The organism is Geomicrobium sediminis (genome assembly GCF_016908595.1).
GTDB lineage: Bacteria > Bacillota > Bacilli > Bacillales > Marinococcaceae > Geomicrobium_A > Geomicrobium_A sediminis.
Genome location: NZ_JAFBEC010000002.1, coordinates 346,030 through 402,645, shown reverse-complemented (window position 1 = coordinate 402,645; position 56,616 = coordinate 346,030). Strand labels below are relative to the sequence as shown.

The 56,616-nt window shown below is 42.0% G+C and carries 63 protein-coding genes (2 of these 63 cut by a window edge); 43 read left to right on the top strand and 20 right to left on the bottom strand.

Annotation, left to right across the window (positions count from 1 at the left end):
* On the bottom strand, window positions 1–31 hold the 5' portion of the coding sequence (locus tag JOD17_RS04925) for an aminopeptidase (RefSeq protein ID WP_204695944.1). 1,202 nt of this gene lie to the left of the window's left edge; only the first 31 of its 1,233 coding nucleotides appear in the window; it begins with the start codon at window positions 29–31; its stop codon lies beyond the left edge, outside the window.
* Window positions 28–561: a gamma carbonic anhydrase gene (locus JOD17_RS04920; protein ID WP_042360357.1), complete on the bottom strand. Its 534-nt coding sequence runs from the start codon at window positions 559–561 to the stop codon at window positions 28–30. Before JOD17_RS04920 ends, JOD17_RS04925 begins: the two co-directional genes overlap by 4 nt.
* A gap of 168 nt (window positions 562–729) precedes the next feature.
* Here JOD17_RS04920 and JOD17_RS04915 point away from each other — a divergent pair, with 168 nt between their 5' ends.
* On the top strand, window positions 730–1,515 hold the full coding sequence (locus JOD17_RS04915) for an alpha/beta hydrolase (RefSeq protein WP_204695943.1): 786 nt from the start codon (window positions 730–732) through the stop codon (window positions 1,513–1,515).
* A gap of 24 nt (window positions 1,516–1,539) precedes the next feature.
* Window positions 1,540–2,616 carry a tetraprenyl-beta-curcumene synthase family protein gene (locus JOD17_RS04910; RefSeq protein ID WP_204695942.1) on the top strand — a complete coding sequence of 359 codons (1,077 nt, stop codon included), beginning with the start codon at window positions 1,540–1,542 and terminating at the stop codon, window positions 2,614–2,616.
* Between the two features lie 24 nt (window positions 2,617–2,640).
* On the opposite strand, the gene JOD17_RS04905 is transcribed toward JOD17_RS04910, so the two are convergent.
* From JOD17_RS04905 to JOD17_RS04890, 4 genes are read right to left on the bottom strand one after another with little or no spacing between them, the layout of a single operon-like run.
* On the bottom strand, window positions 2,641–3,093 hold the full coding sequence (locus tag JOD17_RS04905) for a DinB family protein (protein ID WP_204695941.1): 453 nt from the start codon (window positions 3,091–3,093) through the stop codon (window positions 2,641–2,643).
* 11 nt (window positions 3,094–3,104) lie between these two features.
* Window positions 3,105–3,602, bottom strand: coding sequence for a cyclic pyranopterin monophosphate synthase MoaC (gene moaC, locus JOD17_RS04900; protein ID WP_204695940.1), 498 nt, complete (start codon window positions 3,600–3,602; stop codon window positions 3,105–3,107).
* Window positions 3,599–4,174 (bottom strand): molybdenum cofactor guanylyltransferase, encoded by a 576-nt coding sequence (gene mobA, locus JOD17_RS04895; protein WP_204695939.1) that lies wholly within the window; start codon window positions 4,172–4,174, stop codon window positions 3,599–3,601. Before mobA ends, moaC begins: the two co-directional genes overlap by 4 nt.
* Window positions 4,171–4,659: a MogA/MoaB family molybdenum cofactor biosynthesis protein gene (locus tag JOD17_RS04890; RefSeq protein ID WP_204695938.1), complete on the bottom strand. Its 489-nt coding sequence runs from the start codon at window positions 4,657–4,659 to the stop codon at window positions 4,171–4,173. Before JOD17_RS04890 ends, mobA begins: the two co-directional genes overlap by 4 nt.
* 95 nt (window positions 4,660–4,754) lie before the next feature.
* Here JOD17_RS04890 and moaA point away from each other — a divergent pair, with 95 nt between their 5' ends.
* The 6 genes from moaA to moaD are packed head-to-tail and all read left to right on the top strand — an operon-like array spanning window position 4,755 to window position 9,258.
* Window positions 4,755–5,771 (top strand): GTP 3',8-cyclase MoaA, encoded by a 1,017-nt coding sequence (gene moaA / locus JOD17_RS04885; RefSeq protein ID WP_338028752.1) that lies wholly within the window; start codon window positions 4,755–4,757, stop codon window positions 5,769–5,771.
* Between the two features lie 12 nt (window positions 5,772–5,783).
* Window positions 5,784–6,800 (top strand): ThiF family adenylyltransferase, encoded by a 1,017-nt coding sequence (locus tag JOD17_RS04880; protein WP_338028751.1) that lies wholly within the window; start codon window positions 5,784–5,786, stop codon window positions 6,798–6,800.
* A 12-nt stretch (window positions 6,801–6,812) separates the two neighbouring features.
* Entirely contained in the window at window positions 6,813–8,093 is a 1,281-nt protein-coding gene (locus JOD17_RS04875) for a molybdopterin molybdotransferase MoeA (protein WP_204695937.1), read from the top strand.
* Window positions 8,063–8,584, top strand: coding sequence for a molybdopterin-guanine dinucleotide biosynthesis protein B (mobB, locus tag JOD17_RS04870; protein WP_204695936.1), 522 nt, complete (start codon window positions 8,063–8,065; stop codon window positions 8,582–8,584). Before JOD17_RS04875 ends, mobB begins: the two co-directional genes overlap by 31 nt.
* Window positions 8,577–9,026, top strand: a complete 450-nt coding sequence (locus JOD17_RS04865; RefSeq protein ID WP_204695935.1) for a molybdenum cofactor biosynthesis protein MoaE — start codon at window positions 8,577–8,579, stop codon at window positions 9,024–9,026. Before mobB ends, JOD17_RS04865 begins: the two co-directional genes overlap by 8 nt.
* On the top strand, window positions 9,019–9,258 hold the full coding sequence (gene moaD, locus JOD17_RS04860; RefSeq protein WP_204695934.1) for a molybdopterin converting factor subunit 1: 240 nt from the start codon (window positions 9,019–9,021) through the stop codon (window positions 9,256–9,258). The genes JOD17_RS04865 and moaD overlap by 8 nt, the downstream gene beginning before the upstream one ends.
* A 229-nt stretch (window positions 9,259–9,487) precedes the next feature.
* On the opposite strand, the gene JOD17_RS04855 is transcribed toward moaD, so the two are convergent.
* Entirely contained in the window at window positions 9,488–10,300 is an 813-nt protein-coding gene (locus tag JOD17_RS04855; protein WP_204695933.1) for a formate/nitrite transporter family protein, read from the bottom strand.
* Window positions 10,301–10,440: 140 nt separating this feature from the next.
* Here JOD17_RS04855 and fdhF point away from each other — a divergent pair, with 140 nt between their 5' ends.
* The 5 genes from fdhF (at window position 10,441) to JOD17_RS04830 (ending at window position 16,102) form a co-directional block, all read left to right on the top strand.
* Window positions 10,441–13,389, top strand: coding sequence for a formate dehydrogenase subunit alpha (gene fdhF, locus JOD17_RS04850; RefSeq protein WP_204695932.1), 2,949 nt, complete (start codon window positions 10,441–10,443; stop codon window positions 13,387–13,389).
* On the top strand, window positions 13,389–14,042 hold the full coding sequence (locus JOD17_RS21690; RefSeq protein ID WP_204695931.1) for a DUF1641 domain-containing protein: 654 nt from the start codon (window positions 13,389–13,391) through the stop codon (window positions 14,040–14,042). Before fdhF ends, JOD17_RS21690 begins: the two co-directional genes overlap by 1 nt.
* A gap of 11 nt (window positions 14,043–14,053) precedes the next feature.
* The gene (gene fdhD, locus JOD17_RS04840; RefSeq protein ID WP_204695930.1) at window positions 14,054–14,869 is read left to right on the top strand and encodes a formate dehydrogenase accessory sulfurtransferase FdhD; all 816 of its coding nucleotides are present in this window, start codon (window positions 14,054–14,056) and stop codon (window positions 14,867–14,869) included.
* Window positions 14,870–14,945: 76 nt separating this feature from the next.
* Window positions 14,946–15,494: a TetR/AcrR family transcriptional regulator gene (locus JOD17_RS04835; RefSeq protein WP_204695929.1), complete on the top strand. Its 549-nt coding sequence runs from the start codon at window positions 14,946–14,948 to the stop codon at window positions 15,492–15,494.
* Window positions 15,491–16,102, top strand: coding sequence for an MBL fold metallo-hydrolase (locus JOD17_RS04830; RefSeq protein ID WP_204695928.1), 612 nt, complete (start codon window positions 15,491–15,493; stop codon window positions 16,100–16,102). Before JOD17_RS04835 ends, JOD17_RS04830 begins: the two co-directional genes overlap by 4 nt.
* Here JOD17_RS04830 and JOD17_RS04825 read toward each other — a convergent pair whose 3' ends face one another.
* A complete protein-coding gene (locus JOD17_RS04825) occupies window positions 16,103–17,200 on the bottom strand; it encodes an NAD(P)/FAD-dependent oxidoreductase (RefSeq protein ID WP_204695927.1) in 1,098 nt (365 codons plus the stop codon).
* A complete protein-coding gene (mnmM, locus tag JOD17_RS04820) occupies window positions 17,197–17,778 on the bottom strand; it encodes a tRNA 5-(aminomethyl)-2-thiouridylate-methyltransferase MnmM (protein WP_204695926.1) in 582 nt (193 codons plus the stop codon). The genes JOD17_RS04825 and mnmM overlap by 4 nt, the downstream gene beginning before the upstream one ends.
* Before the next feature lie 105 nt (window positions 17,779–17,883).
* Here mnmM and JOD17_RS04815 point away from each other — a divergent pair, with 105 nt between their 5' ends.
* Window positions 17,884–19,065, top strand: coding sequence for an MDR family MFS transporter (locus tag JOD17_RS04815; protein ID WP_204695925.1), 1,182 nt, complete (start codon window positions 17,884–17,886; stop codon window positions 19,063–19,065).
* A gap of 19 nt (window positions 19,066–19,084) precedes the next feature.
* Here the strand turns inward: JOD17_RS04815 and JOD17_RS21500 are convergent, their stop codons facing one another.
* Complete coding sequence (locus JOD17_RS21500) at window positions 19,085–19,213, bottom strand: hypothetical protein (protein WP_255343406.1); 129 nt, start codon at window positions 19,211–19,213, stop codon at window positions 19,085–19,087.
* 272 nt (window positions 19,214–19,485) lie between these two features.
* On the opposite strand from JOD17_RS21500, the gene leuS reads away from it, so the two are divergent.
* Entirely contained in the window at window positions 19,486–21,903 is a 2,418-nt protein-coding gene (gene leuS / locus JOD17_RS04810) for a leucine--tRNA ligase (protein ID WP_204695924.1), read from the top strand.
* A gap of 47 nt (window positions 21,904–21,950) precedes the next feature.
* On the opposite strand, the gene JOD17_RS04805 is transcribed toward leuS, so the two are convergent.
* Window positions 21,951–23,207 (bottom strand): BaiN/RdsA family NAD(P)/FAD-dependent oxidoreductase, encoded by a 1,257-nt coding sequence (locus JOD17_RS04805; RefSeq protein ID WP_169961540.1) that lies wholly within the window; start codon window positions 23,205–23,207, stop codon window positions 21,951–21,953.
* Window positions 23,208–23,502: 295 nt separating this feature from the next.
* On the opposite strand from JOD17_RS04805, the gene JOD17_RS04800 reads away from it, so the two are divergent.
* The 7 genes from JOD17_RS04800 to JOD17_RS04770 all read left to right on the top strand — a co-directional run bounded on the left by JOD17_RS04800 (window position 23,503) and on the right by JOD17_RS04770 (window position 29,091).
* The gene (locus tag JOD17_RS04800) at window positions 23,503–23,919 is read left to right on the top strand and encodes a secondary thiamine-phosphate synthase enzyme YjbQ (protein WP_169961541.1); all 417 of its coding nucleotides are present in this window, start codon (window positions 23,503–23,505) and stop codon (window positions 23,917–23,919) included.
* Complete coding sequence (locus tag JOD17_RS04795; protein WP_042420997.1) at window positions 23,916–24,263, top strand: hypothetical protein; 348 nt, start codon at window positions 23,916–23,918, stop codon at window positions 24,261–24,263. The genes JOD17_RS04800 and JOD17_RS04795 overlap by 4 nt, the downstream gene beginning before the upstream one ends.
* Before the next feature lie 10 nt (window positions 24,264–24,273).
* Window positions 24,274–24,735, top strand: coding sequence for a DUF6884 domain-containing protein (locus JOD17_RS04790; protein WP_204695923.1), 462 nt, complete (start codon window positions 24,274–24,276; stop codon window positions 24,733–24,735).
* Window positions 24,736–24,850: 115 nt separating this feature from the next.
* A complete protein-coding gene (locus tag JOD17_RS04785) occupies window positions 24,851–26,464 on the top strand; it encodes a putative polysaccharide biosynthesis protein (protein WP_204695922.1) in 1,614 nt (537 codons plus the stop codon).
* A gap of 65 nt (window positions 26,465–26,529) precedes the next feature.
* Window positions 26,530–27,708: a putative lipid II flippase FtsW gene (ftsW, locus tag JOD17_RS04780; protein ID WP_204695921.1), complete on the top strand. Its 1,179-nt coding sequence runs from the start codon at window positions 26,530–26,532 to the stop codon at window positions 27,706–27,708.
* A gap of 2 nt (window positions 27,709–27,710) precedes the next feature.
* Window positions 27,711–28,382, top strand: a complete 672-nt coding sequence (locus JOD17_RS04775) for a hypothetical protein (RefSeq protein ID WP_204695920.1) — start codon at window positions 27,711–27,713, stop codon at window positions 28,380–28,382.
* A complete protein-coding gene (locus JOD17_RS04770; protein WP_239575222.1) occupies window positions 28,375–29,091 on the top strand; it encodes a pseudouridine synthase in 717 nt (238 codons plus the stop codon). Before JOD17_RS04775 ends, JOD17_RS04770 begins: the two co-directional genes overlap by 8 nt.
* Before the next feature lie 54 nt (window positions 29,092–29,145).
* Here the strand turns inward: JOD17_RS04770 and JOD17_RS04765 are convergent, their stop codons facing one another.
* Window positions 29,146–29,361, bottom strand: coding sequence for a DeoR family transcriptional regulator (locus tag JOD17_RS04765; protein WP_042359704.1), 216 nt, complete (start codon window positions 29,359–29,361; stop codon window positions 29,146–29,148).
* A 209-nt stretch (window positions 29,362–29,570) separates the two neighbouring features.
* Window positions 29,571–30,506, bottom strand: coding sequence for a cysteine synthase A (gene cysK, locus JOD17_RS04760; RefSeq protein WP_204695919.1), 936 nt, complete (start codon window positions 30,504–30,506; stop codon window positions 29,571–29,573).
* A gap of 157 nt (window positions 30,507–30,663) precedes the next feature.
* Between cysK and thpR the strand changes: the two genes are divergently transcribed.
* From thpR to trmB, 6 genes are all read left to right on the top strand, one after another.
* Window positions 30,664–31,203 (top strand): RNA 2',3'-cyclic phosphodiesterase, encoded by a 540-nt coding sequence (gene thpR, locus JOD17_RS04755; protein ID WP_204695918.1) that lies wholly within the window; start codon window positions 30,664–30,666, stop codon window positions 31,201–31,203.
* A gap of 6 nt (window positions 31,204–31,209) precedes the next feature.
* Entirely contained in the window at window positions 31,210–31,590 is a 381-nt protein-coding gene (locus tag JOD17_RS04750) for a CidA/LrgA family protein (protein ID WP_204695917.1), read from the top strand.
* On the top strand, window positions 31,583–32,275 hold the full coding sequence (locus tag JOD17_RS04745) for an LrgB family protein (protein ID WP_204695916.1): 693 nt from the start codon (window positions 31,583–31,585) through the stop codon (window positions 32,273–32,275). The genes JOD17_RS04750 and JOD17_RS04745 overlap by 8 nt, the downstream gene beginning before the upstream one ends.
* 10 nt (window positions 32,276–32,285) lie before the next feature.
* Window positions 32,286–33,227, top strand: coding sequence for a nuclease-related domain-containing protein (locus JOD17_RS04740; RefSeq protein ID WP_204695915.1), 942 nt, complete (start codon window positions 32,286–32,288; stop codon window positions 33,225–33,227).
* Between the two features lie 230 nt (window positions 33,228–33,457).
* Window positions 33,458–34,297 (top strand): phosphotransferase family protein, encoded by an 840-nt coding sequence (locus JOD17_RS04735; protein WP_420827925.1) that lies wholly within the window; start codon window positions 33,458–33,460, stop codon window positions 34,295–34,297.
* A gap of 53 nt (window positions 34,298–34,350) precedes the next feature.
* The gene (gene trmB, locus JOD17_RS04730) at window positions 34,351–34,995 is read left to right on the top strand and encodes a tRNA (guanosine(46)-N7)-methyltransferase TrmB (protein WP_204695914.1); all 645 of its coding nucleotides are present in this window, start codon (window positions 34,351–34,353) and stop codon (window positions 34,993–34,995) included.
* 38 nt (window positions 34,996–35,033) lie between these two features.
* On the opposite strand, the gene JOD17_RS04725 is transcribed toward trmB, so the two are convergent.
* Entirely contained in the window at window positions 35,034–35,342 is a 309-nt protein-coding gene (locus JOD17_RS04725; protein ID WP_042359699.1) for a PepSY domain-containing protein, read from the bottom strand.
* A 160-nt stretch (window positions 35,343–35,502) separates the two neighbouring features.
* Between JOD17_RS04725 and JOD17_RS04720 the strand changes: the two genes are divergently transcribed.
* Window positions 35,503–36,576 carry a M42 family metallopeptidase gene (locus JOD17_RS04720; RefSeq protein WP_204696082.1) on the top strand — a complete coding sequence of 358 codons (1,074 nt, stop codon included), beginning with the start codon at window positions 35,503–35,505 and terminating at the stop codon, window positions 36,574–36,576.
* Here JOD17_RS04720 and JOD17_RS04715 read toward each other — a convergent pair whose 3' ends face one another.
* Complete coding sequence (locus JOD17_RS04715; RefSeq protein ID WP_204695913.1) at window positions 36,577–37,023, bottom strand: YtoQ family protein; 447 nt, start codon at window positions 37,021–37,023, stop codon at window positions 36,577–36,579. It abuts the gene before it with no gap.
* 126 nt (window positions 37,024–37,149) lie between these two features.
* Between JOD17_RS04715 and JOD17_RS04710 the strand changes: the two genes are divergently transcribed.
* From JOD17_RS04710 to JOD17_RS04665, 10 genes are all read left to right on the top strand, one after another.
* Complete coding sequence (locus JOD17_RS04710; protein WP_204695912.1) at window positions 37,150–37,470, top strand: thioredoxin family protein; 321 nt, start codon at window positions 37,150–37,152, stop codon at window positions 37,468–37,470.
* A 17-nt stretch (window positions 37,471–37,487) separates the two neighbouring features.
* Window positions 37,488–38,285, top strand: coding sequence for a DUF1444 family protein (locus JOD17_RS04705; protein WP_204695911.1), 798 nt, complete (start codon window positions 37,488–37,490; stop codon window positions 38,283–38,285).
* Window positions 38,286–38,298: 13 nt separating this feature from the next.
* The gene (gene ytpR / locus JOD17_RS04700) at window positions 38,299–38,919 is read left to right on the top strand and encodes a YtpR family tRNA-binding protein (protein ID WP_204695910.1); all 621 of its coding nucleotides are present in this window, start codon (window positions 38,299–38,301) and stop codon (window positions 38,917–38,919) included.
* Between the two features lie 170 nt (window positions 38,920–39,089).
* Window positions 39,090–42,311, top strand: a complete 3,222-nt coding sequence (locus tag JOD17_RS04695; RefSeq protein WP_239575220.1) for a DNA translocase FtsK — start codon at window positions 39,090–39,092, stop codon at window positions 42,309–42,311.
* A gap of 104 nt (window positions 42,312–42,415) precedes the next feature.
* On the top strand, window positions 42,416–43,516 hold the full coding sequence (locus JOD17_RS04690; protein ID WP_204695909.1) for a nicotinate phosphoribosyltransferase: 1,101 nt from the start codon (window positions 42,416–42,418) through the stop codon (window positions 43,514–43,516).
* Window positions 43,517–43,725: 209 nt separating this feature from the next.
* Window positions 43,726–45,033 carry a UDP-N-acetylmuramate--L-alanine ligase gene (gene murC, locus JOD17_RS04685; protein ID WP_204695908.1) on the top strand — a complete coding sequence of 436 codons (1,308 nt, stop codon included), beginning with the start codon at window positions 43,726–43,728 and terminating at the stop codon, window positions 45,031–45,033.
* 110 nt (window positions 45,034–45,143) lie between these two features.
* Window positions 45,144–45,557: a DUF948 domain-containing protein gene (locus tag JOD17_RS04680; RefSeq protein ID WP_042359693.1), complete on the top strand. Its 414-nt coding sequence runs from the start codon at window positions 45,144–45,146 to the stop codon at window positions 45,555–45,557.
* Window positions 45,558–45,591: 34 nt separating this feature from the next.
* Entirely contained in the window at window positions 45,592–46,023 is a 432-nt protein-coding gene (locus JOD17_RS04675) for a YtxH domain-containing protein (protein ID WP_042421026.1), read from the top strand.
* A gap of 13 nt (window positions 46,024–46,036) precedes the next feature.
* Window positions 46,037–46,363 carry a bacillithiol system redox-active protein YtxJ gene (ytxJ, locus tag JOD17_RS04670; RefSeq protein WP_042359692.1) on the top strand — a complete coding sequence of 109 codons (327 nt, stop codon included), beginning with the start codon at window positions 46,037–46,039 and terminating at the stop codon, window positions 46,361–46,363.
* 202 nt (window positions 46,364–46,565) lie between these two features.
* The gene (locus JOD17_RS04665) at window positions 46,566–47,663 is read left to right on the top strand and encodes a bifunctional 3-deoxy-7-phosphoheptulonate synthase/chorismate mutase (protein WP_042421028.1); all 1,098 of its coding nucleotides are present in this window, start codon (window positions 46,566–46,568) and stop codon (window positions 47,661–47,663) included.
* Window positions 47,664–47,723: 60 nt separating this feature from the next.
* Here JOD17_RS04665 and JOD17_RS04660 read toward each other — a convergent pair whose 3' ends face one another.
* A complete protein-coding gene (locus JOD17_RS04660; RefSeq protein WP_042421029.1) occupies window positions 47,724–47,984 on the bottom strand; it encodes a hypothetical protein in 261 nt (86 codons plus the stop codon).
* Window positions 47,985–48,307: 323 nt separating this feature from the next.
* Here JOD17_RS04660 and ccpA point away from each other — a divergent pair, with 323 nt between their 5' ends.
* Genes ccpA through JOD17_RS04645 form a run of 3 tightly spaced genes read left to right on the top strand, consistent with a single transcriptional unit; the run spans window position 48,308 to window position 50,869 of the window.
* Complete coding sequence (gene ccpA / locus JOD17_RS04655) at window positions 48,308–49,309, top strand: catabolite control protein A (RefSeq protein WP_204695907.1); 1,002 nt, start codon at window positions 48,308–48,310, stop codon at window positions 49,307–49,309.
* A 29-nt stretch (window positions 49,310–49,338) separates the two neighbouring features.
* Complete coding sequence (motP, locus tag JOD17_RS04650) at window positions 49,339–50,157, top strand: flagellar motor protein MotP (RefSeq protein ID WP_204695906.1); 819 nt, start codon at window positions 49,339–49,341, stop codon at window positions 50,155–50,157.
* On the top strand, window positions 50,147–50,869 hold the full coding sequence (locus JOD17_RS04645; protein ID WP_204695905.1) for an OmpA family protein: 723 nt from the start codon (window positions 50,147–50,149) through the stop codon (window positions 50,867–50,869). The genes motP and JOD17_RS04645 overlap by 11 nt, the downstream gene beginning before the upstream one ends.
* Window positions 50,870–50,893: 24 nt before the next feature.
* On the opposite strand, the gene JOD17_RS04640 is transcribed toward JOD17_RS04645, so the two are convergent.
* The 3 genes from JOD17_RS04640 to JOD17_RS04630 are packed head-to-tail and all read right to left on the bottom strand — an operon-like array spanning window position 50,894 to window position 53,354.
* Window positions 50,894–52,060, bottom strand: a complete 1,167-nt coding sequence (locus JOD17_RS04640; protein WP_204695904.1) for an acetoin utilization protein AcuC — start codon at window positions 52,058–52,060, stop codon at window positions 50,894–50,896.
* Window positions 52,053–52,700 carry an acetoin utilization AcuB family protein gene (locus JOD17_RS04635; RefSeq protein ID WP_204695903.1) on the bottom strand — a complete coding sequence of 216 codons (648 nt, stop codon included), beginning with the start codon at window positions 52,698–52,700 and terminating at the stop codon, window positions 52,053–52,055. Before JOD17_RS04635 ends, JOD17_RS04640 begins: the two co-directional genes overlap by 8 nt.
* Window positions 52,701–52,721: 21 nt before the next feature.
* Complete coding sequence (locus JOD17_RS04630) at window positions 52,722–53,354, bottom strand: GNAT family N-acetyltransferase (RefSeq protein WP_204695902.1); 633 nt, start codon at window positions 53,352–53,354, stop codon at window positions 52,722–52,724.
* 223 nt (window positions 53,355–53,577) lie between these two features.
* Between JOD17_RS04630 and acsA the strand changes: the two genes are divergently transcribed.
* Window positions 53,578–55,299 (top strand): acetate--CoA ligase, encoded by a 1,722-nt coding sequence (acsA, locus tag JOD17_RS04625; RefSeq protein WP_204695901.1) that lies wholly within the window; start codon window positions 53,578–53,580, stop codon window positions 55,297–55,299.
* Between the two features lie 46 nt (window positions 55,300–55,345).
* Here the strand turns inward: acsA and JOD17_RS04620 are convergent, their stop codons facing one another.
* Window positions 55,346–56,616: the 3' portion of a transglycosylase domain-containing protein gene (locus JOD17_RS04620; protein WP_204695900.1), read on the bottom strand. It continues 1,567 nt past the right edge of the window; the window shows 1,271 of its 2,838 coding nt (coding positions 1,568–2,838); the start codon falls outside the window, past its right edge — the gene reads right to left on this strand; it ends in the stop codon at window positions 55,346–55,348.

The window sequence follows — 56,616 nt, the reverse complement described above, 5'->3', positions numbered from 1 at the left end:
AGTTTTCAAGGTTTTGTTGGAATTCGGTCATGATTCATCGCTCCTTTGTTGTTGTTGCTGTTTGTATATCTTTCCCCGTTCAACATATTCATCCCTAATCCGTGAGAGTTCGCGTTGATCTTCTTCAGTTAACTCACGTACGACGCGGGCAGGACTTCCTAGTGCAAGTGTGCGTGGAGGGATTTTCGTTCCAGGAGTTACGAGAGCTCCAGCGCCAATGAACGCCTCTTCTCCAATTTCAGCACCATCAAGAACAGTCGCTTTCATACCGATGAGCGCGTTTTTTTTTATCGTACAGCCGTGTAACATCGCTTGGTGTCCTACCGATACATCATCTTCAATGATTACCGGGTTGCCCGGACTTTGATGGATCATTGATTGATCTTGGATGTTTACTCGTTTGCCGATGATTGTTCGATCAACATCTCCTCGGATCACGGTGTGGTACCACAATGTTGACTCCTCACCAATAACGACGTCTCCAGTGACGATCGCACCTTCAGCTAGAAAAACGGTTGAATCAATCGTTGGATGTATGTCTTTATAAGGGTAAACGCTCATAGGTGTAAAACTCCTTTCAATTCATTTCCAGTGTACCAAAAAAGCCTAATAAGAACGAAACTTTTAGTTGGATCTGCGTGATTATCCCACAATAGATGAAAAAAATAGCGACATATGGTGTAATAGAAGAATAAATGTTGGCAATGACGACATAGGAGTGAATGAAACATGCGGATTTGGGAAGCAGAACAAGCGATCGGTGTTTTTGTCATTGTACACGGAGCTGGAGAACATTATGGTCGTTATACGTGGCTAATAGAGCGATTAAATCGCGAACATTTCCACGTGATTGCAGGTGACCTTCCAGGTTTTGGGAGAACGCGAGGAAAACGAGGGCATATTGATCATTTTGAGCAATACATTGACGCGGTTCACCATTGGTATAAAGAAGCGGTAACGTATGAATTGCCGGTCTTTTTATTTGGTCATAGTATGGGAGGCTTATCAGTCATTCGCACGATGATGGAGAAACAATTACCGGTTCGCGGTGTTGTATTATCGTCGCCGTGTCTCTCACTGTACGATCCTCCGAATAAAGCATTAACAGCGGTGGCAAAAGGGATTCATCGAATCGTTCCGACGTTTAGTGTGAAAAGCGGAATTAAAACCGATCACGCAACGAGGAATGAAGACGTGCGATCTGATTTTCATAAAGATGAGCTTTTCGTACATACGGTATCGGTACGTTGGTATCAAGAGATGCAAAAAGCGATGAAGACAAGTTTGGATCATGCATATGAATTTCCAAATGTATCGCTATTGCTTTTGCAAGCTGGAGAAGATTACCTAGTTGAAAAGACCGCTTCACATGAATGGTTTAATCGACTGCGAATTGAAGACCGTTCCATGAGGGAATGGCGTGGCTTGTATCATGAGCTATTTAATGAACCAGAACGTGAAGACGTGTTTCGCTTTATGTTGTATTTTATGTGGCAACGATTGGGAAGACTTTAATTGAGAAGTATTTAGGAGGAAGTTATGAATTTTCAGGTGCCAAAAAAGCCGTGGACGATTCTTTTACGGACATACAAAGAGACGATTCCAGAAGTTCATCGTCAACTTGAACATTGGAAAGCACGCGCAACACAAATGCCAGACCAACAACTAAGTAAACAAGCGGTTTGGACGATTGATGATAAAGACTTCCACTGTGAAGGTGGCAGTGTGCTTGCAATGCTTGCAGGAGGAAACAAAGAAGCATTTATTCGATTCCTTTGTGCGTATCAAACGATCTGTGATTACTTAGATACCCTTTGTGATAAAAGTGAATCACAAGACCCGGAAGATTTTCGGGCATTACACGATGCACTATTAGATGGCCTAACGCCTGGCGCAGAGCTAAAAGACTACTACCGTGTGCGTGGTGGTTATGACGATGGTGGGTATTTACACGAACTCGTAAAAACGTGTCAGGAAACGGTTCAGACGTTCCCGGGATTTGTGGAAATGCAAGAAGACATGAAAGAAGTTGCTCAGTATTACGTTGACTTCCAAGTGTATAAGCATGTGCCTGAACATGAGCGTGAAGGGCTATTAAAGGCATTTTTTGAAGAGCATAAAGACAAATTCCCTGAGCTTCGTTGGTATGAATTTTCTACGGCGGTCGCTTCTACATTAGCGCTATATTGCTTAGCAGCATACGCTGCAGCATTGCCTCGTACGAAGGAAGAGTCAAAGCAAATTAAAGAAGGTTATTTCCCGTGGATGCAAGGTGTTCACATTATGCTTGATTATTTTATTGATCAAGAAGAAGACTTCCAAGAACAAGAAATGAACTTTGCTGCGTATTATGAGAGCGAAGATGAAATGGTGGAGCGCTTCCACTTCTTAGATCGAAAAGCCGAAGAAAATTTACGTGGTCTGCCGGATGAAGAATTTCACCGCATGATTAAGCGTGGGTTATACGCCATCTATTTATCAGACGGTAAAGTGCAAGGCAATATGGAAATGAAGCATGCAGCGAAGCGGTTAATTCAGCTTGGTGGAATGCCGACGAAGATTTTTTATTACAACAGCTGGATTTTTAGAAGTCGTAAGGATCGAGTAAATTCATAGAAGCACACGGAGGCGATTGAGCAATCAATCGCCTTTTGTGTTGTCGATAAATGAGTTCATTTCTTTTATATGATGTACATCATGTTCTTCAAATAAAGTTCGAAGCGCGTTGGCAGTCAACGTTCCTCGTTCCTGTTCAATCGTAAATTCAATGGTTTTAGGATACTTTTCATAGGCTGCTAATAATTGTCTTCGTTGTTTTAGAAACGTTTGGAGCATTTCTTTGGCAGCATAGCGGTTACTTTTTTCGGTTGCTTTTTCATTGAACAAATCATGATTTGGGAATGCTTGAATCGTCGCTCCATGAGCGATATTAGGAATGATTTCGTTTAGAATGTAGTGATCCCAATAGAACATATGACCAACCGTTTGTTTAATTGACCATTTGCCTTGTTGTATTGGGGTTTCTAATCGTTGTTCAGGTAGCCTACATAACTTTTTAATTTCATCGTTGAGCCATTCATCATGTCGAAGCATCTGATTTCCTCCTAGTCGTATGATTGTGTCCTCGGGTGATGAAAATCTCCATTCTTTCCTCCGGTTTTTGTAAGCAATAACGTTTCTTCTATGATCATCCCTTTATCAATCGTTTTGCACATATCGTAAAACGTCAGTGCTGCTGCACTAACAGCAGTTAGCGCTTCCATCTCAACACCAGTATTTGCTTCTACAGTCACAGTGGCGGTGATGACTAAAAGATGGTCGCTTTCGTCTTCCTCAAAACGAAAATCAATGTCTGTTCCTTGAATCATAATAGGATGGCACATTGGAATCCAGTCAGGTGTTTTTTTCGCTGCCATAACACCGGCTACTTGTGCAACAGACAGGGGATCACCCTTTTGAAGAGATTGATCGTGAATGGCTGTGTAGAGAGCGTTTGATAAGCGAATCTTTGATTGAGCTACAGCTTTTCTCGCGGTTCTCGGTTTTTCTTGAACATTCACCATCCGTGCACGTCCGTCTTTATTAAAGTGAGAGAAACTCATCGTCCGACTCCTTTCCAATCGTGTTCGTAATTAATATTGATAAAGTCATGTTTATTTGAAAAATTAATGGTTTTCGTGTTTACACGTTCAATTAACGTCCGCATCGAAGCATCTTTACTTGATTGATGTTGAAGTGCTCGTAAGCAATTACGGTGATAAAGCCCGTGTAACGGTTGCAATTTCCCATTGTTTATTGGAAGTAAACAATCATAGTCCGGATTTGTACGTAAATGGTTTTGTAATTCGATTAGTAGTTGAGGGGTAACCGTAGGCAAATCACCAGCCAACACTTGAAACCATTCGAAGTCTTCATGCAGAGCACTCATCGCACCGTGTAAAGCGTGCATCGGCCCAGCATGTGGGGACTGGTCAATGAGTACATGTACATCGTGTGTTAAAAAATGTTCATTCAAGTTGTTGTTCGTTAGCACGTAAATGTCGTGAGTGTTGGCTTTTTGTAGCGCATGAACACTCTTCATCCAAAGCGCTTCGTTTTCATGAAATTCAAACAGTTTTTGTTTCCCATAACGTGTTGAGCGACCGCCCGCCATAATGAGTCCAGCAATCGTCATTTTATAAGCTCCCTGCTCACATGATTGATTGTTGGTAGAATTAATTCGGTCATCGCAAGCGTTACGGCGTGAACAGATCCTGGAAGAGAAAAAATCGCCGTTTGATTAACCGTCCCAGCAATTGCATTGCTAAGCATGGCCCGCGCTCCAATTTCTTCATAACTTTTTATGCGAAAGAGTTCACCGAAGCCGTGCATCGGTGTTTCGATCAGTTGTTCAACAATTGAATACGTAGTATCACGTTCACTTATACCGGTTCCACCTGTCGTAATAATGATTGAAATTCGGTCGTCTTGAATCCAGTCTGTTAAGACAGCTTGTAGATGAAGAGGATCATCTTTTATGAGCTTGCGATCAACGATTGTATGAAGGGGTGAAAGTAGTTGTTCAATTTTTGTACCGCTTTTGTCTTCAGTCAGATTCCGCGTATCACTTAATGTGAGAATGGCGACAGATGAAGAGGTGTGGTCATGTTTATGATGCATATGCTTGTCTTCCCTCGCCTTCTGTATGTTAGAATAATACAAATTGTACATCATTTGCTACTTCTATAGTAAATGAACGTGAAAGGAGTCGTAAAGTGGCAGCCAATCCCGTTAATGATCAGTTTCTTCGACCGTTGAAAGATTTGCGCATCTCGATTATGGATCGGTGCAATTTTCGATGCTCCTATTGCATGCCTAAAGAAATTTTTGGACCAGATTATGTATTTATGAATGAAGAGCAGTTGTTGTCGTTTGATGAAATCGTTCGGATTGCAGATCAATTTGCGAAGCTAGGCGTGACCAAGCTTCGAATTACAGGTGGCGAACCGCTGTTACGTAAAGGGGTTGCATCTCTTATAGAGCGCCTTAAACAAATCAAAGGAATCAATGATCTTGCGTTAACGACAAATGGTGTGATGTTACCGAAGTTAGCGAAAGAGTTAAAAGCTGCCGGTTTGGAACGGGTGAACATTAGCTTTGATGCGTTATCCATTGAGACGTTCCAGTTGATGAGTGGAAGAAAAACGTCACCGAACGCTGTCATTCGAGGAATTAAAGCGGCAAAAGAAGCAGGACTCGGCGTGAAGATTAACATGGTTGTACAACGTGGTGTTAATGAACATGAAGTACTTCCGATGGCACAATTTTGTAAACGAGAACAAGTCACATTACGTTTCATTGAGTTTATGGACGTTGGTCAAACGAACGGTTGGAATTTTGATCAAGTCGTCTCAAAAAAAGAATTGCTCGATCAAGTAAAGTCGTTTTCGCCTGTTGTTCCGGTTGATGAGGAATACTATGGAGAGGTAGCAAAACGGTATCGTTATTTAGATCAAGCTAGTGAAGTAGGATTTATCTCGTCAGTAACGGAAACGTTTTGTGGAACGTGTACGAGAGCCCGGATCAGTGCAGATGGAAAGCTTTATACGTGTTTGTTTTCAGAGACAGGAACAGACTTGAGAGAACTCGTTCGAGAAGGTGCAAGTGACGAATTGTTAGGTGACTCAATCAGACAGATTTGGGAGAAGCGACGAGATCGTTATTCCGAAACGAGAACAGAAGAAAGTGCAAGAAGTCGCAAGAAAATAGAAATGTCCTATATTGGTGGATAAGGGGGACGTTACGTGAACCGATACGAAAAGCAAATGTCTTTTTCACCGATTGGCAAGGCTGGACAAGATCGACTTGGACAAGCACATGTTTTACTCATTGGTGTCGGGGCGCTTGGAAGTGTAAGTGCAGAAACGCTCGTTCGTGCAGGAGTGAAGACGGTCACCATTGTTGACCGCGATTATGTTGAATTAAGCAATTTGCATCGCCAACAATTGTACTGTGAAGCGGATGTAGAGCAAGTGTTACCAAAGGCAATCGCTGCGAAGAGGCGATTAGAAGAAATTAATTCAGATGCTAGAATCGAAGCTCACGTCATAGATGCAACAGCTCGTAATTTGGAACCATTGCTAAGCGATGTCGACATTTTAATTGATGGAACTGATAATTTCGACATTCGTTTTATTATGAATGATCTGTCTGTGAAACATAACATTCCGTGGGTGTTTGGTGCCTGTGCAGGATCATACGGCATGACGAAGTTTTTTCAACCGAATGAAGATCCGTGTTTAATGTGCGTGATGAAGTTCATTCCTGGAGAGGCAATGACGTGTGACAGTCACGGAGTCATTGCCCCAGTTATTCAACAAACGTCATTAATGCAAACTGTACACGTATTAAAATGGTTAACTGGTAAATCCGATGTAATTGACCGATCAATAAGTATCTATGACATTTGGGAAGGCAACTATCAGAAATTCTCAATGAAAAAAATGAAAAAAGAGTCGTGCAAAACGTGCGGAAGTGAGCGCACGTTTCCGTACCTGCAATCGTTACAACAGAATGACATTGCGGTGCTTTGTGGCCGTGATACGATTCAAATTCGTATGAAAGACCGATCATTTGATCTCTCACATTTAGAAATGAAGTTAGCCGCCTATGGTAAAACAAAGAAGAATTCGTTTTTACTATCCTTCACAGAGTACGAATCAGGCAAGCGAATGGCGATCTTTAAAGATGGGAGAGTACTCGTTCACGGTACGAAAGATGTTGAAGAAGCAAAGGTGTTTTACCATGAAATGATGGAATAAGGAGGGGTTACCTTGGTAGAAGTACGTAGACCAATTTCAATTTCTGATGCGGTCAGTCGTGTGATGAACTATGAATTTAACCAAGCAATTGATTATGTGCCACTATTGGAAAGTGATTTACGATTTTTAGCAGAAGATTTACTAGCAGACCACGACGTTCCGCCTTTTAATCGCGCACCTTATGACGGATATGCCATTCGCTCTGAAGATACGAGTCAAGCAAGTAGGCAAAACCCAACGCGACTACACGTTGTAGGAGATATTGGTGCAGGAAGTTTATATACGGACGATCTTGAAAATGGTCAAGCGGTTCGCATCATGACGGGCGCACAAATGCCAAGTCAAAGTGATGCAGTTGTGATGTTGGAAGAAATACATACAAATGAAGCAGATATGGTTACGATTATTCGTCCTCACCACCATAACGAGAACATTTCATTTCAAGGTGAAGATACGAAAAAAGATCAAGTGCTCATAGAAAAAGGGGCGATCATTCATCCTGGTACCGTTGCGTTACTGGCAACGTTTGGTTACGATATCGTCCCTGTGTTTCGAAAACCACGAATTGGAATTCTTGCAACGGGTAGCGAGCTATTAGATGTTCACGAACCTTTACAGCCCGGGAAAATCCGAAACAGCAATGCGTACATGGCGGCATCTCAAGTAAAACGTGCTGGTGGCATCCCAGTCATGTATGGAAAACTCCCTGACGAATTGGATGCATGTGTGGATGTTGTGACTGATGCGTTACAAGAAGTCGATGCAATGATTACAACAGGCGGTGCTTCTGTTGGTGATTATGATCTCGTGCCACAACTTGTTGAACGTCTTCATGCGACGACACTTTTTAACAAAGTTGCTATGCGTCCAGGTAGTGTCACGACAGTTGCTGAAAAAGATGGACAGTTGATCTATGGTTTATCAGGTAACCCTGGTGCATGTTATGTAGGGTTTGAACTGTTTGTCCGACCGTTAATTCGTAAAGCGCTCGGTGCACGTGATTTGCATTTAAAACGATCCATTGGTGTGTTAGACAGTGATTACCCTAAACCAAATCCGTACACAAGGTTGATTCGTGGTGTTGCTTTGGAGCGTGAAGGCGTACAATATGTGAAACCATCTGGACTAGACAAATCGAGTTCTGTTATTGCACTCGGAGAAGCTGACGTATTGATCGTTTTACCTGCAGGATCAAAAGGGTACAAGCGTGGGGAAGAAGTGAATCTATTAGATCTACATGATCAAAAAGGTAGTCAATGGCCATGGGACATCCCAATTGTATCGTACAAATAGTCGGGTATAAGAACGCGGGGAAGACAACGACAATCTCCAAACTCATTGCTGCCCTAGAGCAAAGAAACCTTACATCCACAGTCATTAAACATCACGGTCACTCGCCTGTTCCACCAAAAGCAAGATACGATAGCGAACGCTTTATTACAGCAGGTGCAAAAGCGAGTTTTGTAGAAGGTGGGGGAGAAGTTAGTATTCAATTAAAGAAAGAAATGTCGCTCACTGAATTGCTGCACTTACAATCTCTCGTAATGACGGTGGACGTTGTATTTGTTGAAGGGTTTAAAGATATACAACTGCCAAACATCGTATTACTTCGAGATGAAGACGATTTCTCATTGTTAGATCGTTCTCAAACGATCGGAGTCATTCAGCATCATCGTCTTCAGATCGACTGTAAAGAGACAGCCATATTTTTACGTGATGAAGAAGAAATGTGGATCTCTTACTTCGTAAATCAAATTGTAGGAATGAGGAGCGAACATGTTTAACGTCACCAATGAACCGATCGACGTCAACGAACTCATTGAACAAGTTCTACACAATAACGTCGGAGCCGTACAAACCTTTATCGGTACAGTAAGAGAAATGACACACGGTAAACAAACACTGCAGTTAGAATATCACGCGTATGAATCGATGGCTGTCAAAATGTTAGAGCGGATCGGTGCTGAAATCCAAGAACAGTGGCCGCACACAACCGTTGCAATAACACACCGACTTGGAACATTAGCCATTCAAGAAATTGCTGTTGTCATTGCTGTAAGTTCACCACATAGACAGGCCTCCCACGAAGCAACAGCATATGCAATTGAGCGGATTAAACAAATCGTTCCTATTTGGAAAAAAGAATACTGGGCAGATGGCAGTTTTTGGGTAGGGGATCAACTCGAGCAAAACGCATATCCAGAAAAGGAGGAGAATCATGGTTGACGTGTTATTTTTCGCAGGAATGAAAGAAAAAATCGGACAAGCACAAGTAAACGCTGACATTGCTGGTAAAACGGTACGAGAAATCAAACTGTGGGTTGAACAAACCTATACGCTACCAAAAGGGAGCTTAGAACGAACGATGATCGCCGTCAACGAAGAATTTGTTGAAGACACTGACTATGTGAAAAGCGGAGACACAATAGCGTTCATCCCTCCAGTGAGTGGAGGGTGAAAAGAAGGGATGTAGCGTTACAGTTATCCTGCACTATGTGCTTAGAATCTTTTGCAACGATTCGTATCTAGGGTTTTTTGCTTTTATCTTTAAAGCATAAAATTAGCTCAGAATGCCTATGGTTGATGCAAGTTTTTTGACGCACAGACGTTTCTTTCCAAGAGTATAACGCTCAAAATTTGAGCGTTATAGCTCCTACTGAACATAAACTCATTTGGACAATTAATAATTAAGCACTTTTTTGATCATTATTTAGCTCTTCTTTATCTTCATCTTTGTTCACGCTAATCACAAAATACGTAGAAGCGACGAATATAGCTCCACCAATAATGTTGCCAATCGTTACTGGAATGAGGTTATGAATAAATCCCCCGAATGTAATGGTCTCTGAACCACCATGAAGCAAAGCGATTCCTAAGATCGACATGTTCGCAATACTATGCTCGAGACCAGCGGCAATGAACGCCATGATTAAAACGAAGATTAAGAATAATTTCGCGATGTCACCTTCTGCTCTTAGTGAAGTCCAGATTGCAAGACATACAATCCAATTGCAAAGAATCCCTCTGAAAAAAAGTTCCATCATCGGTGCATTCATCTTTTCTGAAGCGAGTGAAAACATGTAATGGCTATCATCGGCGCCTTGAAAAAGGCCAGTTAACAAAACTAGAAAAGACAACAAGAGCGCACCAATCAAGTTACCAAAGTAACTCCATCCCCAAATCGCTAACGTTTGAGACCAACTCGTTAGGTTTGAAAGAGAACTTACGGTGAAAATTAAATTATTACCAGTAAAAAGCTCCGAGCCTGCCCATAAAACAAGTGCAAGAGCAATACCGAACGTAGCTCCTGTCATCACATCTAAAAAAGGAGAACCTGTAATATGTAGTGGTTGGCCGATAGAAAATAAAACAATTGTTCCAACACCAACATAAGCTCCTGCAAGAATCGAAGCCAATAAATAGCGCAATGGGGATGAAGAGAAAAATCTAATCTTGTTAGTGGCTTGTTCATTTATTGTAACAAGTGTGTCTTTGTACATGTTATTCCTCCTTTAACGAATAGTGTAAGTTACCCGAAAATAATGAACTTAAAACTGATTGTAATGTTTTGTGTTTAATGATTTCGAATTAAGGGAAAATAAATTAAATTCAACTCACTCAATAACAAGGAGGAGCCCAGATGAATCAAACGATGACAGTGGCGATTAACGGAAAACAAGAAATTATCTCTAGTGGAGAGTCCGTGCTAGAGCGATTACAGAAAATGGACATGCAAGTCCCGAGTCTATGTTATCATCCAAGTCTTGGAGCAATAGAAACGTGTGATAGTTGTATCGTGAAAGTAAATGGAGAGTTTGTTCGGGCGTGTTCTACGAAGATTAATGATGGTGATGTTGTGGATTCACTAAGTAGCGATGTACATGAAGCACAGTTAATTGCCATGGATCGAATGCTTGGAAATCATGAATTGTATTGCACAATTTGCGATTACAATAACGGAAACTGTGAAATACATAATGCGGTAAAAGAAATGAAGATTAGCCATCAAGAAACCCCTCATTCTACGAAAGAATCAGAAGTTAAGCGAAGCACATTTTATCGTTATGACCCCGATCAATGTATTTTATGTGGTCGTTGTGTTGAAGCTTGCCAAGACGTGCAAGTAACTGAGACGTTATCTATTGATTGGAATTTAAAGCGTCCCCGAGTAATTTGGGACAAAGATACGACAATTGATGAGTCTTCTTGTGTTAACTGTGGACATTGTTCAACGGTCTGTCCGTGTAATGCAATGCTTGAAGTAGGCATGGAAGGCGAAGCAGGATTTTTGACAGGAATAAAAGAAGAAACGTTTAGACCGATGGTTAACATTACCAAAAATATTGAAACAGGGTACGAGTCGCTCATGACGATATCAGATGTAGAAGCGGCAATGCGTGAAGAAAGAATTAAGAAAACGAAAACCGTTTGTACGTATTGTGGTGTTGGGTGTGCATTTGATGTATGGACGAAAGATCGCAAAATTTTAAAAATCGAACCACAGGCTGAAGCACCAGCCAATGGAATTTCGACGTGTGTGAAAGGAAAGTTCGGTTGGGATTATGTAAATAGTGAAGAGCGTTTAACGAAGCCGTTAATCCGCGAAGGCGATTCGTTTCGGGAAGCTGAGTGGGAAGAAGCGCTTGATCTCATTGAAAGTAAATTCAAGTCGAAATTAAATACAAAAGGTTCGGATGCTCTTGCTTTTATTTCATCGTCTAAATGTACGAATGAAGAATCGTACTTAATGCAAAAGCTTGCCAGGGGGGTAATCGGGACAAATAACATCGATAATTGCTCACGATATTGTCAATCTCCAGCTACGATGGGGCTTTGGCGCACAGTGGGTTATGGTGGAGATTCAGGTGGTATTGAAGATATCGCTAAAGCAGAATTAGTCATTTCGATCGGTTCAAATACTGTTGAGTCGCATCCAGTATTGTCAACGAGAGTGAAGCGCGCCCAAAAGCTAAACGGTCAAAAAGTGATTGTTGCTGATCTTAGAAAACACGATTTAGCTGAGCGTTCAGACATATTTGTGAAACCATCTCCGGGCAGTGATCTTGTTTGGTTATCTGCGATTACAAAGTACATCGTTGACCAAGGATGGCACGATGTCGCATTTTTAGAAAAGCATGTATCTAACGTTGAAGATTACTTGAGTAGCTTAACTCCTTACACGCTTGATTATGCAGTAGAAGTGACGCTTTTAACGAAAGAAGAGCTTATAAGAATTGCTACGATGATTCATGAAGCTAAAACAACATCAATTCTTTGGGCGATGGGTGTGACACAACATGGGGGTGGAAGTGATACAAGTACTGCAATTTCCAATTTATTACTCGTCACCGGTAATTATATGAAGCCTGGTGCAGGCTCGTACCCACTTCGAGGTCATAACAACGTCCAAGGTGCAAGTGATTTTGGCAGCATGCCAGATCGTCTACCTGGGTATCAATTTGTTACCGATGACGAGATTCGTTCTCGTTTTGAAGCAAATTGGGGCGTAACCTTACCGAGCGTACCAGGGTTGAACAACCATGAAATGGTCGATGCCATTCATGAAGGGAAATTAGACGTGTTGTATTTAAAAGGCGAAGATATGGGCATTGTGGATTCTAATATAAATCATGTGCAATCTGCGTTTGAAAAATTATCATTTTTCGTTGTCCAAGACATTTTCTTTACTAAAACATGTCAATATGCGGACGTCGTTTTACCAGCAAGCCCTAGCTTAGAGAAAGAGGGAACATTCGTTAATACTGAAAGACGATTCCAGCGACTATATCAAGCACTTGAGCCTCTAGGCGACTCAAAACCAGATTGGCAAATCATTATGGAGATTGCTAATCGAATGGGGGCAGGTTGGTCGTACAGCCATCCGAGTGAGATTATGGCAGAAGCGGCTTCGTTAACACCATTATTTGCTGGTGTTTCATATGAGCGATTAGAAGGGTACGATAGTTTGCAATGGCCAGTTAAGGAAGATGGAACTGACACACCACTCTTATTTACTGATGGATTTCCTTTGCCTGATGGGAAAGCGAGGTTATGGCCAGTCGAATGGACTAAACCGCTAGAATTTGAAGAAGTGTATGATTTGCATGTGAACAACGGTCGCTTACTAGAACATTTCCATGAAGGCAATATGACGTATCAGAGCGAAGGAATTACTAAGAAGACACCGAGCGTCTTTTTGGAAGTGTCACATGAACTGGCGAAGGAACGAGAACTTGAAGATGGCACGATGGTACGGCTTACTTCTCCTTATGGGTCGGTTAAAGTCGAGTGCGTGGTCACTGATCGCGTTTTCGGTAAACAAGTATATTTACCGATGAATACGAACGGCGAAGGAGCCATCAATTATTTAACAAGTTTTCACGCCGATAAAGACACCGATACACCTGCATATAAAGAAGTATCAGCGAAGATGGAAGTCTTAAAGCAAAAGGGCAAATCGCCATTGCCGAAAACGAACCATCGTTACGGCAATCCTCAACCACAAATTGGAGTTAAAGTCGAAGAAAAGTGGGCGAGGTCTGATTACACGTTCCCAGGAGATCTTGTTAAAAATAGGAGGGGAATGTAGTGGCAAAAGCAACGACGATCATTCGTGAAATGGAAATAGATCCAAAGAAGCTTCATGAACAACAAGTAAAGGAGTTCGAGTCGCTACTTGTTGAACATAAAGATTCGATTGAAGATGTATTCACCCTCATTCATCAACTGCGAGATCGTGAAGTGTTGAATTTAGCCCATGGTGCTCTCGGTCAAAGTGAGCATGTTTTGCATCGGATTGTAACTGCCATGGATTCGAAAGAAACGACACAGTCTATTAAAAACGCACTGCTTATATTCGAGTTATTAGGCACTGTAAATATGAATGAGTTAGAACCGATTGTATTAAAGTTAAATCATGGAATTAAGCTGGCTTCAGAGTATGATCATAGCGATCAACCTGTGGGCATCGGTGGCCTTATTCGTTCCTTAAATGACAAAGAAGTGATTGAAGGAATGAATGTTTTGATGAAATTCGTGAAGGGCTTTGGTGTTGATGAGGCCCAAGAAGAGAAGATCGAACCTCAATTGGAACGACTTGAGCATCCCGAAAAGGAAATGGGAACTCAAAAACGAGGATCAACATCCAACACGAAGCCGGCTCGGGTTTATGCTCCTAGATTGTTTGGATTTCTAACTGGAGCACTCGTATTACTCGTTCCACTACTCATTAAGAAGAAGTAAGGATGACACGTATGGACGAAGAACGTGTAAAGTATGAGATTGTCCGCTATACTCTCTCAAATGTTGAAACAGTTCAAGACCACATTGTCGTTGAACGACCTGTGACGATTAAAGTGAATGGTGAAGAACTGCTTACGATTGTAAGTTCACCTCAATATGTGAAGGACATGGTGATCGGTTATCTCGTATCAGAAGGAATTGTGAATCGAATACAAGACATTGAATCAATTCGGTGGGATGCTAAAGACGGATTTGTTCACGTGCGGTTGACGCGTGCGCTTCACCCACTGTCTCAACAGATGCAGATGAAACGTTATCTTACATCATGTTGTGGGATGAGCCGTCAAGCATTGATCTTTGCAAGTGACGCGAAAACAACAAAAGTCATGACGAGTCGAAATGTAATCATCAGTCAAAGGCAATGTTTTCAATTGATGAACGAATTACAAGAACATTCGAGTGTTTTTAGAGATACAGGTGGCGTTCATAATGCAGCGCTTGCTACGAAAGACGGAATCGTCGTAATGCGTGTAGATATTGGCAGACACAATGCGTTAGATAAAATCTATGGGCACTGTTTACGAAATAAGATTTCATTGGAAGATAAAGTGCTCGTTTTTAGTGGAAGACTATCCTCTGAAATCGTGCTTAAAGCAGCGAAAATTGGCAGTGAAGTGATCTTATCGAAATCAGCCCCGACAGACAGGGCAATTCAAATTGCAAAAGAACAGCAAATTACGATGGTTGGCTTTATAAGAAAACAATCGATGAATGTGTACAGTTGTGCTGAACGGATCTACGAAGATAAATCGGGAGCAACTCCATAAAGGAGTTGCTTTTTTTGTGAGCTTTTTATATGATATAACCATCGGTTAGTAACCAATGGTTATGAGGTGGAGTAGAATGGATAAAGCTAAACAACGAATTATGAAAGCAGCAGAGCAACTTTTTGTACAAAAGGGGTTTAATCACGTGTCAGTACGAGAAGTTGCAAGCCGTGCGAAGTGCTCACATACGAGCATTTACGTCTACTTTAAGGATAAACATGCGCTATTAGAAGCAATTGCTGAAAAGCCGCTCGCTACGTTACATGCATCTTTAGTTGAAGCAAATGATCTTTATGAATTAGCAGAGCGTTTTGTAACATTCGGATTGACTCATCGCAATTTGTATCCATTGGTCATGACGACAGAAGCACAACGTGTAGATGAGGGGGCAAATCATGAGTTAAATGAATGGCGCTTAACGTTATTTACTGAATTAAAAGAGAAAATTCCAGCAGAGAAAGATCATGCATGTTCAATGGACGTTGCCCGTATGGTTTTTTATCAACTACATGGAATGATTATGACGTATGTGACAAGTGAAGAAACAGTTGGGGAGTTGCTAGAGCGTCTGCGACCATTGCTTAGACATAGCGTTAGACGATTATGTGAGGGGGAAGGTACATGAAACAGATCCAACTTTCACCATCGGTCATGAAGTTAGAGTTTTTTATCGGAATTAAAGTAAGCGTTTGGATAGTTAAACATGATCAAGGAGTTCTTCTCATTGATTCAGGGCTTGGAATATTTTCGCGCGCGATCACGAAACAAATTGGATATATCGGAGAATTAACAGAAATAGTACTTACCCACGGTCACCCAGATCATATTGGTGGGGTGAAGGCATTATCAAGAGAGGGTGCAATACCCGTCATGGTGGATGAGAGAGAGTTGCCGTACATCTTTGGAGAGAAGTCATACCCCAACAGAAAAAAAGCACAAAAGCCGATTGCAATTGAAGAGGTTAAACCACTGGATGATGAAGGTTTGCTAGAAAAAGGTTTACGGGCATTCTATACACCGGGTCATTCTCCAGGGCACACGTGTTTTTATCATGAAGCGGAAGGTGTTCTCATTGCAGGGGATCTCTTTACTAGTAAAAAGGGAGAGCTTCAAGACCCAGTACCTGCATTTACAGCTGATATGGATCTTGCAAAGCGAAGTGGCAAAGACGTGCTTCAAGTCATTTCACCCACTGTCGTTTCACCGTGTCACGGGAAAGACGTTTGGTTGTAATTAGTCGTGGTCCGCAAGTTGATAACTGTTTACATCAAAATCAAGCGCATTCCCCTGTGCCATTTCTGACAGCACACTTCCTAAATACGGTCCGACGGTTAATCCGCTTGCGCCTAATCCGTTAGCGAACAATACGTGATCAACGTTTGGTAAATAGCCGAAAGATGGAAGGAAATTGGCTGTGAACGGTCGGAAACCGACACGAACATCTTCGACAGTGAATGACTTCAACGCCTCCCCATGTGAGAAGGCTTGATCAAGAATTGAAGAAACACCGTGAGCAGTCGGATACGGATGAAATTTGTTCGTATCTTCATGAGTGGAGCCAATTACAACGGTACCGTCAAGGTTTGGTACGAAGTACTGCGTGCCAGGTGGCATGATGACTGGAGGTTTTTGCTTGAATGGTTCCTTTGCTTTGAGATGGATGATTTGCGCTTTTTGGTGGGTGACGAGTGGTTGAATACCAAATGCGTTCGCCCATTCATTTCCCCATGCTCCCGTCGTGACGATGAGTGTGTCATAGCTCATTGCCTCTTTGCCCACGTATAGTTTGTCTGAAAACGTAGCTTCCTTGAACAAACAAGTTGCTCCGAGTTTTTCCGCAGCTTTGAGCGTAGCGTTTCGTAAAGCGCGACCGTCTACTTTAGCACCGCCACTAACGTGAAGGGCGTAATCGTAATTTGAGAGGTAAGGGAAATAGTCTTGAATCGCTTCTGCAGTCGTAATCGGTGTTAACTCCCCAATTTCAGGAGCGAGTTCCTTCTTTTTTAGGACGAGGTCGTACATTTTAGTAAGTGAGCGCTCATCTTTATGAAGGGCAAGTGTTCCGACTTGATCGTACCCAGTCGTAGATTCTCCGAGTTCATGAAGTTCGTTAATATAGGTCGGATAATAGCGAGCGCCATTTTGTACGAGGTAATACCAATCTTTGTTACGGCGTTGCGAAAGCCATGGAGACACAATACCAGCAGCGGCATCGGTTGCTTGTCCTGCGTCAAAACGATCAACAATCGTGACGTCATGTCCAGCTTTTGCAAGGTGATAAGCAGTACTTGCACCTAGAATTCCAGCGCCAATAACGACGTACTTACTCATAGGAAATCACCTTCCCGACGTTTTTCTAAAGCGACGATAAACGGTGCATCGTTTTTATGGTTCATAAATTCATATTTAGCAACGAGTACGTGTTCATGAGAGAGGTTTCGAATATAAGCAAGAAGCTGGTCCTTTTCTTGTTTGCCTTCTTCATGTCCATGGTAGACGACGAGGACAATCGTTCCTTTCACTGGCATTATCGTTAACAGTTGTTGAATTGCCTTCACTGTCGTTTTGCCAGTCGTCGTTACTTCTTTATTGCTTCCGGGTAAGTAACCTAAGTTAAAAATTGCAGCCTTTGGTCGATCGTCTTTGCAATACTGTTCGATCTTGTCATGGCTATCGTGAATCAATGTGACACGATCTGTGATTTGTTCTTTTTCCAATCGTTCACGTGTATTTATAATGGCAGTTTCTTGTATATCAAAACTATAGACTTTGCCTTTCTCTCCTACGAGGGAGGCGAGAAATAACGTATCATGACCGTTGCCAGCGGTCGCATCAATGGCTGTGTCGCCAATCGAGAGGCTATCGCTCATTAATCGTTTTGTAAAGGGCAGTATTTGTGGTAGAGACAATGAAATTCTCCTCTCTTCGTTGTAGAAATAGTGTACCACGACTGAATTGCCAATTTCCTAGCATTCATTGTACACTGATGGTCGGTACTAAAGGTAGGTGGGGATATGCCGAAAATCATTTGGCTATTAATTATCGGAATGAGTACGAATGTCATTGCTTCATCGTTTTTATGGCCATTAAATACGATTTACATTCATGAACAACTAGGAGAGCCGCTATCTGCAGCAGGTGTTGTGCTGATGATGTATGCGGGGGCAGGGGTCATCGGAAACATTGTTGGTGGACGGTTGTTTGATGTAATTGGTGGGTATAAAACGCTCGTCATCGGAATGACATTTGCACTTGGCTTTGCAATATTACTTGCTTTTAATCATGAATATTATCAATATATGGCATTTCTGACTGGGATCGGACTCGGTCACGGCATGATCGTGCCGGTATTTTATTCTCTTGCAGGTTCTCTTTGGCCTGAAGGAGGCAGACGGCCATTTAATGCGATGTACGTTGCGCAAAATGTCGGGGTTTCAGCAGGTACAGCGTTAGCTGGAATTGTCGCAGCATTTCATATTGAAATGATTTTTGTTGCCAACAGCATCACGTATTTGTTGTTGTTTTTGTTTGCAGTCATTGCATATCGAGGGATTCAAGAACGATCAACATCGAGTGCACAAGTGCAAAAGAGCAAAAACTTCAAACAACAGAACATGTCAGCCCTTGCGATTTTGTCTGTCGGGTTTCTAATCTGCTGGGTCGCTTACGTTCAATGGTTGTCGAACATTTCTGTACATATGCAAAGTTTGAACATTGATCTCTATTACTACAGCTTGCTTTGGACGTTAAATGGTTTGCTTATTGTTATCATGCAACCAGTTATGGCGATTGTTGTTCGCAAATGGGTGACAACGCTAAAAGCACAGCTTATTACGGGAGCGATTATATTTGCAGGGGCATTTCTCGTATTAACACAAGCAGAAGTGTTTACTGTGTTTTTACTTGCCATGATTATTTTGACGTTCGGTGAGTTATTCGTCTGGCCTGCAGTTCCGACGATTGCGAACAAAATGGCGCCAAAAGGAAGTGAAGGGTTTTATCAAGGTATTGTAAACAGTGTCGCTACTGGGGGGAGAATGATTGGACCACTTCTTGGTGGGATGATTGTTGATCACTACGACATGCATACGATGTTCTTTGTTATTCTAAGTCTCTTCATCATTGCAATTATTTCATTTGCAATGTATGATCGGCCGTTACGTAAATCAAATAAAAAGCTGCCTCTTCAATCGTAAAGTGAAGAGGCAGCTTTCCTTATTCATAGCGTGGCACAGGATGTCTTCGTAAATAATCCCGAATTGATTGTTTGAGCTTACCGGTTAGTTTTTTGCGACGGGCTTGTTTCTTTGATTTCGCTTTGCCCATGGATTCGACAGCTACCACGGTCTTCACTCCCTTCATTAAATGTCTTGTCTCTTTAGTATACGCTTAATTTATAGAAAATGCTTCTTAATCTAGAATTTCTCAAAAGGACAGGAGAATGAAAGCTCGCAAATGCTTGACAGCCTTGACATTGACAGATTTCGAGCCTACAATGGCAATATCAAGAAATCCGTCGTTATGGATGGTTTTGCACTTTTCGATGACGTCTCCGATAAGGAGATTTTTTTTTAGACATTACACATACTTCACTGTTGACAAAGGAGGCACCCCTTATGGCCTTTTCACATAAGGAGATTGAAAAAAAATGGCAAACGTTTTGGGAGTCGAATAAAACGTTTCGTGTGGATACAGCTGACCACTCACGTGAGAAATTCTATGCGCTAGATATGTTCCCTTATCCGTCAGGAGCGGGTTTACACGTTGGGCACCCTGAAGGGTACACAGCGACAGATATTTTATCGCGAATGAAGCGTATGCAAGGGTATAACGTATTGCACCCAATGGGTTGGGATGCATTCGGTTTACCTGCAGAGCAATATGCATTAGATACGAATCAACACCCGAATACTTTTACACAAAAGAACATCAACACCTTTAAGCGTCAAATCCAAGAACTTGGATTTTCTTATGACTGGGATCGTGAAATTAGTACAACGGATCCAGATTATTATAAGTGGACACAGTGGATTTTTATTCAACTTTACAAAAAGGGATTAGCCTACGTTGATGAAGTAGCGGTCAATTGGTGCCCAGCACTTGGAACTGTACTTGCCAATGAAGAAGTCATTGACGGTGTTAGCGAACGTGGTGGACACCCTGTTGAACGACGTCCAATGAAGCAATGGATGCTCAAGATTACAGAATATGCCGACCGTCTACTTGACGATTTAGATGAGTTGGACTGGCCTGAAAGCATTAAAGATATGCAACGCAATTGGATTGGCAAATCCGCTGGCGCTGAAGTTCGTTTCCAAATCGATGAGCACAATGTTGAAGTATTTACGACGCGTCCAGATACACTCTTTGGTGCGACTTACATGGTGCTTGCACCAGAACATCGCCTCGTTGACCTCATTACGACTGACGATGCCCGTGAATCTGTGGAAGCCTACCGCAAGAAAGTAAGCACGAAAAGTGACTTAGAACGTACCGATCTTGCAAAAGAGAAGACGGGTGCATTTACAGGTGCTTATGCAACGAACCCTGTCAACGGCGAACAAATCCCGGTTTGGATTGCCGACTATGTACTCATTAGTTATGGAACTGGAGCGGTAATGGCGGTCCCTGCCCATGACGAGCGTGACTATGAGTTTGCTAAAACGTTCGACTTACCGATTCGTGAAGTTGTGAGTGGCGGCAATATTGATGAAGAGCCATACGTTGGTGATGGTGATCACATCAACTCAGAGTTTCTTAACGGTTTGAACAAAGATGATGCGATTCAAACGGTCATTGAGTGGCTTGAGAAAAACGACTATGGTCAAAAGAAAACGACGTACCGTTTGCGTGATTGGTTGTTTAGTCGTCAACGTTATTGGGGAGAACCGATTCCAATGATTCATTGGGAAGACGGTACGATGACGCCAGTTGATGAAAGTGACTTGCCATTAACCCTTCCTGATTTGGATGAATTTAAGCCATCAGGAACAGGGGAATCACCGCTTGCCAATGCAAAAGACTGGCTTGAAGTGACCGATCCTAAAACAGGAATGAAAGGTCGTCGTGAAACGAATACGATGCCACAATGGGCAGGAAGCTGCTGGTATTATTTACGTTTTATCGACCCAGACAATGACGAAGCCCTGGCCGATCCTGAGAAGTTGAAAACTTGGCTTCCAGTCGATATTTACATCGGTGGTGCGGAACATGCTGTTCTTCACTTGCTATACGCTCGTTTCTGGCACAAAGTTCTTTACGACATCGGTGTTGTACCGACGAAAGAGCCGTTCCAACGTTTGTACAACCAAGGGATGATTCTTGGTGAGAACAACGAGAAGATGAGTAAATCAAAAGGCAACGTCGTCAATCCAGATGAGATCATTGAAACACATGGCGCGGATACGCTTCGTATGTATGAAATGTTCATGGGACCATTGGATGCATCAATTGCTTGGTCAACAAATGGACTAGACGCATCAAGGAGATTCCTCGATCGTGTGTGGCGTTTACTCGTTACTGAAGAAGGAAAGCTTGTGGATACAGTTGTTGATGATGCTGCGAGCGATCATTCACTCTTACCGATTTATCACCAAACTGTTGCTAAAGTGAGTGATGACTTTAAAAACTTACGATTTAACACGGGGATTAGTCAGTTGATGGTGTTGATTAATGCGGCATACAAAGCAGACACGTTACCGAAAGTTGCGATGGAAGGTTTCGTGAAGATGCTTTCGCCAATTGCTCCACACGTAGCAGAAGAGCTATGGCAAAAACTTGGTCACACAGGCACAATTTCGTATGAAGCTTGGCCAGTGCATGATCCTGCTTACCTCGTTCAAGACGAAGTAGAAGTCGTCGTTCAAGTAAATGGCAAAGTACGTGCCAAGCTTGTCATGTCAAAAGACGCGACAAAAGAAGAGATGCAAGAAAGCGCCTTAGCTGATGAGAAAGTCGCCAGCAACATTGAAGGCAAAACGATTCGCAAAATCATTGCCGTACCAGGAAAACTCGTTAACGTTGTTGCGAATTAATAAAAAAGCCCGCCAGTAGCTTAGACGCTACTGACGGGCTTTTGCATTTATTCAGTGGTTGCAGCGTTCAGTCCGGCAGTATAGCCAGTCGAGAAAGCAACGGTAATGTTAAATCCACCAGTATAGCCGTGAATATCAAGCACCTCACCGCAGAAGTACAAGCCTTCTTTTTGCTTAGAAGCCATCGTTTTAGGTACGATTTCTTTGATTGAAACGCCACCTCCAGTAACGAAGGCTTTTTCAATGGAAAGTGTTCCGTTCGCAGTAAATAAAAACGCCTTAGTAAGTTCGCTTAACGTTTGCAATTGTTCATGACTGACTTCTTTGAGTGGTGTTGTTGAATCAATTTGTGCTCGGTTTAACAGCGTGAGTAAATAGCGCTCTGGTGCAAAGTTCGCTAGCGCGTTTTTACTAGATCTAGCCCCATCGGTTTCTTTATAGGTAAGCAGTTGTTCCTGTAGTGAAGAAACCGATTCATCAGGGTACAAATCAAGGCTCAGCGTAACCGGGTTTTGTTTGTTCTTTTTGCGTTCTTTTACGACGTACTGACTACAGCGAAGTGCCGTCGGACCACTAATCCCAAAGTGAGTAAACAATACATCACCCGTATGCGTGACGATTTTCTTTTGTTTTTTGTTTAAGACGGTTAGTGCAATATTTCGAAGCGACAACCCTTGCATTGAACGATTTTTTATGAATGTTTCGTTTGAGGTGATCGGAACTTCTGTAGGATAGAGATCTGTAATTGTATGTCCAGCGGACTTTGCGAATGGATAGCCATCTCCAGTACTGCCCGTGTGGGGAACGCTCGTCCCACCTGTTGCGACAATAACGGCGTCCCCTTCAATTGTTTTGCCAGATTCCAAGTTGACTCCAGTTACGTGCTCCTCATTAATTTGCAATGATTTCACACGTTCATTCGTTCGAATGGTCACCTTTAGACGGTGAATTTCTTTTAATAACGTATCTACGACGGTTTTGGCGCTATCGGTAACTGGGAACATCCGGCCCATGTCTTCTTCTTTTAATTGGATGCCTAACCCTTCGAAATAATGAATGATGTTTTCATTGTTCCAAACTGAAAACGGGCTGTACATAAACTTCCCGTTGCCTGGAATAAATGAAATCAACTCACTTTCATCCATTCGATTGGTTACGTTACATCGTCCACCACCTGAAATGGCAAGCTTTCGACCGAGTTTGTTGCCTTTGTCAACGAGCGTGACCTTCGCTCCGTGTGTGGCGGCAGCAACGGCTGCCATTAACCCTGAAGGTCCTCCACCGATAATAATGACTTTTTTCATAACGTTCTCCTTTTACATCCGTTCATTCGTTATTGAATGATAACACGGAACGAGCGTAATTTCCTAATTCAATCAGCAATGATCACAGAAAGAAAGCTACAATAAATACTCTGAATTTGAAACCTGTTCAAGAATGTAATCGTACGTATCGTATGGATCTTTTCTTGAACATACAGGTGAGAAATACGAAATAAATGCTTCTATATTCCCAGTAAAAACTAGTTTTTACCCATGTTATACTAAGAATAGATCATTTAACCGTCTACTCTGAAAATATGAACAAATGAGGTGAAGCATGGAACAGATTACGATTCATAGTCGCACTCATAGTGAAATGATTGATATTACCTCACAGATTGAACAGTACATTACGCAGAATAATTATAATCATGGCATTGTGTATGTTTCCAATTTGCATACGACAGCTGGAATTACGATTAACGAAAATGCTGACCCAGATGTAAAAACCGACTTCCTAAGACGCTTGGATGAAGTCTATCCTTGGGAACATCCAGAGGATTTGCATGCAGAAGGAAATACAGCCGCTCATTTAAAAGCGAGTACCGTTGGAGCCACTCAAGCAATTCTCGTGGAAGATGGCAAGTTAGTGCTTGGGACGTGGCAAGGGGTTTATTTTTGTGAATTTGATGGACCGAGAAACTCAAGGCGAGTGGCACTTTCGTTTGTCCAGTCAGAAGGAGGTCGTTTATGAGTCGAAGAGGAGGTAGACCAAGAGCGTCTTCTCGTTCGAGAAGACCATCGAGTCGAGGTTCGAGCGGTCGTTCAACGAGTCGTCCACGTACAAACCGCCCGTCTAGTCGTCCGAGCACAAGTAGTGGTGGAGGCTATCGCCCGAAAGCGTCAAGCAGTGGTGGAAGTGGTGGAGGTTTTCTAAAAGGCATGGCAGTAGGAAGTATGATGGGGCGAGGTCGAAGACGAAGACATATGGGTGGAGGCTATTACAACAGAGGCGGCAACGGAATGGGTTTAGGTTGTTTAGCGGGAATCGTTATTGTCGTTTTAATCGGGATCATTTTCTTGCTCTTAACGAATTGAGGTACGAGTAATGAAGCGAAGTTTGCACGTAATCCCGTGTGGGAAGAAGAAAATCTGGGATGTAGATCCTACACACCCACCTGCTTATGCAAAAGATGCTTATGTCGGTACATTCCACCGAATTTGTCGCCACTACGTGCACTATTTTGAAGCTGACTGGGTGATTCTTTCGGCGAAGTACGGATTTCTACTCCCGAACGATATCGTTTCACATAATTATGACTTAACATGGAATGCGTCACATAAAAAAGATTGGATTTCAATGGAGCGTTTACGAGATCAAGTGCAAGAAGAAAAGCTTCATAATTATGAGCGACTTGTCTTGTTAACTGGGAAGAAGTACGAACCGATCGTTCGTAACGTTTTTGGAGCGTGTTTTCCTGTTATTCGTCCCCTTGACGGGGCAAGGGGAATCGGTGACATGCAAGCGATGTTGAAACGTTCGATCGAACAAAACGTCAAATTATGTTGAGAGGCGACAACGATGATAAAGTTGTCGCTTTTTTGTAAGCAGTCATCTTTAATAAGATATGGTAAAATGCGTAAGATGGACGTTTGTTTTCTCGGTGAAGGGTGCGTAGACAATTATGGCAGAAAGTAAGTTAGTCCGAGGAACAATGATGCTAACAGGGGCAACGTTGTTTTCACGGTTACTCGGATTGTTATACATATTTCCATTTACATTAATGGTCGGTCAACAAGGAAATGCTTTATATTCTTACGGTTATCTTCCGTATACGTTGTTGCTCAGTTTATCAACGTTAGGGATTCCGATGGCAGTATCTAAATTCGTTGCCAAGTACCACGCAGTTGGCGATTATGAAACCGGTCATCGACTGTTTCGTTCAGCACTAATTGTAATGGGGATTACAGGGGTAATCTCATTTCTATTACTCTTTTTATTAGCACCGCAAATTGCGGCGCAAGTCGTTGCCGATGATGGGACTGGGAATCGACCAGAAGACGCAACATTTGTTATTCGTATGGTAAGCGTCGCGTTAATTATTATTCCAATTATGGCAGTCATTCGTGGATACTTCCAAGGGTTCCAATCGATGGGACCAACGGCAATTTCACAAGTCGTTGAACAAATTTTCCGTGTCGGTTTTATTCTCGTTGCGACATTTCTTATTCTACAAGTAGGAAACGGATCCCTCGGGACTGCCGTTGGTTTTGCGACATTTGGTGCATTTATTGGGGGATTAGGCTCATTTCTTGTCTTGTATTATTTTTGGAGAAAGCGCAAGGCAGGAATTCACCAATTAGTAAGCGAAACAAAGAGACAAGGAGAGCCGTTGCCACTAGGCGGCATGTACAAAGAATTGATTCGTTATGCGTTGCCACTTTCGTTTGTAGGACTGGCAATCCCACTTTACCAATTAATCGATATGTTTACGTACTCGAGTGCGTTGGAAACGTATGGATTTACAGGTCAAGAAGCGGAGAGCGCATTTGGTATCTTTGCTAGAACGAGTCACTCAGTCATTCTAATTCCAGTGGCAGTAGCAACGGCCATGTCAGTAAACATTATCCCAGCCATTACCCGTTCAAATACGAGCGGTAATCGTGATGAGATGAATGCATACATGACGAAGTGTTTTTATATCATCTTATTCTTTACCGTTCCAGCGATGGCAGGGCTTATGATTTTATCGACACCAGCGTTTGCGACATTGTTCGGGATGGATGACTATATTCTCGGTGGTCAGATTCTACAAATGTACGCACCAGCTGCAGTGTTGTTCTCACTATTTGCAGTAACCGCTGCGATGTTACAAGGGATGAACAAGCAAAAGCAAGCCATCATGGGCCTTGTCATTGGGCTCGTTATTAAATTGAGCCTCACGTACATTCTTACTGTTTTGTTTGGTGTTGGTGGAGCGATTGTCGCTACGTTACTTGGTTATAGCACAGCAATCGTCTACAACGTCGTATCAATTCGAAAAGCAACGAACTATGAAGTGAATCAGCTTAAGCGTCCTGCGCTAAAAGTAGCGTTGATTACAATAGTTATGGTCGTTGCCGTAGCAATTGTGCAAGCAGGTGGTCAACACGTGTTTGATGCATCAACACAATTAGGAATGGTTTCTATTCTAGCCTTCGGTGTTGTTACAGGCGGATTATTGTATTTCGTTCTGGCTGTACGTACGGGGTTAGCAGCAGATGTATTGGGAGATCGTTTTACTTTGTTAAGAAAATGAAATCTGCTGTAATTGGTTCAGCGTGTTACACTGAAATTTGATTTTATTGTAGGTGGGTGAAAAGGATGCTGGCACGTTTTAAAGCCTTTGATTGGATATTTATCAGTGCTGTATTTGCTTTAGCTGTCTTCGGTCTTCTGATGGTATATAGTGCTAGTTATCCTGCTGCAATTAACAGCGGTCAACCAGCCACTGCGGTCGTATCAAGACAGCTGATGTTTTTTGTTATCGGTATCGTATTGTTTGTTGTAATCATGAATTTCAGATACCAATTTTTCAAGAAGTTAAGCCCGTTAATTATTATTGCGTCATTAATTCTCTTGTTATTAGTTCCGATTATCGGTCTTGAAGATAAAGGTGCGACGAGGTGGATCTCCATTGGTGGGTTTACGATTCAGCCATCAGAGTTTGTAAAGCTTGGCGTTATTATCTATTTGGCGTCTGTCTACTCGAAGAAACATAAATACATTAATCGATTTATACAGGGGGTCTTGCCGCCTCTCGTCATCGTCGTCTTTTTGTTCACGTTGATTTTGTTGCAACCGGATTTAGGTACAGCAGTCATCATATTGATTGTTACAGGAATTGTAATTTTCTTGTCGGGTGCAAGACTAAGGCATTTAATTATGCTCGGTACGCTTTCTTTAACTTCGGTCATTATTTTGATTACGCAAGAAGAGTACAGAATGAACCGCATTTTTGCATTTTTAGATCCGTTTGCTCATCAAGATACGCACGGACACCAATTGATTCAATCGTATTATGCGATTGCTAATGGTGGGGTAACAGGAACTGGATTTGGACAAAGTGTTCAAAAACTAGGCTATTTACCAGAGCCACATAACGATTTTATTCTATCGATAATTGCCGAAGAAACGGGCATTCTCGGAGTTGGATTTGTCATTCTTTGCTTTTTAGTGATTGGATTTCGTGGCATCGTCATCGGTAGTCGCTCAAAAAGCGTGTTTGGTTCATTACTTGCTTATGGGATCGTATTTATGTTCCTTTTCCAGTTTATCTTTAATGCGGGAGCTGTCACTGGAACATTACCTATTACGGGTATAACATTGCCATTTGTCAGTGCCGGAGGTTCTTCATTGATCGTTTCTTTTGTGGCAGCAGCTATCGTTGCGAATATCTCAAGGCAAAACACGAAAGAACAAAACCAAGAGCACGTTGAAGGCATGGAAGATGAAGAACCAACACTAACAGTTGTTCAAAACAAGAAGATGGGGGCAAAATAATAATGTTGATTATAGGCTATGGTCGATTAGGGCAAGCAATTGTCGGCATTTTAACGAACCATCAAACAGAACGTGTCCACGTATACAATCGAACGAAAGATAAATTAACAGGTAAGCAAAACGTAGATGTCATCTATCCTCAGTCGTTTCAAGACTATCACGATGTGATCCTTGCAATTCCGGCTCATGCATATGAGCCGTTTTTTTCCATGTATCGATCATTTTTCTCGTCAACGTGCCGGTTTTATTATACGGCTACCGCGCTAATGCATTCGGACGTCGCACCACTTATAGAAGAAGAACAGATGATGATTCCGTGTAAGTTGTTAGGTCATGCTCGGGTTGCATTGCAAGAACGAGAAGCGGTATTTGCACTTCAATCAAAGCAACAAGTCATGAAATTCAAGGAGCTAACCTCACATGCATTTACTGTCATTGAAGGTGATGAAGATGCAGTAAGAAAAGCAAATACGATTGCTACTGAAGAAAGCTTGCGAGGGCTAAAACGAATGGAAGAGCGTATGAACAAAACGTCAATTTCCGATGAGATGCTTCGCGCTGTACAAGCTCAAATACCAAATGGTATTGCGAAGGCGCATTTGCAAAACGACCACGGTCACTTTGCAAAATCACTATTACAACAATGGAACAATGGGAGCGACGAAGATGAGTGAAAGTAGCATGCGAATTGATAAATTTTTAGCAAATGCGAACGTAGGCTCAAGAAGTGATGTGAAGAAATTAATCAAAAAAAAGCTCGTCCTCGTAAATGAGCTCGTAGTTTCTGATGCAAGTTTTAAAGTGGATGCATTGACAGATGAAATACAGGTGAACGGGAAGTCGATTACGTTAAGAACGTCACCGAGCTATTATGTCATGAATAAAAGAAGTGGTGTCGTTACAGCGACGAAGGATCGCCTCCATAAAACGGTAATGGATGATTTACATGTCGACTTACGTGAGCAACTCTTTCCTGTTGGTCGTCTAGACAAAGATACGGAAGGGCTTCTTCTTTTAACGAGCGATGGGGATTTTGCTCATCGTCTAACGTCGCCAAAACATGACGTCGAAAAAGAATATGCCGTTGGACTAGACGCCTTGCCGATTAAAGAAGATCTTCTCCGAATTGAAGATGGACTTAAGTTAAAAGACGGGAGTCATACAAAACCAGCAAAAATTACAACGAGCAATCATCCAGATTATACGTTGCATATTACGATTACTGAAGGTAAGTATCATCAAGTAAAACGAATGTTTGGAGCGATCGGTCATAAGGTTGAGCGTCTAAAGCGTGTCAGAATTGGTTCGCTTTCGTTAGATGATCATCTAGCTGCAGGCGAATACCGTGAGCTCACAACAGAAGAGATTGACCAACTGAAGTAAACAAAAGAAAGCCAGCACATTTGTGCTGGCTTTTCAAAATTTCTACACGTATGTTTACGAAGCTTTAACTTTCTGCTTTGTGGTCCACTTGCCACGACTGGGACTATGAACTAGATTATTGTATTCTAGTACATTTAAGTCACGCTGGATCGTACGTTGTGTGATGCCGAATTCATCAACCAGTTGTTGTGTGGTTACCGTGCCTTCTTTTCGAATGTACAAGTAAATTGACTTAATTCTAATAAGCATACGGTCGGTTGAAGTTCGCAAAAAACCACTCCTTCTATAAAAATAGAATCAAGGGGACGCGTACGTTCTCTCTTTCTTTGCAATAACGCGGCACTGCACAGATCCAGGAGACCAAAAGTGTATATGAAATTGTGTTGACAGGTCTTAGGCTGGCCAGTGTTCCTGATTCAAGATCCATTATACTACACGATTATTTGAGAATCAAAACATCTTTCCTCTTTCAATGTGAATTACGATTCGAATTGGAACAAGTCTGTAGAAAGGTACCGTTCACCAGTATCACAAGCAATGGCGACGACAACTTGTCCAGGTTTTAACGTTTTTGCAAGCTCTATTGCTGCAAAACAAGCAGCACCAGAAGAAGGACCAACGAGGATACCTTCATCACGAGCTAATTTGCGAACCGTATCATAGGCATCTTCGTCACCAATGCGATCAATGTCATTGTAGACGGATTGATTTAGAATAGGTGGAATAAACCCTGGTGACGTACCTACAAGTTTGTGAGGACCTGGTTTACCACCTGACAATACTGGAGAGCCTTTCGGTTCTACGACACGAATTGTGATGTCAGGATAATGTTCACGTAGCGTTTCCCCTGTTCCAGTAATCGTTCCACCGGTACCCGATGCTGCAACAAAACCAGCTAGTGGCTTATTCAGGGTTTCAACATCACTCACGATTTCAAGTGCTGTCGTTTTTCGATGAGCATCAGGGTTCGCTTCATTCTCAAATTGCATCGGCATAAAGCTATTGTCGATTTCTTTTGTGAGTTCATGTGCTCTTGAAATAGCACCAGGCATTTTCTTATCTCCTGGCGTGAGAACGACTTCAGCACCATATGCTTTTAGAAGATTAATTCGTTCTTGTGACATCGTGTCTGGCATCGTTAAGATACAACGATAACCACGGACGGCAGCGTTCATTGCGAGGCCAATGCCAGTGTTGCCTGACGTCGGCTCAATAATGACTGTGCCTTCTTTTAGATGTCCGCTTTCTTCAGCTTGCAAAATCATTTCTCGTGCAGCGCGGTCTTTTACACTACCGCTAGGATTTTGGTACTCCAGCTTTAAGTACACATCTGCACTTCCTTCTGGAACAATACGATTCAGTTTAACAAGAGGTGTGTTACCTACAAGTTCATCAATTTGATTGTATACGGTCATTACGTTCACTCCAACTAGTTATAAGTTAATGGCGATTAAACAAACTGTTCTTATAGGTATTATAACGGAATTGAATGGTCTACGAAAGAAAGGCGTATTCCTAATTTACAAAATGTACGGTAGGATAGTGAGAACTGCTACAGAAGGGTGAGTCATCATGGCAACGCATTATTTCTTTGGAATTCATGTACCAGAAAAGACACGAGCAATGATTTTAGCAAATTGTGAATTACAAACAGCCATTGTACCATTTAAAAAACAGACACATCCGAGTGATTATCACATTACACTCAAGTTTTTTGGTCAATTATCCGATGAGTTACGTAACGAACTCATTCAGTCAGCGAGCGAACTAGCGAACAAAATAAAACCTTTTATGATTGATGTTGAAGGCATCGAAACATTTGGTTTAAGAAACGCTCCACGAGTTTTATACGTAGAAACAAAGTTAAATCAGTCGTTAGCACAATTAAAAACCATGATTGAAGATGAGGCAAAGCGATTAGGAATTGCAAAAGAAACGCGACCATACACCCCGCATATTACCGTTGCAAGGCGGTTTAACGGTCAAGCGTTTACGCTGCCTGAAACGCAAATTAACGAGCGGCTACACGTCGTAGATTTTCGTTTATATGAAGTGCGTCCAAATTTTATCCCTCGTTATCACACGGTTTCACAATTTACATTAAAAGGGTGAGGGATGATGAAGGTAGTAAAAGGCTTCTCGTTTTTGCTTTTACAGTTAGCCGTTCTCGTGCTTTTTTATTTTATAGGGATGATGATTAGTAGTTGGATTCCGTTCCCAATTCCAGGTAGTGTAATTGGGATGCTACTGTTGTTACTTTGTCTTCAGTTTAAGATTATAAAAATCCAATGGGTCAAACAAGGTGCAACGTTATTAATCGTACATATGCCTTTGTTATTTATTCCAATTCTTGCTGGGCTCATTCAACATTTAGATTTGCTTCGCGCACACGGATTAACGCTTGTAGTAATTACAGCATTAAGTACTTGGCTCGTATTAGCGACCGCTTCATTGCTTAGTCAATGGTTATTAAAGAAGCAGGTGAGTAGCAATGAGTGAGTTCTTTATGAGTTTGTGGTTTATTATGATTACACTTTTTATCTACATGGCTGCTCGTAAATTAAATACGGTACACAAAGCGTTGTACACGATGCCGTTTTTAACAGGAACGATTGTCCTCGTTATGTTTCTTATTTTTTCGAATACGTCGTACGAAGCGTACTCATTAGGTGGAGCGTGGATTGAATTTTGGTTAGGACCGGCAATCGTTGCACTAAGCATCCCGCTCTATGAGCAACGAAAGACATTACTAAAATTTATCATTCCGCTTGGTGTACCAGTCGTCCTAGCAACATTTCTCGGAATCGTGACAGGTGTTAGCTTTGCAGGAATTGCTGGACTTAGTGAAGAATTGATGTATTCAATTTTACCGAAATCTGTCACGACACCGATCGCGATGGATATCGCGAGTATTTTAGATGGTGACCCATCCATTGCTGCATTACTCGTCCTTGTCGCTGGCGTTAGTGGTGTGTTATTCGCAGATATTACGTTCCGCATTTTCAAGATTGACCAGAACTTAGCAAAAGGAATTGGACTCGGTGCAGCGGCTCATGGAATTGGTACAGCAAATGCGATGGAAAACGGTCAAGTTCAAGGGGCGGCAAGCTCCGTATCGATGACGTTGTGTGCCATTCTGCTGTCGATTTTCACACCAATCATTGCATTCGTTTTCATGTATTAAGGAGGGTCTGATGGTTCATCTCGTTAAATTAGAAGATTATGTTTCGCGATATGAAGTGGACTTACAACGTTACCCGAATCAGTATTCAAGGCTAAAACAAGAGAAATGGCGACACATGAAGAAACTTTGGCAAGATGCGAATGTTGATTTAAGAGAAGATGAGGAATTTGATGAAGAGTGGTTTTTAGGGGAGTCGAAAGGTTTTTGGAAGCAAGCCATTGCGAAGTTCAAAAAAACTCCCACAGAGGCTTCATCTGAACGGCAAGAACTTCACCCTGATTTTGAGCGTTACCGAAATAAAACGTTAGCTGACTTGGAACAGCAATTTTATTATGAATTGTTCCAAGCACAGTTGAAGTGGGCATCATCTTCTTTACAAGAAGAATCAATTCTTGATAGCCGATATCGTTACGACAGTCGTTTGCGACAACTGCTGAAGGAGATTCCAGATAATTACTTTCTTTTTTATAATCCGGTTTTAAAAGTTGCCCAAGCGGAAATTGATTTAGAAGTTGTCTTAATTTCTCCTACTGACATTTACTCTGTAACGTTTATTGAGACGAACAAAAATTCAATCATTCATGCGAGTACTGAACGATTTTGGAAGATTGACCACGGTAAAAATTATCGCAAAAAAATAGTGAGTCCGGTGCTCTCACAAAATCGCATGCGAAAAGTAATCACGACACTTTTGAGTGAAGCTTCTATACGCTCTCAGATTCATTCTGTTATTGTTGCACCAGATGGGTACATTGATGACTATCAAGCGCCACTACGTGCAATTAAAGTTGATTGTACGTCGTATCACCAATGGTTGAGTGAGTTAAAGCGTCATCCGTCTCCGCTAAAAAAGAAGCAAATGGATATAACGGTAGCGTTGTTAAATGCAAGTTCTACGAAAAGTTTTGAGCGTCATCGCTCCGACGTAGAAAAGCATAGCTTTGAGTCTTGAACAGCAATTGACGGTCTTTCTATTCATCTGCTATGATTAACGTTGATTATTAATTAGCCAAAAGACAAAAACTGTACGTAATAATAGAAAAGCACGAACGCTAAAGTGATATGTTGCGCCACGACCGATTCGGATTTTGTTGGCGTATCTTTTTTTCGGTAGTTCAATCAATACGTCAAAGTCTGGGCAGTGAGAAGATGCAAGCTCAAATATTTAAAAGGATCCCCGCCATGAGACATTTCGATATCAATACTAAAGTAAAAAGGAAAAAGTGGTTGGAAATGCTTCTAGGCAGCAACTGGAACTTAGAGCCTGCTGGTGGTTCAACGGGTGAAGCGTTTATTGCTCATGACGGCAGTCAGAAACTGTTCCTAAAATGCAACTCCTCCCCATTTCTTGCCGTTTTATCTGCCGAAGGAATTGTACCAAAGCTACTTTGGACGAAACGGTTAGCGAACGGTGATGTGATTACCGCACAGCGATACATTGAAGGCCGTGAGCTTGGAAGTAAGGATATGCAGCTACCTGAAGTCGCTCAACTTCTTAGACGAATTCACACGTCAAAAGAATTACTTGAAATGTTAAAGCGCATTGAGAACCAAGTACATTCTCCAGACGTGTTACTTGCGAAGTTAAGGAAGAAAGCCATTTATCAACAACATCGTGTTCCTCCGATTTATCAACAAGCTTTTGCTTATTTAGAGCAGAATAAAACGAACATTGAGCACGAAAACTTTGTTGTTTGTCATTGTGATTTAAATCATAACAACTGGATTGTTGAAAACAACGAAGCGCTATTTCTCATTGATTGGGACGGAGCATCGGTTGCTGATCCAGCTTTAGATTTAAGCATTATGTTGCATTGGTACGTACCAAGAGCAACGTGGGAAGAATGGTTACGTGATTATGGCATTGAGTTAAATGACTCATTGTTCCGTCGCATGCATTGGTACATTACGATGCATACGTTAGATTATTTGCTCGAAAGTGATGAAGACAACGATGTGTTTCGAAGTCAATGGGTTGAATACTTGGAGTCATTGATGGCAGAAGATGTCTTTACAGATTAAAGGAGCGGATTCCCGCTCTTTTTTTATGAATAAAATAAAGGATGAATGTAATCATGAGACTGCGTAAAAAACCAGGAGCAACAGATAAAATTAACGCACATCCAACGATTGTAATTCCACAACCAGAACAGTATCGTGGACGTTGGGAAGAGGCGTTCTCTGATCAAACAAAAAAGCCATTACACGTCGAATTCGGAACAGGTAAAGGACAGTTCTTGCGAGACATGTCAGACATTTACCCAGATGTTCACTATATCGGCGTAGAATTATATGAAAGTGTACTAGTGACAGCTTTAGAAAAAAACATTAATCATGAAGGTAAGGTAGCATTCATTCTAGGAAATGTTGCTGACGCCAAAGACTATTTCAAGGAAGGTGAGATCGACCGGATCTATTTAAATTTTATGGATCCTTGGCCTAAAAACCGTCATGCCAAACGTCGATTAACGCACGCAAACTTCTTGGAAATCTATAAACAACTTCTTCCTAAAGATGGCGAGATTCATTTGAAAACCGACAATGAAGGACTGTTTGAGTTCTCGCTGCAATCTTTTTCGGAAAATGGGTTCCAGTTGAAGACTGTTTCGGTAAACTTGCATCGTGATGAACCTGAAGACAATGTTCGAACAGAGTATGAAGAAAAGTTCTCTAGTAAAGGACAACCGATTTTTCGAACAGAAGCATACATTCCACAATAATAAAAATCCCTTCTACACGAATGTAGAAGGGATTTTTATTATTGCTTTTCAAGCTCCAAAATCGTACCTGTTTTTGCATCAACAACAAAGTCCATTTGCTTTGTTTCACCAGAAGCAGTGCTTGATAGACCGCCACGGTATACGTTGTAATCAAGTTCGTTTTTCTCATAGTGTTCGGGGTTCATATGAATCCATGAACCGCTAATCGGAATGCGGTGAGAGACGTTTTCTTTTACTTGCTTTAATGCCTTTTCTGGAGAAACCGATTTAGCTGCACAAGCTTCTTTCACTGCGTATCCTGCCGCAAAGCCAAGAGCAACTCCGACGAGTAGATCTTTAATCTTCATGTCTAATCAACCGCCTTTGTTCAAAAAATTTATACAACAAGTATATAGTGACTTTCCTAATTTGTCCAAGTATAGCAGATGGGACTTACTAGAATTTACCTTAAAACTTCGATACAATAGTACAATCGACTGTCAGACCGAGGAAGGGACGTGAATGAACATGCAACATGAAACGAAAGAAATGTTTAAAACATTGACTGAACTAGCAGGGCCTCCAGGGTTCGAACATGATGTACGAGCGTTTATGAAAGAGGAGCTCAACAAATATTCCGATGAAATTGTACAAGATCGACTAGGAAGTACATTTGGTCTCAAAAAAGGTCCAGAAGACGGACCAAAGGTGCTCGTTGCAGGTCATATGGATGAAGTTGGCTTTATGGTAACGTCAATTACAAAAGAAGGGTTAATTCGTTTTCAAACGCTTGGTGGCTGGTGGAGTCAAGTTCTTCTTGCTCAACCGGTTGTTGTACTTACAGATCACGGTAAGATTCCAGGGGTCGTTGGTTCAACACCGCCTCACCTCCTTGACGATGCAATGCGAAATAAACCAATGCCAATTAGTGAAATGTACATTGATGTCGGAGCAGACGATGAAGAAGATGCAAAGCGGTTAGGCGTCCGACCAGGTCTTGCCATCGTTCCTGATTTCCCATTTACACCAATGGCTAACGAGAATAAAATCATGGCAAAAGCTTGGGATAATCGCTATGGTGTAGGTCTTGCCATTGAGCTGTTAAAAGAAGTCCAAGGTGAAACATTACCAAACAACCTGTATTCAGGTGCAACGGTTCAAGAAGAAGTCGGTTTACGTGGTGCGAAAACGGCAGCGAACCTTATTCAACCTGACATTTTCTTTGCCCTTGACGCTTCTCCTGCAAACGACACGTCTGGTAAAAAAGGCGAATTCGGAAAAATGGGTGAAGGTGCTTTGCTTCGCATTTATGACCGTACAATGATTACTCATCGAGGAATGCGAGAGTTTATTCTCGATACTGCAGAAAGCGAGAATATTCCGTATCAGTACTTTATCTCTCCAGGAGGAACGGATGCAGGAGCCGTTCATACTGCAAATGAAGGTGTTCCTTCAGCAGTTGTTGGTGTGTGTGCTCGTTATATTCATACTGGAGCTTCCATCTTAAATGTGAAAGATTACGAAGCTGCGAAAGCACTCATTACCACGCTCGTAAGAAAAACAGATCGCTCCACCGTTAAAGCGATCCGTTCAAACGGATAATTACTCCGTTTCAAAGATGTAACTTAATGCCTGTAGCGCTTGGTCAATGTCAGTCACGACGAGCTGGGCACGGTTTGCCATTTCCTTCGCCGGGTGATGCAAAGAGCTTGGACGAATTAAAATGACCGGCTTACCAAGTGCTACGGCACTTCCAACATCCATCGCTGCATTCCACTGTTTGTAATCTTCACCGAAGAGGGCAATGACGACATCTGATTTTTGCATGAGAATCTTCGTACGTAGATTATTTATTGCAGAAGCTGCTTCATCTTTAAAAATTGCATCTGGCTGTTTGCCGAGAATCTCTTCACCGATATCATCTGAGCGATCATGATTTGTCATCGGTTCAAAAAATTGTAGAGGAAGATTTTTCTCCTTTGCCTTTTGTTTTACATCTTCACGCCAATCGTCGTGAATTTGACCTGCTAAGTAGACATTTAAATTCATATTGATCACCTCAAAAAAATAATGACTTACTAAATTATATCGTCTTTTGTTACGATCGTTGTTTATTATTTTCCCATTCAACGATTGTGATAAACGTCATCAACCAATTACTGGAGGAATGAAACAATGAAAAAGGTTGAAAATAAACAAGCATTTGAAGAAGCGATTCAAGCAGAACGAGTTGTCGTGATGTTTAGTGCAGATTGGTGTCCAGATTGTCACTTTATTGATCCGGCAATGCCTAGAATTGAAGCAGATTACCCGGAAATCGATTTTATTCATGCTGATCGAGACGCTCTGATTGACGTTTGCCAGCAATATGATATCTTTGGAATTCCGAGCTTTGTAGGTTTTAAAAATGGCGAGGAAATCGATCGCTTTGTAGATAAAAAAAGAAAGACAGAAGAAGAAGTAACATCATTTATTGATCGTTACCTCGAGAAGTAAGTTAGAAGGGAGTTTCTATGGCGACCTCAAATAAAGTGTTGCGTAAACTTAAAGCAAAATTTCACGATTTAGATGTACAACATGATGAAGAAAAAGCCACGGTGAGAATCGTGCATCCAACGCTTCAAACGGGTTTAAATCTTGACCTGCCACGCCTTGAAGCAAAGTACGACCAAAAAGGTGATGCAGGACTTGAAGACACGTTTTCTTTTATCACGTTATCCTTTGAAGCAATGGAAGAGAAGAAGCAACTTCAAGGTAAGTTGCAACACGTATTCCCTGTTATTCGTTCGACGTCATTTCCAACAGAAACGAAAGATCAAAAAGCATTAATTCACGAACCTCACACTGCTGAGACGAGAATTTATTATGCACTTGATCAAGGAAAGACGTATGCATTAATTGACGAAGGGATGCTAGAATCTGAACAGTTGGACGAGCAAGCGATTAAAGAAGCTGCTCGGTTTAACTTACGCTCGTTAGCGACTGACGTCAAAGTAGATGAAGTAGCTGGTAATCGATTCTACTTCTTAAACTCAAACGACGGCTATGACGCAAGCCGCATACTGAATGAGGCTTGGGTTAAAGAGATGGCAAGCATGATGGAAGGGTCTGTAGCGTTTTCAATCCCACATCAAGACGTTTTGATCGTTGCAGATATTCGAAACGACCAAGGGTATGATGTTTTGGGGCAAATGACGTTCCAATTTTTTAAAGAAGGTCGTGTTCCTGTAACGGCATTACCATTCTCTTACGAAGATGAAAAGCTAGAACCGATATTTATTTTAGCGAGAAAAAAACCAAAAGATCAGTAGAGGGAGATTACGAATGAACGCGTTTTATAATAAGCAAGGTATAGGTGATGTACTTCTCCTAGCGATCAAAGAAATTGATACAGACAAACGTCAAGTCGAACGTAAAGGTGAAATTGCACGTTTGTACCACGAGAATAGTGGGGAAACGGTCGGGTATCATTTTTTCAATGTTAGTTCTTATGCGTCCCCAAGTGGCACAGGGATGTTGTATATCGATGATGCGTTACTAACAGATTTGAATAAAGCTCTAGAAGAAGAAGGAATTGATGACGAATTAACAAAACCATCTGAGCCTAGCTTTGTTGTCGGGCACGTCGATGAAATTGCGCCACATCCTGATGCAGATAAGCTGCGCGTATGCCAAGTAGATGTTGGTAGTGAGCAAGTGCAAATTGTCTGTGGTGCTCGAAACGTTGACGAAGGACAGAAAATTGTCGTCGCAAAAGTAGGTGCTAACATGCCAAGTGGAATGAGAATTAAGGCATCAAAGCTTCGTGGGGAGAAATCAAACGGAATGATTTGTTCCATCAAGGAGTTAGCTTTACCGATCGAACAAGAAGAAAAGGGAATTTATGTCCTCCCAGACCGCTATGAAGTCGGTCAAGATTTCTTAAAACAGTTTCATAACGGTTAATCGTAAGCCCCTTCTCAATGCACGTTTACTTGAGGAGGGGTTTTTTGTTGTGCTAGAAATGACAAGATTTAGGAATAAATCTTTCCTTAGGAGGTGTTTAAAAACGGCAAGCTTATGTAGAATAGGAGTAGATTTCACATACTACTATAGAAACATGAGCAGGTGATAAAATGCCAAAGAAAAAGAAAAACGGCGTTTGGAATACAATTAATCACTATCTATTCGGAAATGAACCGAAGAAAAACGATGAAGAGACGGTTGAACCGAAGCGACAAGAACGTGCTAGTTACGGGAGACAAGATAAACGAAACGACGATGCATCACGAGCAAAAGTGTTTCATAAATACCCGAAAGAAGGTAACTTTCGATTCCCTCTAGATGTTGATGAGGGAAAAAAACCAGATACGAAGAAACGAGCTGAACCTGTAAGACCGACTCGAAAGGAGCCGGAGAGTCGACCGACCAAGTCAGAGAAGGTAGAGGAAAGACCAAAGCGCCAATCGAGACAAAACGTCAAGCAAACGACGAGCAAGGCGCCTCCTTCATCACTTGATGAAAGGCGCCAGTACTTTAACAATCCTCACTTTTCAGTACAGAACATCCCTTCACCAGTACATGGCTTTCAAAAAACGAAAAACTTACAAGTTGATGAAGAAGAGAATAAGGATGTATTGCCTACAGGTGATTGGAGTAAAAGTTCAAGCCACGATAACGATTTACAAGCATTGTATGCTCGTGTCAATAAAGCAGCATTAGAACGACTTGAAGCGGAAAATCTCAATCAACAAGTAGAGCATGAGGGTGAAGTTGCTGCTACGAAAATATCAGAACCAGTGTCCGGTCGTCCGAGTGAAGAAGCGGCTATGGTTACTAGAGATAGTGAGTTGTCAGATTCAGCCTATCGCACAGTCACACTAGCAGACGACAAACAAACCGAGCCTGAAAACGAGATCACAGAGCAAGAAGTAGCTGAAATAAGCGATGAGACAGCAGATCTTTCAATTGCAAGTGAACAACAAGGCTCAGCTGATTTACAAGAAGCTCATTTCATAAAGAGACATAATGAAACAGAAGCAAAAGTAGACAATCACTCTATTGAACCACTCGTGCAAGATGAGGAATCAAAGCCAGAAGACGACGTTCATTTCCCGAGAAATAGTCAACGGGAAGTCGATGAATACAATGACGAAACTGAAGCTGGGAATCAAGAAGACTCAGAGGACGTGACAGCTTTACGTGATGATCAGCCAGGCGCGGCGTTTATACAAAAAGATCATCAACTAGAGGATGTTCAAGAGTTGTCTAATGAAACAATGGAGCAAGAAGCTCATTTCATTAAATCAGTTGAAATAGAAGACGAAACAAAATCACAAAGTGAGACTGATGATGAACAATTCAACAGCGATTCCGCCGAATTTGGTAATCAGGTTGTTGAGAACCGTGATGGTGAAGAGGAGTTGTCCGGCGAAGCGACGGAGCAGAGTAATACCCCTGATGGAACAGAGTCTATCGCTGTGACTCGTGAAGATGGTGAGCAAGCTGAAGATCAGACGCTCAATGAGCCCGAGCAAAGAGCTAGTGACGATACTGATTCAGACACACGTTTGACGTTTGAAAGCGATGACCAAGAGCACTTCATTTCAAACGACTCAGACTTTGAAGAAGTTGATCTGGTCGGTCAAGAACAATCCTATGAGGTGGAAGAGCGCGTAGAGGTAGAGACGGATGAAGATCAAGAAGCGACATCGTTGCTACCGTATAACGTAATGATGACCCCATCGGATCGCGCGGCGTACCTAAGACAAAAGAAGTTACGTGAAGAAACGAAGGAATCGTCTCAAGAACCGATGCCGGCACCGGTTGATTCACAAGTAACAAAGGAACAAGATGTGTACGAGCAGCCTCAATCATTCTCAAATGAAGAGCCTAAGGAAGAAGTGGTTGAAAACCCTTCTGTTCTAAGCGAAATTGATGATATGGAATTGGAGCCAATTGCACCACCTCCTCACGATCTTCTTGTGGAGCCTGTTCAAACCGCTACTGAAGGTGCATCTGAACAATTAATTCGTCAAAAAGAGCAATTAGAAGCGACGCTCCAACATTTCCACGTTGATGCGAAAGTGACGGACGTTACCGAAGGGCCTTCTGTTACTCGCTTTGAAGTACAACCAGCTCCAGGCGTAAAAGTGACGAAAGTGACGAACTTAACAGATGATTTGAAGCTTGCAATGGCAGCGATTGATTTGCGAATGGAAGCACCAATCCCAGGCAAGAGTGCGATCGGTATTGAAGTGCCTAAACAAAATCGGAATCCGGTCGTCTTAAGAGAGATTCTAGATTCTAAAGCATTCCTAGAACACGATAGCCCACTAGCGGTAGCTTTAGGACTAGACATTAGTGGCGAACCCACAGTTATTGATCTCAAAAAAATGCCCCACGGATTGATTGCAGGTTCTACTGGATCAGGGAAAAGTGTATGTATAAACAGTATTTTGCTTAGCTTATTGTATAAATCTTCACCAGAAGAGGTGAAACTGTTACTCATTGACCCGAAAGTCGTTGAATTAGCGTTTTATCAAGATATCCCTCATCTAGCCGCTCCTGTCGTTACTGATCCGAAAGAAGCGACAATGACGTTAAAATGGAGCGTTGAGGAGATGGAGAGAAGATATCAGCTGTTTGCAAAAGCAGGTGTACGTGATATCTCAGGATACAATCGCAAAGCAGAACAGAAGGACAAACTTCCTTACCTCGTCATTGTGATTGATGAGCTTGCAGATTTAATGATGGTTTCCCCGCAAGATGTGGAGGAGTACATTTGTCGAATTGCTCAAAAAGCACGAGCATGTGGGATCCATTTACTCGTCGCAACACAACGTCCTTCGGTTGATGTCATTACTGGGTTGATTAAAGCGAATATCCCGACTAGGGCTGCGTTCGCTGTATCATCGATGGCCGACTCTCGCACGATACTAGACGCGGGCGGGGCAGAACGGTTAATCGGAAAAGGCGATATGTTGTTTAGTGAAAACGGTGCTTCTCGTTTTGTTCGATTGCAAGGAACGTTTGTTGATGATGAGGAAATTGAACGAGTAGCGGATTATTGGAAACAAAGACAAAAGCCGAACTACTTGTTTACAAAAGAAGAAATCACAAAGCAATCGTCAATGAATGCTGTTGAAGATGATTTATTAGAAGAAGTTACGTACTTTGTCGTTCGACAAGGAAGCGCATCTACGTCAAGTATTCAACGTCGTTTTCATATCGGTTACAACCGAGCAGCGCGATTAATGGATATGCTAGAAGAGCGTGGAATTGTATCCGAAGCGCTCGGTACGAAACCGAGGCAAGTCCTTGTGTCAGAGGAAGTTGTGCATGCACTTTTTGAATAGATTGAAGTCAAGAGCAGGCTCTTGTGAAAATAGACACAATCTACTATGATTGAACATAATGCACAATATCACTGTAATCTTTCGCGAGGAGTCGACAAGAAATCATGAAGGAAATTGAATTGAAGTTGCAAGGAAAGATCCAACGATTAACGAACAAAACGTTTAAGTTCGATGAACGTGTTGGAGAAGGTTGGTTTTCTGCAGTTTACTTTTTGAAAACAAGAGACATTATTCGTAAGTATAAACCAGATAATATTGTTACGATGCAGTTTTTCCAAAAGAAGCATGCCGTACTTTGTGGTACGGATGAAGCCATTGCGCTTATTCAAACGTTCGCTGATCATCCAGAGAAGCTAGAAATTCATTCATTAAAAGACGGAGATCGCATTGAACCATTTGAACCGGTTTTAACGATTAAAGGTGCTTATCATGATTTTGGTTTTCTTGAGGGGGTCATTGATGGGATCTTCTCAAGAAGAACTTCAGTCGCAACGAATGTTTATGAAGTTGTGAAAGCAGCGCGTACATCTGGCGTACAAAAGCCTGTTATTTTTATGGGAGATCGTGATGATCACTTCACGCAACAAGCCGGAGATGGCTATGCAGCATTTATTGGTGGGTCTAAAGCACAAGCGACTCATGCAATGAATGAATGGTGGGGGAAATCAGGGATGGGTACAATGCCTCACGCCCTTATCCAACTTTTTCACGGAGATGTTGTGGCGGCAAGTCACGCATATAAGGAAATGTTCCCAGACGACCAGCTTATGGCGCTTGTCGATTACAACAATGATGCGGTGACGGATGCGCTTCGTGTAGCGAGGGAATTTGGCAAAGAATTGCATTCTGTTCGTTTAGATACGTCGAATTATATGGTAGACCAGTATTTCTGTAGAAACCCACATAAGATGGGTGACTTTGATCCGACAGGCGTGAACGGTCCGCTCATTCAAGCACTCCGTGATGCGTTGGATGAAGAAGGTTTTAAGCACGTGAATATTACGGTTAGTGGTGGGTTTACTGCTAAACGAATAGAAGCTTATGAACGCGCAGGAGTTCCTGTAAATGTTTATGGTGTTGGTCGTAGTTTATTGGAGAAGACGATTGGATTTACTGGAGACAATGTAATGCTAGATGGTGTCCACGAAGCGAAAGCTGGACGGAAGTTAAGAGAGAACCCCCGGTTGGAGCGCATAACATTTTAACGACCGGTCGGACACTCTCCAATTCTAAGTTGTTACATAAGATAATGCATCACATGAATTTGCTCTTGAATTGTAAGTAAATAGGTCGATTTTGTTCTTGTATCGGTTTTTGCTATAATAATATGCGCACAAACACAAAGAGACAACTGCCTATCGTAGGTAGAACAGCTCCAAGTCATGGAGATGTTCAAGTTTGGAGGTCCGTATTAATGACGAGTTACCACTTTATCGGTATAAAAGGTTCGGGAATGAGCGCACTTGCGCAAATTCTTCACGATATGAATGAAGATGTTCAAGGCTCAGACGTCGACCAACATTTCTTTACCCAGCGCCCGTTAGAAGAGCGTGGCATTCCGATTTTAGCTTTTGACAAAGATAATGTGAACAATAACCAAGAGATTGTTGCGTCAGCGGCATATACAGAGGATCATGAAGAGATTCAACAAGCCAATGCGATGGGTGTGAAAGTACAACCTTATCCGACATTTCTCGGTGAATTTGCTTCTAAGTACACATCAATAGCTGTGACTGGTGCACACGGGAAGACAACAACGACTGGTTTATTATCACACGTTTTGGGCGCGTTTAGACCAACGTCCTATTTAATCGGTGATGGCACAGGTAAAGGCGAACAAGACAGTACGTTTTTCGTGTTTGAAGCTTGTGAATACCGACGTCATTTCTTAAACTATCATCCGGATTATGCAATCATGACGAACATTGACTTCGATCATCCGGATTACTTCAAGAACGTAGAAGATGTTTTTGATGCATTTAATCAAATGGCATCTCAAGTGAATAAAGCGATTATTGCTTGCGGCGATGACGAATATCTTCAAGCGTTAAATGCTCCTGTTCCAATTGTTTATTATGGAATAGAAGGAAAACATGACTTTAATGCCGAAAACATTACGACAGATGAAAAAGGTACTCATTTTGACGTAACCATTCGTGGGGACTTCTTTGAACGTTTCACCATTCCAGGTTACGGGAAACATCACGTATTAAATGCATTGGCTGTTATTGCGTTATGTCATTATGAAGAGACACCAGTGTCTGTTATGAAAGATCAACTCGCTACGTTCCCAGGCGTAAAGCGTCGTTTCACTGAGAAAAAGTGGGGCTCACAAGTATTGATTGATGACTATGCGCATCATCCTACTGAGATTCGAGCAACGATTGAGTCAGCAAAAGCGAAGTACCCGAACAAAGACATTGTCGCGATTTTCCAACCGCATACGTTTACACGTACTTTTGCCTTTCTTCAAGATTTTGCTGATTCACTTTCAGAAGCAGATCATGTATATTTATGTGACATCTTTGGTTCAACGAGAGAAAAGCAAGGGCAGCTTACTGTTGAAGATTTACAACAACGAATTGAAAATGCTCAACTCCTGAAAGAAAATGATATTCTTTCCCATACGAAACACGAAGATAGTGTACTCTTATTTATGGGTGCTGGAGATGTGTCTAAGTACCAAAAACGTTACGAAGCACAATTCTCAAACAAAGTATAATGGATACAGGCAGTCGGTCGACTGCCTGTATCTCTATACATTGGACGAGTTTAAATAAGGGTTTTAAAAGTGGAAAACGTGGGAATGAAAATTTTAAGGAGGCGAGTTGGGTGACGATTGTATACATAAGTGTGGCAATTGTAGCCATTGCAATTGTCGTGTTAATCTTCTATATCATCAAAACGCTTAAGTCTGTTCAGGGGGTGGTTGAACAATTAGGCAACACATCCAGTGCTGTCGAAAAGCAGCTTCAAGGTATTACGACCGAAGTCGATCACCTCATGAAGACAACCAACCGACTTGCTGAGGATCTTGAAGGGAAGTCTGAGTCATTAAATGGCTTATTCCAAACGGCAGATGAACTTGGCAAGATGTCGGAGAAGGTGAATCATTCACTTCAAACCATTACGAATCGAGCTTCAGTTGAAGCTGAACGCCAAGCACCTCAAGTGTCACAATTTGTACAGTGGGGAAATGCGGCAATCGACTTGTATGCAAAATGGCAAAAACGTAAACAATCGTAAGAACGACTAATTATGAACTGAGGAGGACTTTAACATGAGTGATATGAATACGAAAGACTTTTTAATTGGAACGCTTATCGGTGGTATCGTAGGGGCTTCTGCAGCATTGCTATTCGCTCCAAAGTCAGGTAAAGAACTTCGTGGAGACATTAGTGAAGGTGCATCAACTGCAAAAGACAAAACGTACGAGTTTACGAATGCAGCTTACGAAAAGAGCAGTGAGTTTGCAAACGCTGCGATTGACAAAACACAAAATGTAGCTAAGACGGTTTCTGACCAATCTTCACAAGTCGTTGATCGCATTAAAGATGCGACAGGGCAACTAAAAGAAGATGCCGCTTCTACGAAGAAATCTGCTGAAGAGCTTGCAGATGAGCTATCCAATGAGTTGAAAGACTCTGGTGAAGAAATTTCTGGTACAGTTAAGGAAGAAGTCGAGAACCTTAAAGATAAGGTTAAGAATTAATTCGGAGGTTGGCATGCAACAAGTAACGACTGAACAAGAGATTGAACAAGCATTTGTTCAACACGAGAAGGTTTTTGTTTTTAAAAACAGCACAACGTGTCCGATTAGTGAAGCGGCTTTTGAAGAATTAAAAGCCTTTGACGAAGCTAACGACACGGGAATTCCGGTTTATTACTTGCATGTTCAAGACTCACGTTCGCTCTCGAATTGGGTTGCAGATGAATGGAGTATTAAGCATGAATCACCTCAAGCATTATTGTTAAAGGAATTTGATGTTGTTTGGTCTAAGTCTCATTACGACATCAAAAAAGATTCTTTACTGGATGCAGCAAGAGCATAAAGCACAGAAAACGATCGTTCTTTTAGAACGATCGTTTTTTACGTAATTGCATAGAGTAAAAAAAGGAGAAAATTCAATTTATCACTTTAACGCTTAAAAGCGTCTAACAAATAAAGAAAAGTTCGTGACAACAGTAAAAAGATCAGTTATAATGGCTACAATCACAAAAGACAGAAGAGATAAAGATAGGAGAGGATTAGACATGAGTCATGAGGAATTAGATCAGTTACGCGCGAAGCTAGACGATAAAAATATGGAATTGCTCAAACTTTTAAATGAGCGTGGCAATCTAGTTAAGAAGATCGGTGAAGTTAAAAGCAAAGCTGGTACGAAACGATTTGATCCGGTTCGTGAACGGAAAATGCTTGATTTAATCGCCGAAGAAAATGAAGGACCATTTGAAACAACCACATTGCAACATCTATTCAAGCAAGTATTCAAAGCTAGTCTTGAGCTAATGGGTGAAGACGAACAGAAGACACTACTCGTTTCTAGAAAGAAACATCCTGAGAATACAGTCGTTAATGTTAAAGACACATTAATTGGAGACGGCGTTCAGAAGCTAATCGCGGGTCCTTGTTCGGTTGAAAGCGAAGAGCAAGTGTTGACGGTAGCGAAAGCACTTAAGGAACGTGGCATCTCGTTACTTAGAGGTGGCGCATTTAAGCCGAGAACCTCTCCATACGATTTCCAAGGTTTAGGTCTTGAAGGATTGAAGATCCTGAAAAAAGCCGGAGATCAATACGACATGGCAGTGATCAGTGAAATTGTCTCACCAAATGATATTGAAACAGCACTCGACTACGTCGATGTCATTCAAATTGGTGCAAGAAATATGCACAACTTTGAGCTTCTTAAAGAAGTTGGGATGACGGATAAGCCAGTATTATTAAAGCGTGGATTATCTGCTACGATTTCAGAGTTTATTCACGCAGCTGAATACGTGTTATCAAGAGGAAACACGAACCTCATGCTCTGTGAACGTGGCATTCGAACGTACGAGACGGCGACACGGAACACGTTAGACATTTCAGCGATTCCAATCTTAAAGCAAGAAACCCATTTACCAGTCCTTGCTGACGTTACTCATTCAACGGGTCGAAGAGACTTGTTGTTACCAGCAGCAAAAGCAGCACTCGCTATTGGAGCAGACGCAGTAATGGCAGAAGTTCACCCAGATCCAGCTGTCGCATTATCTGATTCTGCACAGCAAATGGATATCGCAGAATTTAACGAGTTCGTAACGACGCTTCGGGAGTCTAACTTACTCAAAGATGTTGCAGCAAAAGCATCGATTTAGTTAAAAAAGGGAAACCATCGCTTTGATGGTTTCCCTTTTTTTGTGTCATTCCAAGTTAACTTACGAATATTTCTTTTTACGAAAAGCTGCCAACTGGATTCCGACGAACCCTGTAATGTTGTATAAAATTAAGTAGATCCACGTGCTAACATCTGCAAAATCAAGTCGATTTACAAAAACGATAAACAGATGAAAAGCTGTGAACAAAATAACACCAACGACCCATTTAATTTTTTTATCAGTAAGTATATTTCCGATTACAAAACCAACCAAAAATGTAATTAAAGGGTTAAATACTGTCCAAAGAACAATTGGAGGCATCTCCATCACCTCTAGTTTGATTTCAAAGCACTTTCTATCATACCAGTTTTACGTTAAGACATGCATCGATTCCAGTTAAATTGATGAAATGTCTCGTAATTGTCACATCTTAAAGTATGGACCGTTTTCATGTCTCTCATACGTTAACAGGTTTGCATGGAAGGCTTTCAGGAAATAATAGAAGGTGGATGTAATGAATGAGGGCTAAACATCTGTCTTCTCTTGTCGATATAAAACAAAGAAGCATTTGCAGACCTCTATTAGTTATCGTATGATTATCCTATGAAAACGAAATGAAAGCTTGTATTTAAGGAGGTCTACCATTGAGTACGACAATTTATGATGTTGCAGCGGAAGCTGGTGTTTCAATGGCTACCGTCTCGCGCGTAGTGAATGGAAACCCAAATGTGAAACCTGCAACGAGAACGAAAGTTCTTGATGCCATTCAGAAACTAGAATACCGACCGAATGCCGTTGCAAGAGGGCTTGCCAGCAAACGAACGACGACTGTTGGTGTAATTATTCCGGACATCTCAAGTATCTTTTTCTCAGAGTTAGCAAGAGGGATTGAGGACATTGCAACGATGTACAAATATAATATTATTCTTTGTAATTCGGATAACAACAAGGAAAAGGAAATTCACCTCGTAAACACCTTGCTCGAAAAGCAAGTCGATGGAATTCTGTTTATGGGTGGAGAGATTACTGAAGAGCACGCTGAGCAATTAAATCGCTCGCACGTTCCAGTTGTCCTTGCAGCAACGTTCCATGAAGATGGAGATTTTCCATCTGTAAACATTGATTACGTACAAGCAGCCAAAGATGCTGTGATGATGCTCATCGACAAAGGGCATGAAAGAATCGGCATGGTATCGGGCTCTCTTGAAGATCCAGTAAACGGCTATCAGAAGTTTAGAGGATACAAAGATGCGTTAAGTAGTAAAGGAAAGGAATTCGATGAATCACTTATTGCGATCGGAGATTATACGTACGACTCTGCCATCGAAGCCGTTCAACAACTTCTTTCAAAAGATAACCGTCCGTCAGCAATTTTTGTTGCTACTGATGAAATGGCTCTAGGTGTTATTCATGGTCTTCAAGACCAAGGAATTAACGTACCTGAAGACGTTGAGGTCGTAGGGTTTGATAATACTCGACTAGCAACGATGGTACGTCCTACATTAACGACAGTCGTACAACCGATGTATGATATTGGTGCGGTCTCTATGAGACTTTTAACAAAGTATATGAATAAAGAAGAAGTTTCTGATGGAGTTGTCGTACTTCCGCACCGTCTAGAGTACCGAAATTCGACAAAAGCATAATCTTCACCAAGAAATAGGAGGCTACATTCATGACAAGAAAATTTGATATCCTAACGCCTATTGGTCTACTTGCTGGGCTTGTCGTCGTAACGCTCGCGATTTATTCCATTACTGGGTTAGACGGAGTTGTTCTTTTCATTCAGCTAGCCTCCATTTTTATCGTTGTTGGGGGTGTGTTTGCTGCACTTCTCGTCAACTTTACTTGGGAAGATTTAAAGAGATTACCGTCTGTGTTAAGAGAAGGTTTTAGACGAGACGAAATGAATCTCGAACAGCTAAATGAAACGTTTATCGACCTTTCAACGAAGGCGAGACGTGAAGGATTATTATCGTTAGATTTACATATTGAGAATGAAGTGGAACAACCGTTCATAAAAAAAGGAATTGGCCTTGCTGTTGATGGTGTTGAGCCAGAAGTCATTAAAGACATTATGATGGCTGAAGTGATTGCAATTGAAGAAAGACATCGAAAAGGCAGAAGAATGCTTGAGAAAGCAGGAGAGTATGCACCTGCTTGGGGGATGGTCGGTACAATTGTAGCGCTCGTCATTATGTTAAATGATATGAACGACCCAGCAGCCCTTGGACCAAGTATGGCACTAGCGATGTTAACGACGCTTTATGGATCACTTGCTGCGAACTTATTCTTTAACCCTCTTGCAAGTAAACTTCAAGCAAAAACCGAAGCAGAAGTGTTTGCAAAAGAAATTATTATTGAAGGCGTTATTGGCGTTCAATCTGGTCAGAATCCTAAAATTCTTGAAGAGAAGCTTGAAGCATTCGTGCGTAAAGAAAAGCATCGATTTGAGAACTTAAGTGGCTCAGGAGCGATCGTAAATGAGGCGTAGATCAGAGGGTGGAGAAAGCAATCAAGGAAGAGGCTGGCTCGTTACATTTTCAGATATGGTGCTCATCATTCTTGTCTTCTTTATCATGCTATTCTCCATATCAAATGTAGATGCACAACGCTTCCAAGCTTTGTCAGAGTCATTTTCTGGAACGAGTATTATGGATGAACTATCTTCAATTACGGAATTTGAAGATGAGCAAATTGAACAGCTTGTTGACGAAGAAGAGGAAGTTGACCATTTTACTGAAGTAAAAGAATATATTGATGAATACTTGATTGAACATGATCTTGGTGACATGATTCAAACGATTCAAGATGATCGTGGTATCACATTAATTTTGCAAGAACAGCTCTTATTTAATTCTGGAGAAGCGCTCATCTTGTCAGAAGCGAAGCCATTTCTAGATCAAATCGTCAGCATCTTAAAAGGGATCCCTGATTATTATATTGAAGTAGAAGGACATACAGATAATCGTCCAATTGAAACGTATCGTTATCCATCAAACTGGGAGCTATCAGGAGCTCGTGCAAGTAGTGTTATTCGCTACATTACAGAACGTAGTGAGAAGGTTGAACCTGGGCGTTTTAGAGCGACAGGATATGCGGATACAAGACCACTTGTACCGAATGACTCAAGAGAGAACATGCAGAAAAACCGGCGTGTTGTCGTCATGATTACAGATCGTACAACTGCTGATGAAAACCAATAAGCATCTGCCTATCTAGGCGGATGCTTATTGGTTTTCACGTATATAATATAGTGCTTTTTCTAGTGTGTTGTTATTTTTCTCTTCAATCTCAAGCTTACGCGGTATGTTTGGCATCATAGAAGAAGGTTCTTTCCACGTATTGATCAACTTTGTTGGAAGAGCGCGATCTTGCCATTTCGCGAGCCAATCTTCAGGTAAGTTACCCGTAGCTTTTGACGTTTGATTCGTCATCTCAAGCCAGACGAGCGACCAAGCTTTCGGAACGACGCGCCACCAATCATATCCTCCACCTCCGACAGCTACCCAACGACCTTCACAATATTCATGAGCGAGTTCATGGGCAAGACGGGGAACCGCATAAAACGTCTCCATCGTTGTTGATAGGTGGGTCAATGGATCAAAATGATGAGCATCGGCACCGTTTTGTGAAACGATTATATCTGGTTTAAAGAATCGACAAGCTTCTCGTACCGCCGTTTCATAACAATGAATAAACGATTCATCTTCAGTGAAAGCATCGACTGGAATGTTGAGTGAGAACCCGTAGCCCTTACCATTTCCCTTTTCCGTAATTGCTCCAGTACCAGGGAACAAATAACGTCCAGTTTCATGAATGGATAGGGTCATAACGTTCGGATCATCATAAAACGCCCATTGCACACCATCCCCGTGATGAGCGTCCGTATCGATATAGAGTACTTTCACGTCATAACGTTCACGCAAATAGCGAATCGCAATGGCTGTGTCGTTGTAAATACAAAACCCTGATGCTTTCCCTCGGAAGCCGTGGTGCAGACCGCCTCCTAAATGAGCTGCGTGAAGTACTCTTCCTTCCATAACTTCATGTGCCGCACGAATGGTCCCACCAACGAGGTTAGAAGCCGCAAGATGCATGTCTTTAAAAACCGGTGTGTCTTCTGTACCGAGCCCATACTTCTCTAAGCTTCCGTTGCCAAGACTCTCAGTGCCAGCGTGTTTAACCGCTTCCATAAATGAGTGATCATGAAACAAGCAAATTTGTTCGTCACTTGCCGATTTCGAGTGAATCATATCATCGTCAGAAATGGCACCTAACGATCGGAGTAAATCAACGGTGAGTACTTGACGCAATGGACTAAACGGATGTTCTTTTGAGAATTCGTACGGCAATTGTTCGTGATTATAAATGAAAATGGCATCGCGTTTACTCATCGAATAACCCTGGTGCCGACGGGCTCATAAGCTCGTACCCTTTTTCTTTGAGTTCTTGTATGGCCGGTCTTGGATCCATGATTTGAACTCGAAATGTTAACACTTTCGATACCCCATCTTTATGGGGGTACACGAGAACACTCGTGATATTCACCCCGTATTTATGGAATATTGTTGCGACTTCAGCGAGTGTCCCGCTGAAATCTTTTACTTTAATTTCAAGTTGACTGCTCGGTTGATCTGCACCGGTTAACCGAACGAGTGTGTCTAGCAGGTCGCGACCTGTAATCATGCCAACGAGTTGTTTTTGGACGGTTACAGGTGCAGCACTAATTTGTTGTTCGCTTAACATACTCGCGATATCTTCAACAAAATCAAGGGGATGTGCGGTAAACACATCGCGCTTCATAATGTTGTGAAGAGGTCTTGAAAGAAGTTCATCCGACTGTTCTCGAAGAAAGATGGAGTGCTTACTGTCGCGAATATCTCGATCCGAAATAATTCCGATTAGTTCATAGGATTGATTGACGATTGGAATATGACGAATTCGTTCACGTTCCATCATCTTCACAGCGTCTTCAATCGAGTTCGTCTCTTGTAGCGTATGAATCGGTTTTCTCATCATATCCTCAACTAGCACGTCGATCACCTCTGATAAGTTCTAATACATAAAACGGTTAACGAAGCGAATGTTATCGAATTCTTGTACGTCCTCCATTGGAACACGCTTTCCAATACGAACCATTAAACAGTTGGCAGGGTGAGAGCTGATTTCTGGATCATCGGTTGCCATCCAATAAAGCCCACCGGAGTTCATCATTTTCTCCATAAGTTTACGATAATCCCAAACGGAAAGGCCGCTATTCTTTAAATCCCAATGCCAATAATACTCAGTCGTAATAATGATGTAGTCTTCTATTGCATCATCTTGCATTGCAAGTTGAATTAATTTACTTCCAACTTTCCCTCCGCGATACTCGAATGCTACTTCAACAGCTCCAAGCTCCAATAAATTGTCAAGAGGGCTCTCAGACCAACGTTCAAGTGGGTCTGGGTAAACAAATGTAACGTAACCTACGACGGTATTGCGATGTACTGCGGCGATAATTCGACCTTCAGGTAAATCAGCAATTCCGACCAGAGCTTCTTTCTGTGCTTCAGGTTGTCGAAACGCCACTAACCCTGGATGGAAATCATAATTCTTAAGGTGTGCTCCGCATATTGGACCTTCTAATAAGACGAGATTGTCATTAACGTTAAGCTCTTCAGAATAATAGGTCTTTTTATGAATCATGCCATCACCTTTACAAGTAGTTAATTTTATTATACTACATACTGAAAGAAGAAGTATCGGAATCCGCTTAGGTGAATCTAACAATTGTTTGTAAAAAATTTGACAAATTATCAACATTATAAATTGATTCATATAAGAATAGTGCGTATAATGAGAATTAATCAATGGTGGTACACAAAATAGTGTATATGGCTAATTTACCATTAAAGAAGGAGAGATAAACATGGAAATGCAAACGCTTCCACCAAAAGGTGGCAATCCGAATCTACAAAGCTATGACGAAATGGTGAAACAATTCGATTGGACTGAAGTTGAAAAACATTTTTCTTTCCATCAAACCGGTAAGGTGAACTTGGCCTATGAAGCCATTGACCGCTACGCAGAAGATGAGCAAACGAAGAATAAAATTGCTCTTTTATATAGCGATGCAAATCGCGATGAATCGTATACATTTGAAGAAATGAAGCGGATGTCGAACCGAGCGGCAAATGTGTTTAAGGAAGCTGGCATTAAAAAGGGAGATCGTGTATTTATTTTTATGTCTCGTTCTCCAGAATTGTATTTTGCAGCACTCGGTGCAATTAAGATTGGTGCAATTATTGGGCCGTTGTTTGAAGCATTTATGGAAGGTGCGGTTCGTGATCGCCTTGAGAATAGTGAAGCGAAAGCAATCGTAACAACACCAGAATTGATTGAGCGAGTTCCAGTCTCTGAACTTCCAGCTTTAGAGCATGTGTTCATTCAAGGAAAAGACGTTGATGAGAAGGACGGAGTTATTGATTTCCAAGCGAAGCTGAATGAGGCTTCTGAAGATGCTGAAGTTGAGTGGGTCGATAAAGAAGACGGCTTAATCTTACATTACACGTCAGGATCAACTGGAATGCCTAAAGGGGTATTACACGTTCACGGTGCGATGCTTCAACATTACCAAACAGCGAAATGGGTACTCGACTTGAAAGAAGACGATGTTTACTGGTGTACAGCTGACCCAGGCTGGGTGACAGGGACATCTTACGGTATTTTTGGACCTTGGTTAAATGGGGTTACAAACGTAGTTCGTGGAGGACGTTTTAGTCCAGAAGATTGGTATAGCACAATTGAGAAATACAACGTAACGGTTTGGTACAGTGCACCTACAGCATTTCGTATGCTCATGAGTGCTGGAGAAGATGTAATTAAGCAGTATGATCTTTCGAGCTTGCGTCACGTTCTTAGTGTAGGTGAACCGTTAAACGCAGAAGTCGTTCGTTGGGGAGCGGAAGCGTTTGGTCAACGCATCCATGATACGTGGTGGATGACAGAGACTGGCGGTATGATGATTACGAACTTCCCGGCAATGACTATTAAGCCTGGATCAATGGGGAAACCCTTCCCAGGTGTTGAAGCAGCAATTATTGATGATCAAGGGAATGTACTCCCTCCGAACCGTATGGGTAACCTTGCCATTAAGAAAGGTTGGCCATCGATGATGCGCAAGATTTGGAAGAACGAAGAAAAGTATCAAAGCTATTTTGAAATTGATGGATGGTACGTATCTGGTGATTCAGCGTACATGGATGAAGATGGTTATTTCTGGTTCCAAGGGCGAGTGGATGATGTGATTATGACGTCTGGGGAGCGAGTGGGTCCGTTTGAAGTTGAGAGTAAGCTCGTTGAGCACCCTGCAGTCGCTGAGGCAGGTGTCATCGGAAAGCCTGATCCTGTTCGAGGAGAAATTATTAAAGCATTTGTTGCGTTGCGCTCAGGTCATGAAGTGAGTGATGAGTTAAAAGAAGACATCCGCGTGTTCGTGAAGAAAGGGCTTGCTGCACATGCAGCGCCTCGAGAAATTGAATTCCGTGACAAATTGCCGAAGACGAGAAGTGGTAAGATTATGCGCCGCGTCTTGAAAGCTTGGGAATTAGATTTACCAACAGGTGACTTGTCTACTATGGATGACGATTGATATGATCACGAGAAAAACCGCACCCCTCGGGGTGCGGTTTTTTATTTTACGTATCCGTTGTAGGTGGATCGTCTGGTTCAGGTTCAGGCTCAGGTTCAGTTGGCTCATCGTCACCGTCGTCTCCGTTAGGAGGTGTTTCTTCTGGTGGTTCCGTGTCCTCACCGTTCCCGTTGTCGCCTTCACTAGGAGTGTCTTCTTCTGGAAGATCAGACTCTGGTGGTTCCTCTTCTTCAATAGGCTCATCAGGTTCAGTTTCCGTGACTGATGAAGCGCCTGACTGGCGTCCTAGTGTATCTACAGCAGCTACATAGTAACTTTGACCAGATGAAACCCCTGAGTAGCTCGTTGTTGTGTTGCCTTTTACGCTAGCGACATGTTCGCCACTCGCTGTATAGATTCGATAGCCGACAATATCTCCTGCGCCATGTTGGGCCCAGCTAATCGTGCCGCCGCTCGAACTAACACCTGTTACTTCAGATGGATTCCCATCTACGATTGGGGCATCCCGTTCTGGAACGAGGTTACCGCTCAAGCTTTCTGGCAAGTAGTTACTAATGTCAACACCACTAAAAAATGTAGAGTTAACGGAGAAGCCAGTATCTGTAAATTCACTCGGCGTATCGTCATACGCAAGATAGCTTTGACCGCTAATTGTAACGTATCGAGTGCCACTTAAGGAATCGTCATATTCTGATGGTAAATGGGCGCTGTTAAAGAGGTCCGTATTGACGAGACCTGCATCATAACACGCTTGTGACGGAAGCAATCCACTTATACCGCAGATTGATTGACGCACAATACCGTCTGGTTGTGAAAAGCGATCATCCGTAAGAACTGCATCAGAATCTGCTTCAACTGCAGCGTTCATTAGTGTCGCCCATAAGCGTTGATTCCGAGGCGCGTAATCGCCTTGTAGCGATCGATGCTCAGAATAACCGAGCCAGACGCCAAAGCTTACTTTAGGATTCATGCCGACAAACCAATAGTCGTACGTATATTGAGACGTTCCGGTTTTACCAGCCCAATCGCCGCCAAAGTTCGTAAGTCCAGGAATTCTAGATGCTGTACCGCTTGAAACGACATCTCGCATCATATCAATGGCTAAGTACGCCGTTTGAGGCGAAAAGACCTCGGTTTGTTCTGACTCATGCTCATAAATGACTTCACCGGTGTGAGTCTCAATCCGGTCAATCATGTAAGAATGATTCCGAGTTCCGCCAGTCGCGAGCGTTGACAGCGCATTCGTGTTCTGTTCTACCGTTGCAGTAAAAGAGCCGAGTGCATAGGATTGCAGCATATGATCCTCTTGCGGTCTGT

What these genes read in the sequence shown, in the direction of transcription:
- moaD (WP_204695934.1), top strand. Translation starts at nt 9,019, where the DNA reads ATGGTTGACGTGTTATTTTTCGCAGGAATGAAAGAAAAAATCGGACAA.
- JOD17_RS04815 (WP_204695925.1), top strand. Translation starts at nt 17,884, where the DNA reads ATGCCGAAAATCATTTGGCTATTAATTATCGGAATGAGTACGAATGTC.
- cysK (WP_204695919.1), bottom strand. Translation starts at nt 30,506, where the DNA reads ATGACCGTATACAATCAAATTGATGAACTTGTAGGTAACACACCTCTT.
- acsA (WP_204695901.1), top strand. Translation starts at nt 53,578, where the DNA reads ATGGAAATGCAAACGCTTCCACCAAAAGGTGGCAATCCGAATCTACAA.
- trmB (WP_204695914.1), top strand. Translation starts at nt 34,351, where the DNA reads ATGAGACTGCGTAAAAAACCAGGAGCAACAGATAAAATTAACGCACAT.
- leuS (WP_204695924.1), top strand. Translation starts at nt 19,486, where the DNA reads ATGGCCTTTTCACATAAGGAGATTGAAAAAAAATGGCAAACGTTTTGG.
- JOD17_RS04865 (WP_204695935.1), top strand. Translation starts at nt 8,577, where the DNA reads ATGTTTAACGTCACCAATGAACCGATCGACGTCAACGAACTCATTGAA.
- JOD17_RS04660 (WP_042421029.1), bottom strand. Translation starts at nt 47,984, where the DNA reads ATGCCTCCAATTGTTCTTTGGACAGTATTTAACCCTTTAATTACATTT.
- JOD17_RS04725 (WP_042359699.1), bottom strand. Translation starts at nt 35,342, where the DNA reads ATGAAGATTAAAGATCTACTCGTCGGAGTTGCTCTTGGCTTTGCGGCA.
- JOD17_RS04630 (WP_204695902.1), bottom strand. Translation starts at nt 53,354, where the DNA reads ATGATTCATAAAAAGACCTATTATTCTGAAGAGCTTAACGTTAATGAC.
- ytxJ (WP_042359692.1), top strand. Translation starts at nt 46,037, where the DNA reads ATGCAACAAGTAACGACTGAACAAGAGATTGAACAAGCATTTGTTCAA.
- murC (WP_204695908.1), top strand. Translation starts at nt 43,726, where the DNA reads ATGACGAGTTACCACTTTATCGGTATAAAAGGTTCGGGAATGAGCGCA.
- JOD17_RS04740 (WP_204695915.1), top strand. Translation starts at nt 32,286, where the DNA reads ATGGTTCATCTCGTTAAATTAGAAGATTATGTTTCGCGATATGAAGTG.
- JOD17_RS04705 (WP_204695911.1), top strand. Translation starts at nt 37,488, where the DNA reads ATGGCGACCTCAAATAAAGTGTTGCGTAAACTTAAAGCAAAATTTCAC.
- JOD17_RS04645 (WP_204695905.1), top strand. Translation starts at nt 50,147, where the DNA reads ATGAGGCGTAGATCAGAGGGTGGAGAAAGCAATCAAGGAAGAGGCTGG.
- motP (WP_204695906.1), top strand. Translation starts at nt 49,339, where the DNA reads ATGACAAGAAAATTTGATATCCTAACGCCTATTGGTCTACTTGCTGGG.
- JOD17_RS04775 (WP_204695920.1), top strand. Translation starts at nt 27,711, where the DNA reads ATGTTGATTATAGGCTATGGTCGATTAGGGCAAGCAATTGTCGGCATT.
- JOD17_RS04805 (WP_169961540.1), bottom strand. Translation starts at nt 23,207, where the DNA reads ATGAAAAAAGTCATTATTATCGGTGGAGGACCTTCAGGGTTAATGGCA.
- JOD17_RS04920 (WP_042360357.1), bottom strand. Translation starts at nt 561, where the DNA reads ATGAGCGTTTACCCTTATAAAGACATACATCCAACGATTGATTCAACC.
- JOD17_RS04695 (WP_239575220.1), top strand. Translation starts at nt 39,090, where the DNA reads ATGCCAAAGAAAAAGAAAAACGGCGTTTGGAATACAATTAATCACTAT.
- JOD17_RS04890 (WP_204695938.1), bottom strand. Translation starts at nt 4,659, where the DNA reads ATGCATCATAAACATGACCACACCTCTTCATCTGTCGCCATTCTCACA.
- JOD17_RS04770 (WP_239575222.1), top strand. Translation starts at nt 28,375, where the DNA reads ATGAGTGAAAGTAGCATGCGAATTGATAAATTTTTAGCAAATGCGAAC.
- JOD17_RS04675 (WP_042421026.1), top strand. Translation starts at nt 45,592, where the DNA reads ATGAGTGATATGAATACGAAAGACTTTTTAATTGGAACGCTTATCGGT.
- JOD17_RS04910 (WP_204695942.1), top strand. Translation starts at nt 1,540, where the DNA reads ATGAATTTTCAGGTGCCAAAAAAGCCGTGGACGATTCTTTTACGGACA.
- JOD17_RS04710 (WP_204695912.1), top strand. Translation starts at nt 37,150, where the DNA reads ATGAAAAAGGTTGAAAATAAACAAGCATTTGAAGAAGCGATTCAAGCA.
- fdhD (WP_204695930.1), top strand. Translation starts at nt 14,054, where the DNA reads ATGGACGAAGAACGTGTAAAGTATGAGATTGTCCGCTATACTCTCTCA.
- JOD17_RS04750 (WP_204695917.1), top strand. Translation starts at nt 31,210, where the DNA reads ATGAAGGTAGTAAAAGGCTTCTCGTTTTTGCTTTTACAGTTAGCCGTT.
- moaC (WP_204695940.1), bottom strand. Translation starts at nt 3,602, where the DNA reads ATGAGTTTCTCTCACTTTAATAAAGACGGACGTGCACGGATGGTGAAT.
- JOD17_RS04735 (WP_420827925.1), top strand. Translation starts at nt 33,458, where the DNA reads ATGAGACATTTCGATATCAATACTAAAGTAAAAAGGAAAAAGTGGTTG.
- JOD17_RS04915 (WP_204695943.1), top strand. Translation starts at nt 730, where the DNA reads ATGCGGATTTGGGAAGCAGAACAAGCGATCGGTGTTTTTGTCATTGTA.
- JOD17_RS04785 (WP_204695922.1), top strand. Translation starts at nt 24,851, where the DNA reads ATGGCAGAAAGTAAGTTAGTCCGAGGAACAATGATGCTAACAGGGGCA.
- JOD17_RS04800 (WP_169961541.1), top strand. Translation starts at nt 23,503, where the DNA reads ATGGAACAGATTACGATTCATAGTCGCACTCATAGTGAAATGATTGAT.
- JOD17_RS04640 (WP_204695904.1), bottom strand. Translation starts at nt 52,060, where the DNA reads ATGAGTAAACGCGATGCCATTTTCATTTATAATCACGAACAATTGCCG.
- JOD17_RS04825 (WP_204695927.1), bottom strand. Translation starts at nt 17,200, where the DNA reads ATGAGTAAGTACGTCGTTATTGGCGCTGGAATTCTAGGTGCAAGTACT.
- JOD17_RS04690 (WP_204695909.1), top strand. Translation starts at nt 42,416, where the DNA reads ATGAAGGAAATTGAATTGAAGTTGCAAGGAAAGATCCAACGATTAACG.
- ytpR (WP_204695910.1), top strand. Translation starts at nt 38,299, where the DNA reads ATGAACGCGTTTTATAATAAGCAAGGTATAGGTGATGTACTTCTCCTA.
- fdhF (WP_204695932.1), top strand. Translation starts at nt 10,441, where the DNA reads ATGAATCAAACGATGACAGTGGCGATTAACGGAAAACAAGAAATTATC.
- ftsW (WP_204695921.1), top strand. Translation starts at nt 26,530, where the DNA reads ATGCTGGCACGTTTTAAAGCCTTTGATTGGATATTTATCAGTGCTGTA.
- thpR (WP_204695918.1), top strand. Translation starts at nt 30,664, where the DNA reads ATGGCAACGCATTATTTCTTTGGAATTCATGTACCAGAAAAGACACGA.
- mobB (WP_204695936.1), top strand. Translation starts at nt 8,063, where the DNA reads ATGGGACATCCCAATTGTATCGTACAAATAGTCGGGTATAAGAACGCG.
- JOD17_RS04665 (WP_042421028.1), top strand. Translation starts at nt 46,566, where the DNA reads ATGAGTCATGAGGAATTAGATCAGTTACGCGCGAAGCTAGACGATAAA.
- JOD17_RS04830 (WP_204695928.1), top strand. Translation starts at nt 15,491, where the DNA reads ATGAAACAGATCCAACTTTCACCATCGGTCATGAAGTTAGAGTTTTTT.
- JOD17_RS04835 (WP_204695929.1), top strand. Translation starts at nt 14,946, where the DNA reads ATGGATAAAGCTAAACAACGAATTATGAAAGCAGCAGAGCAACTTTTT.
- JOD17_RS04855 (WP_204695933.1), bottom strand. Translation starts at nt 10,300, where the DNA reads ATGTACAAAGACACACTTGTTACAATAAATGAACAAGCCACTAACAAG.
- JOD17_RS04795 (WP_042420997.1), top strand. Translation starts at nt 23,916, where the DNA reads ATGAGTCGAAGAGGAGGTAGACCAAGAGCGTCTTCTCGTTCGAGAAGA.
- JOD17_RS04905 (WP_204695941.1), bottom strand. Translation starts at nt 3,093, where the DNA reads ATGCTTCGACATGATGAATGGCTCAACGATGAAATTAAAAAGTTATGT.
- mobA (WP_204695939.1), bottom strand. Translation starts at nt 4,174, where the DNA reads ATGACGATTGCTGGACTCATTATGGCGGGCGGTCGCTCAACACGTTAT.
- JOD17_RS04715 (WP_204695913.1), bottom strand. Translation starts at nt 37,023, where the DNA reads ATGAATTTAAATGTCTACTTAGCAGGTCAAATTCACGACGATTGGCGT.
- JOD17_RS04720 (WP_204696082.1), top strand. Translation starts at nt 35,503, where the DNA reads ATGCAACATGAAACGAAAGAAATGTTTAAAACATTGACTGAACTAGCA.
- JOD17_RS04790 (WP_204695923.1), top strand. Translation starts at nt 24,274, where the DNA reads ATGAAGCGAAGTTTGCACGTAATCCCGTGTGGGAAGAAGAAAATCTGG.
- JOD17_RS04745 (WP_204695916.1), top strand. Translation starts at nt 31,583, where the DNA reads ATGAGTGAGTTCTTTATGAGTTTGTGGTTTATTATGATTACACTTTTT.